The organism is Streptococcus sp. 2_1_36FAA (assembly GCF_000161955.2).
GTDB classification, from domain to species: Bacteria; Bacillota; Bacilli; order Lactobacillales; family Streptococcaceae; genus Streptococcus; species Streptococcus gordonii.
The window spans coordinates 456,166-512,882 of the sequence record NZ_KI391974.1 but is presented as its reverse complement, the minus strand read 5'-3'; the positions used below and the strand labels follow the sequence as shown (position 1 = coordinate 512,882).

Genomic DNA, 56,717 nt, shown 5'->3' with positions numbered 1-56,717 from the left:
TTACGACGAACACGTTCAGTCAACTGCCCTGCTTCTTCATAGCCAACGTAGCCTGGAGGTGCTCCCACAAGTTTGGCAACGCTATGTTTTTCCATGTATTCACTCATATCAAAACGAATCATGCTATCGGCAGAGCCAAAAAGTTCGATGGCCAATTGTTTGGAAAGTTCAGTTTTTCCGACACCTGTAGGTCCAACAAAAAGAAAACTTCCGATTGGACGGTTTGGACTGCCTAATCCCACACGATTGCGACGGATGGCTTTTGCGATCTTATCAACAGCATCATCCTGTCCAATGACATGAGACTTCAAATCACTGGCTAAATGAATAAGTTGAGACTGTTCTTTTTCCTTCAAATTGCCAACTGGAATATTTGTTTTTTGCTCGACAATAGCCTCGATCTCCTTCTCACTGATGATAGGAGTATCTTGTTCATCTATTTTAGCATTTTGCATTTCCTTATATTTGGCAATTTGGTCGCGGAAGTAGGCTGCTTTTTCGTAATCTTCATCGCGAGTGGCCTGTGTTTTCAGATTTTCAGCCTCTATCAAGCGTCTGTCAATTTCTTTTGGATCAACAAAATTGAGGGTTAGGTTCATCTTAGATCCTGATTCATCCAAAAGATCAATAGCTTTATCGGGAAGGAAACGGTCCTGAATATAACGATTGGATAGGATGGCAGCAGCTTCAATAGCTTCATCTGTGTAGCGAACATGGTGGTAATCTTCGTATTTCTTTTGAATTCCCTTTAGAATTGTGATCGTTTCTTCTACAGTTGGTTCATCTACTTTGACTGGTTGCATCCGTCTTTCTAAAGCTGCATCTTTTTCAATGATACGATATTCATTGAGAGTAGTAGCTCCGACCAGTTGAAGTTCACCTCGAGCAAGAGCAGGTTTGAGAATATTTCCAGCATCCATGTTCCCATCCCCCGCAGAACCAGCTCCAACAATTTCATGGATTTCATCAATAAAGAGAATGATATCATTGCGATTGCGAATCTCATCCATGAGTTTTTGCATTCGTTCTTCAAACTGTCCACGAATACCAGTTCCTTGAACAAGGCTGACAACATCAAGTCGAATGACCTCTTTTCCTTGCAATTTTTGAGGCACATCACCGTCGACTATTTTTTGAGCCAAGCCCTCTACAACAGCAGTCTTCCCGACACCAGGTTCGCCAATAAGGACTGGATTATTCTTAGTTCGGCGATTGAGAATTTCTATAACACGACGAATTTCATCATCTCGTCCAATCACTGGATCAATATCACCACGTTGAGCAATTTCTGTAACGTTAATACCAAACTCTTCCAAAAGACCTTTTGGTTTATTGGAGGATGACTGAGGACGTTGGTTGTTAGAACCAGGACCATAGTTGCCCCCTCCGTAACTACCACCTGACTGAGTTGGAGGTGTAGAATCCTTCGGCCCTTGGAAATTCCCCAGATGATTAAAGAAATCATCAAAAGGATCCATATTATGATTATTCATGTTCGTCAGTCCACTCAAAAGAGAGTTATTTGGATCAGTTTTCATAATCTGATAGCAATTTTGGCAGAGGTCGACTTGTTGTTTTTTACCATTTACATTAGTGTATAAATGAATGGTAGATTCATTGATTTTACAGTTTTTACAAAGCATATTTTTACCTCTTTCTTGGCAAATTATAAAGAAAAATTATTTGGTCAAAAATAGTCAAACTTTATAATCTCATTATATCAGTATTCTCTAGCATTGCAAGAATAAAGCGTTAAAATGACTGTCTGTTTTGTTAAATAATTGGTTTTGTCCAACAAATTTCGTTAAAAAATCACAAAAAGTTAAACTTTTATTAGGTGTTCACTTTCTATTTATGGTAAAATAGAAACGATAAAGCAAATAGGAGAACTAAAAATGGAATCACATTTAGTAAGAATTATTAATCGATTAGAAAGTATGGCAAGCGATGGTGGTAGTCTAAAACGCAACTTTGAACGTGATGGTGTTGTTGTTGCTGAAGTCGCTTACAGTTATGATGAGGAAAATGGCTCTGTATTCACGCTTCGTGATGTAGCCGCGCGTGAAACTTTTACATTTGATAGTATTGACTTAATTGCAATGGAAATCTATGAATTGTTATACTAAGAAGCACACACTGAGGTGCTTTTTCTTTTAGTCAAAAGATTAGACTATAATCTGGTATAAGGAAAATGTATAGGGGAATCAAGGCGTTTTTTGATATAATAGAAGGCACAGTTATATGAAGAGGGGGGAGAGAAATGGCTGAGTTAATTGATGGGAAGGCATTGGCTGAAAAGTTACAAGGAAAGTTAGCTCAAAAGACTGCTAAGTTGAAAGAGAAAACGGGACAGACACCTGGTTTGGTAGTGGTTCTAGTAGGGAATAATCCTGCGAGTCAAATTTATGTACGTAATAAAGAACGCTCAGCCTTGGCTGCTGGCTTTCGGAGTAAGGTAGAACGTCTGCCAGAAGAGACCAGCCAAGAAGAGCTCTTGAGCTTGATTGAAACTTATAATCAAAATCCTGACTGGCATGGGATTTTAGTTCAGTTGCCCTTGCCAGATCATATTGACGATGAAGCAGTTCTGCTGGCCATTGATCCAGATAAGGACGTAGATGGCTTTCATCCGCTTAATATGGGCAAGCTATGGAGTGGCCATCCGGTTATGATTCCGGCTACTCCAGCAGGAATTATGGAAATGTTTCATGAATATGGTGTTGAACTGGAAGGTAAGCGAGCGGTTGTTATCGGGCGAAGCAATATTGTCGGTAAGCCTATGGCTCAGCTCCTTTTGGCTAAGAATGCAACAGTGACCCTGACACATTCTCGGACCCACAATCTAGCCAAGCTTGCTAAGCGAGCGGATATCTTGGTAGTGGCTATCGGTCGTGGACATTTTGTAACCAAGGACTTTGTCAAGGAAGGGGCTGTTGTCATTGATGTCGGTATGAATCGAGATGAAAATGGCAAGCTGATTGGCGATGTTAAGTTTGATGAAGTGGCTGAAATTGCTAGTCTGATTACACCAGTACCTGGAGGTGTTGGACCCATGACTATTACTATGCTGATGGAGCAGACCTACCAAGCCTTTAAACGGAGTTTTGAATCATGAAATTTGTTTTTGACTTGGATGGGACCCTGTCTTTTGATTATACGACGATTGATGAGGAGATTAAGCGAGTTTTGCTGATGGCTCCTCAGTTTGGGCATGAAGTTCTGTTTGCTTCGGCGCGTTCCTATCGAGATTGTCTAGGATTATTAGGTCCGGAATTGAGTCAGCAGATAGTGATTGGGCTGAACGGTGGGGTAGCTTATCAAGATGGACAGCTGATTTTTGAGCGTCAGCTGCATCAGTCAAGTTATCAAGCCATTTTAGATACTTGTTTGACCTATAATTTGCCTTTTTTCGTTGATAATACTTTTGACTACAGTGGCCAGATTTTAGAAAAAATCCCTTTTATTTCCAGTGTAGATCCTCTCAAGCGGGCAAGACGGCTGGAACTGACTGAGCTCAAGCATCCTATTAAGGTTGTTATTTACATGGGGAATCATGAGCAGCTCTTAGAGGATTTACAGGCTCGTTTTACAAACTTGCCCAATCTAAGTCTAGATTATCATGAACATGAGAAATGTTTTTATATAAATCCAGCTGAAACCAATAAAGCCTCAACTGTAAAGGAATTATGCGGTTCGGATTATGTGGCGTTTGGTAATGATCAAAATGATATCCAGCTCTTTAAGAATTCTCTCTATGCTGTGCAGGTTGGGGATTTCCCAGGCTTGAGCGATTATGCTGATGAGCAGGTTGCTTTTCAGGAAAATTTACCCAAGGCAGTCGCAGCAAGAATCTTACAAAAATTTGCAGATTTCCGAAGAAAATAACTTTCTTGCGATACGAGGCACCTGTTTAGGTGCCTTTTGGTGTATAATGAAGATAGGTTTGGTCATCTTGAGACCAGTACAGGATGAAGTTGGTCTAGGAGAATATCATGTCAAAAAATGCTGAAAATATTTTAAAAAAAGTTATTAGGAAACGTCCCTTGGATAGTCATAAGGGGGACTATGGCCGTCTCTTACTGATTGGGGGGATCTATCCTTATGGGGGGGCCATTATCATGGCAGCTTTAGCGGCTGTCAATAGTGGAGCAGGTCTGGTGACCGTTGCTACAGATAGAGAAAATATTGCCCCTCTGCACAGTCATTTACCGGAGGCCATGGCCTTTGACTTAGAGGAGCAAGACCGATTGACAGAGCAGCTGGCTAAATCAGATCTAGTCTTGATTGGTCCTGGTTTGGCGGAGAATCAACTAGGACTAGATGCCTTAAAAAAGGTTGTTCGTACTGTGACCGAGCAGCAGATACTCATCATGGATGGTGGTGCCATTTCACTCTTTAGCAAAACAGCTTTGCCATTTCCAAAAGCCCAAACAGTTTTTACTCCCCACCAGAAGGAGTGGGAAGGCTTATCGGGTTTGAGCTTGTCAGATCAGACGGCAGCAGCCAATCAGGCGGCGGTTAATCAGCTGCCTCTGGGCAGTATTGTCGTGCAGAAAAAGCATGGAACGACCATCTATCAAAGTGGACAAGAGCAGGTCTTTGAGTTGACAGTAGGCGGACCTTATCAGGCAACTGGCGGAATGGGGGATACGCTGGCTGGTATGATTGCCGCTTTTGCAGGTCAGTTTAAGTCAAGCAGCCTCTTTGAGCGAGTGGTGGCTGCAACCCTTCTTCATTCATTTATCGCTGACGAACTGAGTCAGGAAGCTTATGTCGTCCTGCCAACGGCAATCAGCAGGGACATTCCAAAGTGGATGAAGGAGATGAGTCAGTAGACTTTTTCTTGAGTTTTAAGTCAGCTGGGTTTCTTTTGCGGAAGCCCAGTTTTTTTCTTGCTTTTCAGGGAATTTTTAGACTTTGTAATCGGTTTTTTATGCAGTTTTTTGTTATAATAAAAGTTACGGAAAAACTAGAAAAGAAAGGAAAAGGACATGCCAGAGTATTTGTCGGTTTCGACTTTGACTAAGTATCTGAAGATGAAGTTTGAGCGGGATCCTTATTTGGAGCGGGTCTATCTGACTGGCCAAGTGTCCAATTTCCGCCGGCGTCCCAATCACCAGTATTTTTCATTGAAGGATGAGAAGGCCGTCATTCAGGTCACGATTTGGTCTGGTGTCTACCAGAAGCTGGGCTTTGAGCTGGAAGAAGGCATGAAAATCAATGTCATTGGCCGGGTGCAGCTCTATGAGCCGAGCGGTTCCTATTCTATCATCCTTGAAAAGGCAGAACCGGATGGTATCGGAGTTTTGGCTATCCAGTTTGAACAACTTAAGAAAAAACTGGGAGAAGAAGGTCTTTTTCAAGAAAAATTCAAACAAACCTTGCCCCAATTTCCTAAGAAAATCGGTGTTGTAACCAGTCCCAGCGGAGCGGTCATTCGGGATATTATCACGACGGTCAGCCGTCGCTTTCCGGGAGTGGAGATTGTCCTTTATCCGACAAAAGTGCAGGGAGATGGTGCTGCAGCGCAGATTGCTGACCATATCAGATTGGCCAATGAGAGGTCGGATTTGGATGTACTGATTATTGGTCGAGGTGGCGGTTCTATCGAAGATCTCTGGGCTTTCAACGAAGAGGAAACGGTTCGAGCTATTTTTGAGTCTAGGATTCCTGTTATTTCTAGTGTTGGCCATGAGACAGATACGACTTTGGCGGACTTTGTAGCAGATCGCAGGGCTGCGACTCCGACGGCTGCGGCTGAACTAGCCACTCCGGTCACCAAGCTAGACCTGCTGGGACACCTGCAGCAACAGAAAAACCGCATGTCACGGGCAATTTCCAATCGCCTGAGCTATTATCGAGAGCGTCTGAATAAACTGACCCAGTCGGTTATCTTCCGACAGCCAGAGCGGCTTTACGATGGTCATCTGCAGAAATTAGACCAGCTCAACTTGCGACTCAAGCAAAAAATTCGCGAATATTATAGTGAAGAGCAACAGCGGGTCAAAATATTGCAGCATCGTTTGGAAGCATTGAATCCGCTCAGTCGCGTTCAGCGTCTTCAGGAGCAGACTGTCCAGCTGGAGCGTTTGCTGCGCAGCAACATGGCGGTCATTTATGATAACAAGGTAGCTCAAGTTAGGAGATTGTCTGAGGCCTTGCTTATGCTGGATACCAGTCGAATCGTGGCGCGTGGCTATGCTATTGTCCAAAAGAATCAAAAGGTTATTGAATCAACAATAGGCATTGAAGAAAAAGATGAGCTGACCTTGCTTATGCGGGATGGGCAGCTGGAAGTAGAGGTGAAACATGTCCAAAGAAAAGAAATTTGAAGAAAATTTAGCAGACTTGGAAGTTATTGTCCAAAAGTTGGAAAATGGCGATGTAGCTCTGGAAGAGGCGATTGCGGAATTTCAAAAGGGAATGAAGCTTTCAAAAGAACTCCAGGCTAGTCTAGACAAGGCAGAAAAGACCTTGGTTAAGGTCATGCAAGAAGATGGTACAGAAACGGAAATGGAATGAACCAGGAAGAAAAAATAAGACAGATAGACCAGACGATCATTGACTATTATAGTAAGAAAGCAGTGTCAGATTCTTTGGTAGAATCCATTCTCTACTCTGTTCAAGCAGGTGGCAAGCGGATTCGGCCTTTGCTATTATTAGAGCTAGTTGAGGCATTTGGTTTGCCTCTTCAGTCTGCACATTTTCAAGTAGCTTCCGCTTTGGAAATGATTCATACAGGTAGTCTCATTCATGATGATTTACCGGCAATGGATGATGATGATTATCGGCGTGGACGTTTGACCAATCATAAAAAATTTGGCGAAGCCATGGCTATATTAGCAGGAGATTCTCTCTTTTTAGATCCTTACGGCTTGATAGCTGTAGCAGAGTTACCAAGCCAGGTTAAGGTGAATTTGATTATGGAACTATCGCAAGCAGCTGGTACCTTCGGTATGGTTGGGGGGCAAGCCCTCGATATGGAAGGAGAAGGCTGTCAGCTTGATTTGAAAGAACTTCAGGCTATTCACGCTCACAAAACGGGCAAGCTCTTAGCCTTTCCTTTTGTAGCAGCAGGGTTGCTGGTGCAGGTTGAAGAAGGAGTCCAAGCCAAACTTCGCAAGATTGGTGAGTTGATAGGTTTAGCCTTTCAGGTTCGAGATGATATTTTAGATGTGACAGCAAGCTTTGAAGAATTGGGTAAAACACCTCAAAAAGACTTGGTTGCAGCTAAGTCTACTTATCCGGCTCTTTTAGGGTTAGAAAAGGCAAAAGAGACTTTGGATCAAGTCTTAGATCAGGCTCAAAATTTACTGAAGGAGATCGCTCAGAATCGCCCCTTCTCAGGAGAAAGTCTCACGAAAATCATAGAAAGTTTGAGATTATATGACTAAGGAAAGAGTAGACGTTCTAGCTTTTAAACAAGGACTTTTTGAAACTAGAGAGCAGGCAAAACGGGGGGTTATGGCTGGCTTAGTTGTGTCAGTTATCAACGGTCAGCGCTTCGATAAGCCGGGTGAAAAGATTGATGATACAACTGAACTAAAACTTAAAGGTGAAAAATTGAAGTTTGTCAGCCGTGGTGGGCTAAAATTAGAAAAGGCCTTGCAAGCTTTTGGGATTTCAGTGAAAGAAAAAGTAACGCTGGATATTGGTGCCTCGACAGGTGGCTTTACGGATGTTATGCTGCAAAACGGTGCAAGTCTCGTCTACGCTGTTGATGTCGGTACTAACCAATTAGCATGGAAACTTAGGCAGGATCAGCGCGTCATCAGCATGGAACAGTTTAATTTTCGCTATGCATCTGTAGCTGACTTTGAACAAATACCGCAGTTTGCTAGCATTGATGTCAGCTTTATTTCTCTGAGTTTGATTTTACCTGCCTTAAAAAAAATTTTGGCTGAAGAAGGGCAGGTTGTTGCCTTGATAAAACCACAGTTTGAAGCCGGTCGTGAACAGATTGGCAAGAACGGTATCATCAAAGATAAAAAAGTCCATGTAGCGGTCTTAGAAAAGGTCACTTCTTTTATGGTAGAACTTGGTTTTTCTGTCAAAGGCTTGGATTACTCTCCCATCCAAGGGGGACACGGCAATGTTGAATTTTTGGCTTATTTAGAAAAAGAATCTCAACCCCAAAATCTAGTAGCAGACTTAGTCGGTCCAGTGGTTGAGGCAGCGCATAAGGAATTTAAGGATGAATAAAAAGGAAAGATTAGAAAAAATTAGACGATTTGTCAATGATTTTGAGATTGGTACCCAGGAGGAGATTGTTACTTATTTAAGACAGTCAGGGATAAAAGCAACTCAGGCGACAGTTTCTAGAGATATCAAGGAATTGGGGATTGTAAAAACGCCACTGAAGAACAACACCTATATTTATGAGATTCCCAAGTCGGTGAGCAGTAGTTTAAAGTTAGCTGAGAATACAATTCTAGAAGCTAGCACCTTAGGAAATATGATTAATCTGAACTTGGTTCCTGGAAGTACGGCTGTCATTAAAAGACAAATCACTGAAGCATTCTCAGAAAAAATATTTAGCATTATCACAGATGATGATAGTATTTTGATGATTCTTAAAGATAAAGAAGACATTTCAAGAATTTTAGACGTTATCGAGAATTGGTAGGAAAGCCATGTTATTAGAAATTTCTATAAAAAACTTTGCTATTATTGAAGAAATCTCTCTTCATTTTGACCAAGGGATGACAGTCCTGACCGGAGAAACTGGGGCAGGAAAGTCTATCATTATCGATGCTATGAATATGATGCTGGGTAGCCGTGCTACTACAGATGTTATTCGTCATGGAGCTACTAAGGCAGAAATTGAAGGATTGTTTTCATTGGAGAATAGCTCAGCTATAGAAGCAATTTTTGAAGAGCAGGGCTTGGAATTGACTGATGAGCTTATTATCCGCCGAGAAATTCTGCAAAATGGCCGTAGCGTCAGCCGGGTTAATGGACAGTTAGTTAATCTATCAGTTTTGAAGGCTATTGGTCAACATTTAGTAGATATTCATGGTCAACACGATCAGGAAGAATTAATGCGCCCTCAGCTTCATATAGCCATGCTGGACGAGTTTGGAGATGAGGATTTCGTTGCCTTGAAAGCTTTCTATCAAGAAACCTTTGATCACTATCGTCAGCTTCGCAAACAGGTTCTGACCTTGCATAAAAATCAAGAGGAGCATAAGGCTCGCATTGAAATGCTAGAATTTCAGATGGCTGAAATTGATAGTGCTTCCTTGAAAACTGGTGAAGACAAAGCTCTCCACCAAGAACGTGATCGCTTACTCAATCACAAGCTGATTGCTGATACCTTGACCAATGCATACGCTATGTTGGATAATGAGGATTTTTCTAGTTTGGCTAATGTGCGTTCAGCTATGAACGATATGGAGTCTATTGAAGAATATGACCCAACATACAAGGAATTATCTTCTAGTCTTTCTGAGACCTATTACGTTCTGGAAGATGTGACTAAACGGTTGGAAGACATTTTAGATGGACTGGATTTTGATGGCAACCGCCTGATGCAGGTTGAAAGTCGTTTAGATTTAATTAACAGTATCACTCGAAAATATGGTGGCCAAGTAGATGATGTTCTAGAATATTTTTCGCAAATTTCGAAAGAGTACCAGCTACTGACAGGTAGTCATTCATCTTCTGAAGATTTAGAGGCAGAACTTAAAGAGTTAGAAAAGCGGTTGGTGAATTTGGCTGGACAGCTTAGCCAAGCAAGGCATACTTTAGCTAAACAACTTGAGTCGGAAATTAAGCAGGAACTGCAAGATCTCTATATGGAAAAAGCGAATTTTCAAGTTCAATTTAACAAGAGCAAGTTTAACCGTGAAGGAAATGAGCAAGTTGAGTTTTATATTTCAACTAATCCTGGAGAAAACTTTAAGCCTTTAGTTAAGGTTGCATCAGGTGGGGAATTATCTCGTCTAATGCTTGCAATTAAATCAGCTTTCTCTCGGAAAGAAGGAAAGACTAGTATAGTCTTTGACGAAGTTGATACAGGAGTTTCGGGTCGTGTAGCCCAAGCTATTGCACAAAAAATCCATAAGATTGGCAGTAATGGTCAGGTTTTAGCAATCTCTCATCTGCCACAAGTCATTGCCATTGCAGACAACCAATTCTTTATTGAAAAAATTTCTGATGAAAATTCTACTGTTTCAACTGTTCGTCTCTTGGACTTCGATGAGCGAGTGGAAGAAATTGCTAAGATGTTAGCTGGTGAAAATGTAACAGAAGCCGCTTTGAGCCAGGCGCGTGAATTATTAAAGAAATAGGCTTGCAGAAGTACTTTTGATCAAGAGGGGGAGAAAGATGACTGATTACTTTGTTATTGGGGATGTTCATGGCAAGTATGACATGCTAAATGACTTATTGCAAAAGTGGGATGGTCATTCTCAGCTGGTCTTTTTAGGTGATTTGATTGATCGTGGGGAAAATAGCCGAGCTGTTTTAGAGAAAGTTAGAGACTTGGTAAATCAGCAAGGATCGATTTGCTTATCAGGAAATCATGAGTTTATGTTTCTGACTTGGTTGGATAATCCAGCTAAGTCTTATGACCATTACCGCCGAAATGGTGGGGATACAACTATTAATTCTATTTTGGGACGGCCTTTGGATGCTCCTGTTGACGCAGTATTGGATGCGCAAGCTGTTTTAGAAAAGGCACCAGATTTAGTTGAATTTATCCGTAAAATGCCTTTTGTGATGGAGACAGATAAATATATTTTTGTTCATGCTGGGATTGAATTAGACTTGGATGATTGGCACGATACTTCCGACTATCAAAAAGTCTGGATTCGAGCTCCTTTCCATGAAGGAGACAATCGTACAGGGAAGACGATAGTGTTTGGCCATACACCAACTTTTTATCTTTTCCATGAAAAACCGGGGATCAGTCAGCTTTGGCAGACATCAGATGGGAAAATTGGTATGGATGGCGGTGCTGTCTATGGTGGAGTCTTGCACGGACTGCTCCTTGACGATTCGGGGATTAAAGAGCATTACTTTATAAGAAATGACCAATGTTCTTTAGAAGGTTAGCCATTCCAAAATTGAAATTATTTTGATATAATAAAAACAATAAATGCAATAAGTAGGGAAAAAATGGCAAAAATAAAAATTGTAACCGATTCTTCCGTCACGATTGAACCAGAAGTTGTAAAAGATTTAGATATCACAATTGTTCCGCTCTCTGTCATGGTTGACGGTGTAGTTTATTCAGATTCAGATTTAAAAGAGGGTGAGTTTTTACGCCTGATGAAGGAAAGTAAGAATTTACCGAAAACTAGTCAGCCTCCGGTGGGAGTCTTTGCTGAGGTGTTTGAAACACTGGCAGAAACAGCTGATCATATCGTAGCTATTCATATGTCACATGCTTTGTCTGGTACTATTGAAGCAGCAAGGCAGGGCGCTACTCTAGCTAATGCAGATGTGACCATCATTGATAGCTCTTTTACCGATCAGGCTCTTAAATTTCAGGTGGTAGAGGCTGCTAAACTAGCTAAAGATGGTGCTGAATTGGATGAGATTTTACAAAGAATAGAAGAAGTAAAAGAAAAATCCGAACTTTATATTGGTGTTTCGACTCTTGAAAACTTGGTTAAGGGTGGGCGAATCGGTCGGGTGACTGGCTTAATCAGCTCATTGCTTAATATCCGAGTAGTGATGCAAATGAAAAATCACCAGCTCCAAACAATTGTAAAAGGCCGAGGGGATAAAACCTTTAAAAAATGGTTGAATGAGCTGGAGGATAAGTTGACGAATGTAGATATAGAAGAAATTGGTATTTCCTATGCAGGAACTCCTGCTTATGCTACAGAAATGAAAGAAAGATTGCAAAAGTTTGTTGAAAAATCAATTTCTGTACTCGAAACTGGGTCGATTATTCAAACACATACTGGCGAAAATGCTTGGGCAATTTTAATTCGATACCGCTAAGTATTAAATAAGAAAAATCAAAGGAAATCAGCCTAGAAAAATTGTAAAAACGTTGTTTTAGGCTTGACCTAAAAACGTTTTTAAGTTATGATAGTACATGTTAGGGTATTCATTACCCCATAAAATTTTTGGAGGATTTGTTAAATGGCTAACAAACAAGATTTGATTGCAAAAGTAGCAGCAGCTACAGAATTGACTAAAAAAGACTCAGCAGCAGCTGTTGATGCAGTATTTGCAGCTGTAACTGAATACCTTTCAAAAGGTGAAAAAGTTCAATTGATCGGTTTTGGTAACTTTGAAGTTCGTGAACGTGCAGCTCGTAAAGGTCGCAACCCACAAACTGGTAAAGAAATCAAAATCGCAGCTTCTAAAGTTCCAGCTTTCAAAGCAGGTAAAGCACTTAAAGACGCTGTTAAATAATCTTGATTTTCAAAGCCTATTGTATCAACGTTTCGGCGTTGTGCAATAGGCTTTTCTTGTGTCAAAGGGGCAAGAAGGGGACAAAGTAATTGTTTTCCTTACATATATGGTGTAGTTCATATCAGAGGTAACTGGAATTCGGATCTTAGCTTTAGACTAATACTTTGATGTTCTTACTGGTTTAATCACGAGTTTGAAGGGCGGTTATTTTAAATTTTCTTAATTACAATCATTCTTAATAGTCAAGATAGCTAATACATGATATAATGTAGGTAGCTAGTAAGAATAGGGAAGAAGAATATGAAAGAACATAAGCACCATATGGACCAGAATAAAGAGTACTATCAAGATGTACTAAACCATTTGAGAGAAAAAGGAGTCCGTATTACAGAGACTCGAAAGGCTGTGATTGATTTTATTATCCAAAGCCATGATCATCCCAGTGCTGACATGATTTATCAGGCTCTACTGCCTGCATTTCCAAATATGAGCCTGGCAACAGTTTACAATAATCTCAAGGTTCTCATTGATGAGGGATTTGTTTCCGAGCTTAAGGTTCGGAATGACACTACGACTTATTACGATTTTATGGGGCATCAGCACCTTAATGTTATATGCGAAAAATGTGGTCGGATTGCTGATATGGATTTGGATTTACCAGATGTTCAGCAAGAAGCTGCAGACCAGACGGGATATCAGATCACTAAGAGTCAAATGGTGGTCTATGGTATCTGTCCAGATTGTGTGGCCCGACAGCAGGAAGCTAGTTAATAATAGAGGGGAAGTTGGGACTGCTTTCCCTTTTTGCTAGCTCCAATATTCTGGTTAAAAATATCACAAATATCTTACTGAGACTAGCTTTTTAAGGAAAAATTTTGTAAAATATAATGGTAGCTGTATGACAGTTTTCAAAAATTAAAGGAGAATTTCTAATGGTAAAATTAGTTTTTGCTCGCCACGGTGAGTCTGAATGGAACAAAGCTAACCTTTTCACTGGTTGGGCTGATGTTGATTTGTCTGATAAAGGGACACAACAAGCGATTGACGCTGGTAAATTGATCAAAGAAGCTGGTATCGAATTTGACCAAGCTTACACTTCAGTATTGAAACGTGCGATCAAAACAACAAACTTGGCTCTTGAAGCTGCTGACCAATTGTGGGTTCCAGTTGAAAAATCATGGCGCTTGAATGAACGTCACTACGGTGGTTTGACTGGTAAAAACAAGGCTGAAGCTGCTGAACAATTTGGTGATGAGCAAGTTCACATCTGGCGTCGTTCATACGATGTGTTGCCACCTGCAATGCCTCGTGATGACGAATACTCAGCACACACTGACCGTCGTTACGCTTCACTTGACGACTCAGTTATCCCAGATGCTGAAAACTTGAAAGTGACTTTGGAACGTGCCCTTCCATTCTGGGAAGACAAAATCGCTCCAGCACTTAAAGACGGTAAAAACGTATTCGTAGGAGCTCACGGTAACTCTATCCGTGCCCTTGTAAAACACATCAAACAATTGTCAGATGACGAAATCATGGGTGTGGAAATTCCTAACTTCCCACCATTGGTATTTGAATTCGACGAAAAATTGAACGTGGTAAAAGAATACTACCTTGGAAAATAATGATTATAAAACAGGAGGCTTAGGCTTTCTGTTTTTGATTTATTTGATATAATAGACAGTATATTTAAAGCATGTGCAATTCTACAGAATTGTGACAGAAAGGATTTATGTGAGAAAATCATTTTATAGTTGGCTCATGACTGAGCGCAATCCAAAAAGCAATGAACCAAAGGCGATTTTAGCAGATTTAGCTTTTCAAGATACAGCTTTTCCCAAGCACACAGACGATTTTGACGAGGTCAGTCGTTTCTTGGAAGAGCATGCTAATTTTCCTTTTAATCTAGGCGACTTTGATGCTATTTGGGAGGAATATCAAGCGCATTAGAGAAAGGTTCCAAATAGTCTTTTTGGGCTTGCTTTGATATAATAGAGGTAATCCATAAAAAATACAAATGAGAGAGGTTCTTTGTTTGCAGGAACATTCAGTAGAAATTAAATTGAGCCATCCAGATGACTCATTCCACCTTTTTGGATCTAATGAACGACATCTGCGTCTGATGGAGCAGGAATTGAAAGTCACCATCCATGCCCGGACCGAGATTGTGCAGATTTTAGGTACGGAGGCTTCCTGTGAGGAGGCTCGCCAGGTGATTCAAGCTCTCTTGGTCTTGGTCAATCGTGGCATGACAATTGGAACGCCTGATGTGGTAACAGCAATTACTATGGCCAAAAATGATGAGATTGATAAGTTTGTTGCCCTTTATGAAGAAGAAATCATCAAGGATAGTTACGGTAAGCCGATTCGGGTCAAGACACTTGGCCAGAAGATATATGTGGATAGCGTTAAAAATCATGATATTGTCTTTGGGATCGGGCCAGCCGGAACAGGGAAGACCTTTCTGGCGGTGACTTTGGCTGTGACAGCTCTCAAACGTGGACAGGTCAAACGAATCATATTGACACGTCCAGCAGTGGAGGCAGGTGAAAGTCTGGGCTTTCTGCCTGGTGACCTTAAGGAAAAGGTAGATCCTTATCTGCGGCCGGTCTATGATGCCTTGTATCAAATTTTGGGTAAGGACCAGACGACACGCCTCATGGAGCGAGAAATCATTGAGATTGCTCCCCTGGCCTATATGCGGGGCCGGACGCTAGATGATGCCTTTGTGATTCTAGATGAAGCGCAAAACACGACCATCATGCAGATGAAAATGTTTCTAACTCGGCTGGGCTTCCAGTCCAAGATGATTGTGAATGGAGATATTAGCCAGGTTGACCTACCTCACAATGTTAAATCAGGACTCATTGATGCCCAGGAAAAATTAAAAAATATTTCTCAGATTGACTTTGTGCATTTCTCGGCTAAAGACGTGGTTCGACATCCTGTGGTGGCGCAGATTATTCGAGCTTATGAACCGGCAAATCCTACCCAATCTGACACCTCTGAAGTAGTAGAGAAGGAAACTGAATAAAGAAAAAGAGCAGATTGATTTCTGCTTTTTATTCTGCGATTTTTAGTCTGATTTGATTCGTAATATTAGGACCAAAAACTACCAAATATAATTGTGCGTTAGACGTATTGAAAAAATCTGGCGCAATAAGGTGTGCAACAAAATTGAAAATTGGACAGTAAAAAATCTGGTATAAAAGGCGAAATTTTTGTCTTTATAAGATGATAATATCGTTAATATATGTATCGTAGAGAGAAGGAATAGAAAAACAAAAAATAGTAATTATTTTCTTGATACTACTTTCATTTACAATATTTTTGTGATAGAATATGGTGAATATGTCTATTAAAAATGATTGGATACGGATCATTTTTAATATGGAGATAAATTATGAAAAGGAGAAGTCGGATGAAGATGCGATTTGCCACCAATTTTGGTAGAAAAACGAAGGCGTTTATCGGCCTAATGGTTTTATTTTTTTCTATTTTTCTTCTTCCAATCCAGTCTTATGCTGCGTTAGAAGAGATTAAAAATGGAACGGATATCTCTACCCTAGATATTCGTAAGTTTAATTTGAATATCAACAATGTCAGTGTTTTATCCAAATCACAATCTGTTGATCAATTTCATTTATCAAATCCCCATTATGAATATCTAAGTGGTGGTGCCTATCCAGGTGAGATGGAGAACTTTACTCTCAAAGTAGATAAAAGTAAAAAACAGGATCAAGTTTTTGAAAATCCTCTTTCTCTAAAATTCACAAATATTGGAACCGTTAATGGTAAGCAAGTAGATGCTTATCTAAATTTCAATAAAGTAACCCTGCACTATCTAAACACTGCTCAAGCAGAATCTGAGATGAATAGCGCTCAAAAATCTACTGTTGAATTTTTCTCAATTTCTGAATTATGGGAAAGCAATGCATTTGAAATTGGGAATGTCCCTTATGTGGATGCGAATCATGATTACATCATGAATAAGGCATTTTGGATTGATGCTGATGTAACTGCAGAAATTCGCTATGCAGATGGAACAGAGACTGACTTAAAATTAGTCATGAAACCAACTGATATTGATGCGATTGATGCAAATAATTTGAAGGAAACATTCTACGTTAAAAACTATCAGAATGATGTAAATCTTCGATTAATGAACAATGCCAATGTTTTGGTACAGGAAGAAGCAAGTGACCGTACTTCATGGATTGCCACTCAAATAACAGGTGGTAGTTACAATGAAAACAATGTTTCAGGTTTAGCGCTTCGTTCAAATAGTAACAGTATGAATTTCGGTTATTCATCAACCGAAACCTGCTCGGCGGTATTTGGGCTTTATATTGAAAAGATTGATCCGCGACCAGTTCTTGAGGTAGATCCAGCTGAGATTCCAGCTAAGGAAGGACAAGATGTAACATATAAAGCTACTTTTAAAGTTCCGGTTCCAGGTAAGGACATTTTAGCAGCCCCTTCATCTATTGAAATGGTTCAAAAATTTGATGAGCGTTTGGATTATAAAGAACTTAAAGTTGAATCAGGTGGAGTAACTCTGCAAGAAGGTCGTGATTATACGATTGAAAAGACAGGTCAAACAGTTACTGTTAAAATGACACCTGAATACCTAAAAGGGAACTCTTCGACTGATATCATTATTACCTATAAAACTGCTACAAACAAAAAGGTAGAAGAAAAAGGTTCTGAAAAAATCGACAACACTGTAACATTGCATGTTGATAATTTATCAGCTCCTTCTAATCAGGTAAGTACTGCTCTTCTTTATGAAAAGCATCATGAGTTTGTGAGTGGAACTCCAGGTAAAGAACTACCACAAGAAGTGAAAGACTTGCTTCCAGCAACAGAAAAGAATTTATCTAATGGAAGCCAAGTAACCCCGACTCAACCAAGTAAAACGGAAGTTAAGACGTCAGAAGGCACCTGGAGCTTCAAGTCATATGACAAGCCATCTGAAACTATCAATGGAGCGGATGTTAAGTTTGTAGGCACCTGGGAATTCACCCCGGCGCCAACCTACAAGGCAACTCACGAGTTTGTGAGTGGAACTCCAGGCAAAGAGCTTCCACAAGAAGTGAAAGACCTGCTTCCAGTAGACCAAACAGATCTGAAAGATGGTATTCAAGCGACTCCAACGCAACCAAGTAAAACAGAGGTTAAGACAACAGAAGGCACCTGGAGCTTCAAGTCATATGACAAGCCATCTGAAACTATCAATAGAGCGGATGTTAAGTTTGTAGGAACATGGGAATTCACCCCGGCGCCAACCTACAAAGCTACTCACGAGTTTGTTAGTGGAACCCCAGGTAAAGAACTTCCACAAGAAGTGAAGGCCCTGCTTCCAGTAGATCAAACAGATCTGAAAGACGGAAGTCAAGTGACTCCAACGCAACCAAGTAAAACAGAGGTTAAGACAGCAGAAGGTACTTGGAGCTTCAAGTCATACGACAGGACTTCAGAGACCATTAATGGTTCAGATCTTAAGTTTGTAGGGACATGGGAATTTACAGCAAGCCCTGCTCCAACCTACAAGGCAACTCACGAGTTCGTCAGCGGAACTCCAGGCAAAGAGCTTCCACAAGAAGTAAAAGCCTTGCTTCCAGTAGATCAAACAGACTTGAAAGACGGTAGTCAAGCAACGCCAACGCAACCAAGTAAAACAGAGGTTAAGACAACTGAAGGCACTTGGAGCTTCAAGTCCTACGACAAGCCGTCTGAAACCATCAATGGAGCGGACGCACACTTCGTAGGCACCTGGGAATTCACCCCATCCCCAACTTATAAAGCTACTCATGAGTTTGTCAGTGGAACTCCAGGTAAAGAACTTCCACAAGAAGTAAAAGATCTGCTTCCAGGAGACCAAACAGACTTGAAAGATGGTAGTCAAGCAACGCCAACGCAACCAAGTAAAACAGAGGTTAAGACATCAGAAGGTACTTGGAGCTTCAAGTCATATGACAAGACTTCGGAGACTATTGATGGTTCAGATGTTAAGTTTGTAGGGACATGGGAATTTACAGCGAACCCAGCTCCAACTGTGACTCATAAAGCAGTTCACGAGTTTGTCAGCGGAACTCCAGGAAAAGAACTTCCACAAGAAGTAAAAGCCTTGCTTCCAGGAGACCAAACAGATCTGAAAGATGGCAGTCAAGTGACTCCAATGCAACCAAGTAAAACAGAGGTTAAGACATCAGAAGGCACATGGAGCTTCAAGTCCTATGACAAGACTTCAGAGACTGTCAACGGTTCAGATGTTAAGTTTGTAGGGACATGGGAATTTACAGCGAGCCCAGCTCCAACTGTGACTCATAAAGCAGTTCACGAGTTTGTTAGTGGAACCCCAGGTAAAGAACTTCCACAAGAAGTAAAAGATCTGCTTCCAGCAGACCAAACAGATCTGAAAGATGGCAGTCAAGTGACTCCAAATCAACCAAGTAAAACAGAGGTTAAGACATCAGAAGGTACTTGGAGCTTCAAGTCCTATGACAAGACTTCAGAAACTATCAATGGAGCGGATGTTAAGTTTGTAGGCACCTGGGAATTCATCCCATCCCCAACTTATAAAGCCACTCACGAGTTTGTCAGCGGAACTCCAGGTAAAGAACTTCCACAAGAAGTAAAAGATCTGCTTCCAGCAGACCAAACAGATCTGAAAGATGGCAGTCAAGCGACTCCAACGCAACTAAGTAAAACAGAGGTTAAGACATCAGAAGGTACTTGGAGTTTCAAATCATACGATAAGACTTCAGAGACTGTCAACGGTTCAGATGTTAAGTTTGTAGGAACATGGGAATTCACCCCAGCTTTAACACCACATAAAGGTTCCGGAAATAATACTAAATCAGAAGAAGCTACGACTAAAAATAAGAATGTTTTACCAGGCACTGGTGAATCTTCTGTTAAAAACAAGAATGTTTTACCAAGTATTGGTGAATCATCTACTAAAAATAAGAATCTTTTGCCAAATACAGGTGAAACTTCTACCGTTCTTCTTTCAATGATTGGTTTTGCTTTCGCAGGTCTAGTTGGTTACGTAGTTTGTAAGAAAGGTAAAGCTTAGAATTTTCAGCTGAATAAGGAATCTAAATATTGATTCTTTATCATATCATGAGAGAGAACGAGTTCGTTCTCTCTTTTTATGTGACTTTTAGTCTGTCTATTTTTGTAAGGTGAATAACAAAAGAACCACTCGTTAAGCGAGTGGTTCTGATTTTGTATTTTGAAAAATTTGGCTTCTATTTAAGGTGTTTATATGAACTAAGTAGATTAACTAAACGAGTTCATCAATCGAAGTGTAGTCCTTATTTAGGCCTTCTGCAACAGGCTGACTAGTAATGTGACCTTGGTAGGTTGTGACACCTTGACGTAATCCCTCATCATCTGCAATAGCTTTTCTGAATCCTTTTTCTGCCAAGGCTTCGACGTAAGGAAGGGTAACATTGGTTAAAGCGATAGTAGATGTGCGGGCTACAGCGCCAGGGATATTTGCAACTGCATAGTGGAGGACACCGTGTTTTTCATAGACAGGCTCAGTGTGAGTCGTTACGCGGTCAGCTGTTTCAATGACACCGCCTTGGTCAACAGCTACGTCTACAATGACAGAGCCTGGACGCATTTGCTTAACCATATCGTCTGTCACTAATTTTGGAGCCTTCGCACCAGGAATGAGTACTGCGCCAATCACGACATCTGCTTCTCGAACACTAGCTTCGATATTGAAAGGATTAGACATGAGGGTCTGGATTTGATGGCCAAAGACATCTTCTAAGATAGACAAACGCTTAGCGCTGATATCAAGAATAGTTACCTGAGCACCTAGTCCAAGAGCGATACGAGCGGCATGAGTTCCTACGACACCACCACCGATGATGGTTACTTTCCCTTTAGGAACACCTGGTACACCACCTAATAAGACACCAGATCCTCCTTCTTGTTTAGTCAAGAAGTGGGCTCCGATTTGGACAGCCATCCGTCCAGCGACCTCACTCATTGGTACCAAGAGTGGCAATTGTCCATCTTGATCGCGTACGGTTTCATAGGCCAAACCAGTCGTCTTGGCACTCGTCATAGCATCAGCTAACTCAGGAGCGGCAGCCATGTGCAGATAGGTAAAGAGCAAGAGGTCATCACGAAGGAAGTCGTATTCAGCTTCTAAAGGCTCTTTAACTTTGACTACAAGTTCAGCCGCCCAAGCTTCTGCAGCAGTAGGAACGATTTTTGCACCTTGTTTCTCGTAGTCTGCATCCGAAAAGCCAGAACCAAGTCCTGCATTCGTCTCAATCAGAACTTCATGGCCTTTACCAACTAAACTGTGAACACCAGCAGGTGTCAACGCTACACGATTTTCATTATTTTTGATTTCTTTTGGAATACCGATTAACATTGTATTTCTCCTTATCTAAATACATGTGAACAAAGACTTTGATTTAAGAATATACCTTAAATCATCTTATTCTCATTATTCTAATTTAATGTAATCATTTTATATAAAAGAGGCACAAATTGCAAGGAGAAAATGACGTCTTGCTTTGATTGATTACTTATGATATGCTTAAAAACAAAAAGGAGGACGATAATGGAAAATATTTATGTTAAACTATCTAGACACACTAGACTGGAGACAGATAGACTAGTTTTGCGTCCTGTAACTTTAGATGATGCACCAGCAATGTTTGAATATGCATCAGATGAGGAGAATACTCGCTATACTTTTGAGACAAACAAAAGCTTAGAAGAGACTCGTAATAATATTGCTCTATTTTACCTGGCTAACCCTTTGGGACGTTGGGGAATAGAAGTAAAATCTAGTGGTCAGTTTATTGGAACCATCGATCTCCATAAAATAAACCTAGATTTAAAGACAGCAGCTATTGGCTATGTTATTAATAAAAGGTACTGGAACCAAGGCTACACGACAGAGGCTAATTGTGCAGTCATAAAATTAGCTTTTGAAGAAATTGGGATGAATAAACTTTTAGCTTTACACGATAAGGCTAATCCAGCTTCTGGCCGTGTGATGCAAAAATCTGGAATGATTTTTTCTCATGAGGAACCTTATGCAAGTTTGGACAAACATGAAAAAGGCCGTCTAGTGACGCGAGTCTACTATGGCCTGACCAAAGAGCAATATTTTGCGGATAAATGAGTCGGCAAGTATTGACAAGCACCTATCTGCATGGTATAGTAGATAGGTACGCTGATTTAGCTCAGTTGGCAGAGCGCATCCATGGTAAGGATGAGGTCGCCGGTTCGATCCCGGCAATTAGCATCTTGTAGAACAAGGTTGGGTCTTCCCAGCCTTTTCTTTTTGTCAACGAAAGCAGCTAGTAAAAGGAAAAGTTTTTGGTAGGGGAAAAATAAAAATAGCTTCTTTTGTTTTTGCAATGAGAGTTTGACGAATCTGCTCTGCTATTTTGAAAAAAGAAAATTCCTAGCTATTATCTAGCCTCGATTATGATATAATAAAGGTGATACAAGTAAAGTAGGTGTGATATGTATATAGAAATAGTTGATGAAACGGGTCAGGTTTCAGAAGAAATCATCAAACAGACCCAAGATATTTTGGAATTTGCTGCCCAAAAAACGGGCAAGGAAAAGAAAGAAATGGCTGTAACTTTTGTAACTAATGAGCGTAGTTATGAGCTTAACTTGGAATATCGAGATACGGACCGACCAACAGATGTTATCAGCCTAGAATACAAGCCTGAGCTAGACATCGCTATTGATGAGGAAGATTTACTGAATCATCCTGAACTGGCTGAGATGTTAGATGATTTTGATGCCTATATCGGCGAGTTATTCATTTCGGTGGATAAGGCGCGTGAGCAGGCAGAAGAATATGGCCACAGCTTTGAACGGGAAATGGGCTTTTTGGCAGTGCATGGTTTTCTGCATATCAACGGCTATGATCACTATACACCGGAAGAAGAAGCAGAAATGTTTGGTTTACAGGAAGAGATTTTGACGGCCTATGGACTCACAAGGGAATAATAAACGCAAATGGAAAAACCGAGATGTCGTCTCGAGTCTGGAATTTGCCTTAACAGGGATTTTTACTGCTATTAAAGAAGAACGAAATATGCAGAAGCATGCTTTTTCTGCTGTTCTTGTAGTGATTGCGGGTTTGATTTTTCGAGTTTCTGCCATAGAATGGCTGTTTTTGCTATTGAGTATTTTTTTGGTTGTCTCATTTGAGATTGTTAATTCAGCCATTGAAAATGTAGTAGACTTGGCCAGTGACTATCACTTTTCTATGTTGGCTAAGAATGCTAAAGATATGGCGGCTGGGGCTGTTTTAGTGATTTCTGGTTTTGCAGTAATCACAGGTTTGATCATTTTTGTTCCTAAAATTTGGGACTGGATTTTTTAAAGATTTGAAAATCGGGGGAGACTGCCGATTTTCTGCTGTTTTAATGAAAATAATAGAGGTGAAATAATGACATTTAAATCAGGTTTTGTAGCTATTTTGGGACGCCCTAATGTTGGAAAATCAACCTTTTTGAATCATGTAATGGGGCAAAAAATTGCCATCATGAGTGATAAGGCTCAAACCACTCGAAATAAAATTATGGGAATTTACACGACGGATAAGGAGCAAATTGTCTTTATCGATACGCCAGGAATTCATAAACCTAAGACGGCTCTAGGGGACTTCATGGTAGAAGCAGCTTATAGCACCTTGCGTGAGGTGGATACCGTCCTCTTCATGGTGCCGGCTGATGAGCCACGTGGCAAGGGCGATGACATGATTATCGAACGTCTGAAAGCAGCTAAGGTGCCAGTTATTTTGGTGGTAAATAAAATTGATAAAGTCCATCCAGATCAACTCTTAGCGCAAATTGATGATTTTCGTCAGCAGATGGACTTCAAAGAAATCGTGCCGATTTCAGCTTTGCAGGGCAACAATGTCTCTCATCTAGTCGACATTCTAAGTGAGAATCTTGAGGAAGGCTTCCAGTATTTTCCAGCAGACCAGATTACCGATCATCCGGAGCGTTTTCTGGTGTCAGAGATGATTCGAGAGAAGGTTTTGATGCTGACGCGGGAGGAAATTCCGCACTCAGTCGCAGTAGTTATTGACAGCATGAAGCGAGATGATGAGACGGACAAGGTTCATATCCGAGCAACTATCATGGTGGAGCGTGACAGCCAAAAAGGCATTATCATCGGTAAAGGCGGTTCCATGCTGAAGAAAATCGGATCCATGGCTCGGCGCGATATTGAGCTCATGCTGGGGGACAAGGTCTTCCTAGAAACCTGGGTCAAGGTCAAGAAAAACTGGAGGGATAAGAAGCTGGACTTGGCGGACTTTGGCTATAATAAGAAGGAGTATTGAGGTTTTCTAAGCCAGTAAGTGAGGTGATGGAGATGCCGTCATTATTCATTGACGAAAGAGGGCAGCAAAATCCAAAAAGTATTATCTTTTTGCATGCTTCAGGCTCGAGCAGTCGGATGTGGTGGCACCATGTTGCTGCGCTTGAGCAAGATTTTCATTGCATTCTTGTGGATTTACCTGGTCACGGAGCCAGTCATAATATTGAGTGGACAAACTTTGATGATGTCGTGGAAATGATTGTGGCTGTCATTAAAAGCAAAGCACATGGCAAGCCGCACTTGGTTGGGCTTTCATTAGGCGGTTCACTCATACTTAAGTTGTTGGAAAAACATTCTAGCCTTATAGATAGAGTCATTGTGGATGGGGCAAGCCCTCAGCCAATTAAGGGCTATCGCAAGATCATTGCCATCGTATATCTGATGTCTTTCTTGAAAAATACTAAATTTGTAGCCAATTTCCTGACAAAGATGATGCAAGAGGACGGAGCACCTGTCCAAGACGTTCAGCGCTTTGTTGCAGATTTCCAAAGAGCTGAACGGCGCTCGTTTCGCCTTGCTATGTCACAGGCGAATCTGTTGAGGCTTGACTTACAGTTTGATAATCCTGCCTTCTTTGTCTCAGGTGGGAAAGAAGCCGAAACCATTCTTGACTGGCACCACAGGTTGGCAGATAAAAATGCTAGGTCTGAATGCGCCTATTATCCTGACAAGGGTCATGCTTGGCTTTTTAGCGATGTGGATACGCATATTCAGCTACTAGGCTATTTCTTTCAAGGTGCTACATTTCCAGAGAAATTGAAGAGATTCTGATATATCATAGACTTCTTATATTGCCTCCATGGTGGGGCATGATAAGGTTATTCAGAATTTTGCTGGCTATCTGTGAAACGCTGGATTGTCAGCCTGCTGATATTTTAGAGTATATTTCTGACTAATAAATAGAAGATAGAAAGGAGCTTTATGCCTGAATTACCTGAAGTAGAAACGGTTCGGCGAGGATTGGAGCGTTTGGTTGTTGACAAGACAATTGAGCAGGTGCAGGTCCGTTATGCCAAGATGATTGGCACGGGAGTGGACAGCTTTATCCACGACTTGCCAGGCCAGGCCATTGAAAAGATTGGCCGTCGGGGCAAGTATTTGCTTTTTTACCTGACGGGTGGAGTGCTGATTTCCCATCTACGAATGGAAGGCAAGTATCTTTTTTATCCTGATGCGGTGCCTGAGCGCAAGCATGCCCATGTCTTTTTCGAGATGACAGATGGTGGGACGCTTGTTTATGAGGATGTCCGTAAGTTTGGGACCATGGAGCTGTTGAGAAAGGATCAGCTGGAGGCTTATTTTGCTGCCAGAAAGCTTGGTCCTGAGCCGACAGAGGCTGACTTTCTTTTGCCGCCTTTTGCAGCAGCTTTGAGTCGTTCTAAGAAGCCCATCAAACCTTATTTGCTGGAGCAGACCTTGGTCGTTGGTCTGGGCAATATCTATGTAGACGAGGCCCTTTGGCGGGCGCGGATTCATCCGTCCAGGCCAGCAGCTAGTCTGAAGCCTGCTGAAGTCAAGCGGCTGCGTGAGCAGATTATAGAAGTTTTGCAGCTTGGAATTGAAAAGAGGGGATCGACCATTCGGACCTACCGCAATGCTTTGGGTGAAGATGGCACCATGCAGGATTTTTTGCAGGTCTATGGGAAGACTGGACAACCCTGTGCTAGATGTGGCAGCCCGATTGAAAAAATTAAGCTGAGCGGACGCGGTACTCATCTCTGTCCTCACTGTCAGAAAGCGAGGTAGCTACCATGGCAAGAATTATTGGTATCACTGGCGGCATTGCCTCTGGTAAGTCAACAGTGACAGAGTTTTTGAGGCGGCAGGGCTACCAAGTCATTGATGCGGATCAGGTAGTGCATGAGCTGCAAGAGCCTGGCGGACGACTTTATCAAGCTCTTTTATCCGCTTTTGGTCCAGCTATCTTACAGGAAGATGGTCGCTTGGACCGGCCCAAGCTGGGAGCTATGATTTTTGGGAATCCTCAACTCTTGGCCCAGTCCAGTCAGCTTCAGAACGAAATTATCCGAGAAGAACTAGCTCGCAGAAGAGACTTGTTAGCAGAAACGGAAGATTTCTTTTTCATGGATCTTCCCCTCTTGTTTGAGCTGGGTTATGAGTCCTGGTTTGACCAAATCTGGCTGGTGGATGTGACGGAGGAAACTCAGCTCAGTCGCTTTATGGCTCGAAATGTTCTCAGTCAGGAAGAGGCTGAAAAACGCATAGCTGCTCAGCTATCTCTTCAAGAAAAACGAAATAGAGCAGACGTACTTATTGATAATAATGGCCCGCTAGAGCTTACTCAAGAGCAACTTCGCGATACTTTGCAAAAACTAGAAAGAAGATGATTTTATTACAAATCAAGTAAATTGGAAACACAATCTTTGGATTGCCTGGTTGGGAAATTTTTTTGTTGGAGCTAGTCTATCTTTGGTCGTTCCTTTTATGTCCCTTTTTGTGGAGGAATTAGGAGTTCGTGGGCATATGGTTGATCTGTATGCAGGGATCGCTGTATCAAGCTCGGCTATGACAGCAGCTTTTCTCTCGCCGGTTTGGGGAAGTTTAGCAGACAAATATGGTCGTAAACCCATGATGATTCGGGCTGCACTGGCTATGACCTTTACTATGGGGGGAATGGCATTTGTACCAAGTGTTTTTTGGCTGATTGTCTTACGGCTTTTAAACGGTGTCTTTTCTGGCTATGTCCCAAATAGTACAGCCTTAATTGCTAGTCAGGCTCCCAAAAGGTATTCTGGCTATGCTTTAGGAACTTTATCGACTGGTGTGGTCGCAGGAACCTTGATGGGGCCACTGTTAGGAGGTTTTGTAGCACAAAGCATCGGAATTAGAAATGCTTTTTTGCTTGTTGGCTTATTTCTTTTCATTGTCACTCTTTTGACAATTTTTTACGTGAAAGAAGACTTTGAGCCAGTGGCTAAAGATAGACAGCTGGCAACCAAGGAACTTTTAGCTGAGCTACCTCATAAATCAATTTTATTTGCTTTGTTTGTGACCAGCATGGTTATTCAAATGGCGGCTCAGTCTATTTCTCCCATTTTAACCCTTTATATTCGGTCAATGGGCCAGGTTGATAATTTGATGTTTGTTTCGGGGCTTATCGTATCAGCCATGGGGATTTCAAGTATTCTGTCATCTAGTCATCTTGGGAAATTAGGGGATAAGATTGGTAACCACCGTCTCCTGCTTTTGGCACTTTTGTACAGTTTTGTTATTTATCTATTCTGTGCTTGGTCGAAGACACCTTGGGAATTGGGTTTTTTGCGTTTCTTATTTGGCATGGGAACAGGTGCACTTTTACCTGGAGTCAGCTCTCTGCTTAATAAGTTGACACCTAAAGAAGGGATTTCTAGGATTTTTAGCTATAATCAAACCTTTTTTTATATTGGTGGAGTCGTAGGACCAATAATGGGGTCAGCTATTGCGGTCAGTCTCAGTTACCACTGGGTCTTCTATGTGACGGCAGGTTTAGTCTTACTAAACTTTTTCGTTTTGTTAATTTGTTTTAGAAAATATTTAGGAGTGAGAGAAATCAGTGCGGGTTAAAGTAAATCTCAAATGTTCTTCCTGTGGCAGTCAAAATTATCTGACAAGCAAGAATAGTAAAAACCATCCAGAAAAGATTGAAGTATTAAAATATTGCCCTAAAGAAAGAAAAGTGACTTTACATCTTGAATCTAAATGAATTTTATGATAAAATAGATAAGATTTTAAGGAGTTTGTATTTATGTATAATCTATTATTAATGATTCTATTAATTTTGTCAGTCATTATTGTCATTGCAATTTTTATGCAGCCAACAAAAAACCAATCTAGCAACGTTTTTGACGCCAGCGCTGGTGATTTATTTGAACGACCAAAAGCGCGAGGTTTTGAGGCTGTTATGCAGAATTTGACCGGTGTTCTCGTCTTTTTCTGGTTAGCGGTTGCCTTAGCGTTGACAATCTTATCTAGTAGATAAAATGGGCTCTGACTTTGTCTTAGCCTTTTTTTAAAGTTAAAAATAGGCTATAAAAAAGTTTAATGGAGCAAAGAAGAGAAAAAGTATGAAATCAGAAATAATTCAATATTTAGAAACGAGACAGCAGGCTAGCGTGGATGAGCTAGCAGCTGCTCTTGGGAAAGAGTCTTCCAAGGACTTTAGTAGCTTGGTTAAGACCATCTCCCAGATGGAAAGAAAGCATCAGATTCGCTTTGATGACAAGGGGCGGATTGAGCTGTATGAGAAGAAAAAACAGGAGCATCTGACGCTCAAGGGTGTTTTTCATGCCCACAAGAATGGCTTTGGCTTTGTCACCTTGAATGAGGAAGAGGATGATCTCTTTGTCGGCCGTAATGATGTCAATCATGCCATTGATGGCGATACGGTGGAAGTAGTCATTACCAAGGTGGCAGACCGGATCAAGGGAACATCAGCTGAGGCTAAGATTATCGATATTCTGGAGCACAGCTTGACCTCAGCGGTTGGCCAGCTGGTTCTGGATGAGGAAAAGCCCAAGTATGCGGGCTATATCCGCTCGAAAAATCAGAAAATCAGCCAGCCTATTTATGTCAAAAAACCAGCCATGGTTTTGGATGGCACAGAAGTGCTCAAGGTTGCTATTGAAAAATATCCAACCAAGAAACACGATTTCTTCGTGGCTAGTCTGGTTGATGTGGTCGGTCATGTCAACGACCCAGGTATTGATGTACTGGAAGTGCTGGAGTCGATGGACATTGTCTCCGAATTTCCAGAAAAGGTCTTGGAAGAAGCCGATCGAGTTCCAGATGCACCGACAGAGAGTGATTTGGAAGGACGTTTGGACCTGCGAGATGAGATTACCTTCACCATCGATGGGGCGGATGCCAAGGATTTGGACGATGCGGTTCATATCAAGCGCCTGAAAAATGGCAACTTTGAGCTGGGCGTCCATATCGCAGATGTGTCCTACTATGTCAAAGAAGGCTCTGAGCTGGACAAGGAAGCCCTCAATCGTGCAACCTCAGTCTATGTGACCGACCGAGTGGTGCCTATGCTGCCGGAGCGCCTGTCTAACGGTATCTGCTCTCTCAATCCCAATGTGGACCGGCTGACCCAGTCAGCTATCATGGAGATAGATGCCAAGGGGCGCGTGGTCAAACATACCATCACTCAAACTGTCATCAAGACGACCTTCCGCGTGACCTATAGTGATGTCAACGACATCATCGCAGGAGATGAGGAAAAAGCTGGGCAGTTCAAGGCTATTGTGCCTAGTATTGACAGCATGGTCCAGCTGCATGAGATTCTGGAAAACATGCGTTTTAAACGCGGAGCGCTTAATTTTGACACCAATGAAGCCAAAATCATGGTCAATAAAGAAGGCCGGCCGGTGGATATTGTCCTGCGTCAGCGGGGAATTGCTGAGCGCATGATTGAGTCCTTTATGCTGGTGGCAAATGAGACGGTGGCTGAGCATTTTGCTAAGCTAAATCTGCCCTTTATCTATCGGATCCATGAGGAGCCAAAGGCGGAGAAGGTGCAGAAGTTTATCGACTACGCCTCTAGCTTTGGGATTCGGATATACGGGACAGCTAGCTCTATGAGTCAGCAGGCTCTTCAGGAGATTATGAAGGCGGTCAAAGACCAGCCTTATGAGGATGTCCTATCCATGATGCTTTTGCGCTCCATGCAGCAGGCTCGCTACTCTGAGCACAATCACGGCCACTATGGTCTGGCAGCGGAGTTTTATACGCATTTCACCAGTCCGATTCGCCGCTATCCGGACCTTCTGGTTCACCGGATGGTACGGGATTATGGCAAGTCTAAAGAAATAGCAGCGCATTTTGAGCAAGTGATTCCAGAGATTGCCAATCAGTCTTCCAGCCGAGAGCGTCGGGCTATCGAGGCAGAGCGTGAAGTCGAAGCTATGAAGAAGGCTGAGTATATGGAAGAATTTGTTGGAGAAGAATTTGACGGCGTGGTTTCAAGCGTGGTCAAGTTTGGACTCTTCGTCGAACTGCCCAATACGGTCGAAGGCTTGATTCATGTTACTAACCTGCCAGAGTTTTACAGCTACAATGAGCGGACGATGACCCTGCAAGGAGAAAAATCTGGCGTGGTCTTCAAGGTTGGTCAGCAGATTCGTATCAAGTTGGTCCGGGCGGATAAGGCTACAGGCGAGATTGACTTTGAATACCTGCCTAGTGAATTTGATCTGGTAGAAAAGACAAGTAAGAGTGGCAGAGGAAAGTCAGGCAGAAAGAGACGCCGTGAGGATGACAAGCGCAGCCATTCTTCCAAAGAAAAAGGCAATAGGGATAAGAAAGATAAGAAGTCCAAGAAAGGCAAGAGCCAGAAGGCATTTTACAAGGAAATAGTAAAGAAAGGAGCCAAGCATGGCAAAGGGAGAAGGAAAGGTCGTCGCGCAAAATAAGAAGGCCAGACACGACTACACCATCGTGGATACCATCGAGGCTGGCATGGTACTGACCGGGACGGAAATCAAGAGTGTCCGTGCTGCCCGCATCAATCTCAAAGACGGCTTTGCCCAGATCAAGAACGGTGAGGCCTGGCTCAGCAATGTCCATATTGCGCCTTATGAAGAGGGCAATATCTGGAATCAGGAGCCTGAGCGTCGCAGAAAGCTGCTGCTGCATAAGAAGCAGATCCAAAAGCTGGAGCAGGAGACCAAGGGAACTGGAATGACGCTGGTGCCGCTCAAGGTCTATCTCAAGGACGGCTATGCAAAGCTCCTCCTAGGGCTAGCCAAAGGGAAGCACGACTACGACAAGCGCGAGTCCATCAAACGTCGCGAGCAAAACCGAGATATAGCAAGACAGATGAAGAACTTTAATACAAGATGAAAGACTGGGCGACCGGTCTTTTTTATCTCTTCTCTTTCCGTCCATTGCCATAGATAGACTAAAAGTACACAAAAGAACCATTAAATCAAAATAATATAGAATAAACAAACACTTTTGTAATAAATATTGTAAACGCTTGCAAAAACACCTTTATATAGTATACTGAGGATGGAATGTTTTGGTATTATGGTTTATACTACTTAGACTGGGACTTGATTCCAGCCCTGCAGATAGTCAAAAGGAGATAGACTATGGAGAAAATACTGCTCAGACTAATGTTCCTTGCAATGTTAGTTGCTCTTTTGCCTGTTCAAGTTGCACAGGCTTGTTCTGCTTTTATTGTCGGTAAAGACCTAACAGCAGATGGCTCTACTCTATTTGGTCGGACAGAGGACTATCCCTACGCCCCTGATGGTGGTCGGCACAATCAAAACTATGTAGTTGTGCCAGCTAAGACCTATAAAGATGGCGATAAGATAGAAGATGAGTCAAATGGCTTTACCTATCCGCATTTGGCGAATGAAATGAAATACACAGCTGTCTACGACTCTGATCGTGACAACTGAAGTAACGGAAACTTCGCTGCGCATGGTTTTAATGAACTTGGTGTAGCTATGACAGCGACCGTTTCAGCAACACCAAACGATAAAGTGTTAAAAGAAGATCCACTTGTAAAAGATGGTCTTCCAGAAGCATCATTAGTTGACCTTGCTTTGCCTCGTGCGAAAACAGCACGTGAAGTTATTGAGACAGTCGCGAAAGTTCTGGATGAAAAAGGGTCAGCAGAAGGAAATATCATTGTTGCAGCAGATAAAAATGAGCTATGGTACATGGAAATCCTGTCTGGTCACCAATATGTAGCCATCAAATTCCCAACGAATAAGTATGCTGTCTTTGCGAACACTTACTATCTTGGTCACGTTGACTTGAACGATAAGGAAAATGTCATTGCTTCTAAAGATGTGGAAGAAGTAGCTAAAAAAGCAGACAACTATAAGACCGACAAAGATGGCAACTTTATGATTGCTAAATCATACGGACCTGATAAATATATGGAACGTAATCGTTCTCGGACTTATGCAGGTATCAAGTGGATGGACCCACAAGCAAAAGTAAATTATGACGATGAAGCTTTTGATCTCTTGCGCGAACCAACTGATCCAAATAAGAAATACACGGTTCATGATGTGATCGCGGAACAAAGAAATCGTTTTGAACACTTGCCAGAATATAAGGCGGATGATTTGGTTGAAGTTGGTAAGAAAATAGATACCAATGTTTATAAGTATGCTTTAGGTAACGAAAATGTAATCGACGCCCACGTTTATCAAATCAAACCAAACCTACCAAATGCCTTTGGCGGTGTTATGTGGCTGGGTCTGGCACAAAGTCGCAACACACCATATGTACCATTCTATGGTAATGTAGAAGATACTTACGAAGCTTTCAAGAACCGTTCTACTAAATATGACGGAAAATCTTGGTATTGGACTGTTTGGCATATTGACCAAATGGTTATGAAATATCCAGAAATCTTTGGTAACAGCATCCAAGAAAAATGGAAAGCTAAAGAAGCTGAATGGGATAAAGAACAAACCGAACGCGACGCCAAATATGCAAACTACACAGATGAACAAGCCAAAGCCGCTGGACCAGAAGTGACTAAGGAAGCCTTGGAACGCTCAGAAAAGATCTTTAAGGAAATAAAAGCAGTCGAAGCTGAGATGGAAGAAAAGATCAAGAAGGAAAAAGGTCAAGATGCCGACCTTGTTTATACCGGATATAACAAGGCAAATCTCTTGGCAGATGCCAAAAAAGGTAAGGAAAAAGACAAAGCTAAGGAAAGTGATACCAAGAAAGAAAACTCTGAAACTAAGAAGAGCGATTCTAACCAGTACGGTTTGTGGATAGTCATAGCCTTAGTCGTTGTTGTAGGTGGCTTTATTGCCTTCAAACAATTTAGCAATAAGAAAGAAGATTAAGTTTTTCTTATCTATTCTGACTAAAGAGCCGAGTTCCGATACTCGGTTCTTTTTCTATTTCTGGCTTTAACTGCTCAAAGGTTTGGTATTTTCTTAATTTTGCTGTGCAGGTAAGCTTGTCAAGAGGACGATTTTTCGGTATGATTAAAAAGAAATCAGATTGCTTGGAAGGAATTATATGATGCAAGATTTAGTTATGTATAGACGTATGCCTATTTGGACTGCAGAAACTATGCCAGAAGCTGTGCAACGCAAGCATAATACCAAGGTAGGCACTTGGGGGAAAATCACAGTTCTTACTGGAGAATTAAAATTTATTGAAATGACTGAGGATGGGGAAGAGTTGGCTGAGCACATTTTTAAAGCTGGGGAAGACAATCCCTATGCTCAGCCCCAGGCTTGGCATCGTGTCGAAGCCTTGACAGATGACCTTGAATGGTACTTAGAGTTCTACTGTTTACCTAAGGATTACTATGCAAAGAAATATGGTCTGACGCCTGTCCATTCTGAGGTACTGGAAGCTACAGATACTGTAAAACCTGGAAAAGTTTTGGACTTAGGCTGTGGCCAAGGAAGAAATGCTCTCTTTTTGGAGCAGTTGGGATTTGATGTAACTGCGGTAGATGTTAATCCCTTATCATTGGACAATCTTGCATCTATTATCGAAGCAGAAGATCTGAATATGTTAGCCGGAACTTATGATATTAACTCTGCAAACCTGACTCAAAAGTACGATTTTATTGTATCCACTGTAGTCTTTATGTTCTTGAATCGTGAACGTGTTCCTGAGATTATCCGCAACATGCAAGAGCAAACAAACCCAGGTGGCTATAATCTTATCGTCTGTGCCATGGATACAGAAAGTCATCCATGTCATATGCCTTTCTCTTTTACCTTCAAGGAAGGAGAGCTACGTGATTACTACAAGGATTGGGAATTCATCAAATATAATGAAGATCTAGGCAGACTTCATAAGGTTGATGAAAATGGCAATCGAATCCAGCTTCAATTTGCGACGATGCTGGCTAAAAAGAAATAAACAATAATGGAAGTATTAGTTTTGCTAGTATTTCCAATTTTTTTAAGTTTTGCAAAAAAATTTTTATACAGCATGATGGAAATGTTTGTAAATTTATACAAGAACCTCAAGTGAAAAATTAAATTTACAAAGTAATCAGAATTTATCTTAGGTGAATTTATTCATTTTTCTGTAGAAATCTATTTTGAAAACGCTTGCAAGAGTAGAAAGAGAATAGTATACTAAACATGTGGTATTCGGTTTACCAATTAATATATAAAGGAGAAACTGATGAAAAAGAATCTTTTCCGATGGCTTGTTACAGCCATGATGCTTCTTATACTCTTTCCTTTCCAAGTCGTCCAAGCTTGTACAGGTTTTATCATTGGGAAGAATTTGACGACCGATGGTTCGACTCTCTATGGCCGAACAGAGGACTTGGAGCCTAATCATAATAAAAACTTTGTTGTGAGGGAGAGAAAGAATAATAAAGCTGGTGATAAATTTGTAGATGAAACCAATGGCTTTAGCTTTGATTTACCAGCTGTTAGTTACAAGTATACGGCAGTTCCAGATGTGACTCCAGAACAAGGTGTCTTTGATGAGGCTGGCTTCAACGAAGAAGGAGTTTCTATCTCAGCGACCGTCTCAGCAAGTGCCAACGATGATATTCAGAAAAAAGATCCTTACGTTAAGGATGGTATTGCCGAATCAGCTATAACTTCTGTAGTTCTTCCTCATGTCAAAACAGCTAGGGAAGGAGTAGAGCTCCTAGCAAAAATTGTTAGAGAAAAGGGTGCGGCAGAAGGAAATATCATAACGATTGCAGACAAGACTGGTGTTTGGTATATGGAGATTCTTTCTGGGCACCAATACGCAGCAATCAAGTTTCCGGATGACAAATACGCTGTCTTTCCTAACACCTTCTTCCTTGGCAATATAAATGTAAATGATACAGAAAATACTATTGCTTCAGCAGATCTTGAGAAAACAGCTCGTGATGCTGGAACTTACAAAGAAGTTAATGGGGCATTTCATATAGCTCAATCGTATAATCCGCCTTTGGCTGAAGCGAATCGTTCTAGGGTTTGGTCTGGTATCAAGGCTTTGAATCCAAATGCAGATGTGAAATATGATGATGAATATTTTGAACTCATGCACTCAACTAATGACAAACTTAGTCTTCGTGATGCTATGAATTTGCAACGAAACCGCCTAGAAGGAACAGACTTTAAACCGCTGGATCAGATGGAGCTTGATGGTAAAGGAATTCCAGATAAGAAAAAGGCTGATCCTGTTTATAAGTATCCGATCTCCAATCCTAATGTCATGGAAGCACATATCTTCCAGCTAAAAGATAATTTACCTGCTAAAACAGGAGGAGGCATTTTCTGGCTTTCTATGGGAAGTCCGCGAAATGCACCATACCTACCTTACTATGCAAATATCAACAATACTTATCAGGCTTATCAAGAAATGAGCACAGCCTATAATGAAAATTCTTGGTATTGGACAGTTAGCCGTATCAATGATCTAGTAGCTAAATATCCTGATTTATTTGAAGATGGCTCTATCCGTAGTGAGATTGAACGTCTAGAAACCCAATGGATGGAAGAGCAGGCTGCTTATGATAAAGAACAAATTAGCCTTGCTAATCAACCAGAAGAAGCCAGTCTAAAAGCAACAAAACTTACTATGGAACGGGCGGAATCAGTCTTTAAGCACCTCAAGGAAATTCAGAAAAAAGCTGAAGACAAGGTAGTAAGTGAATATGGTATTAAAGCCCTAAAAGAAATTGAGGAATCAGAAGATTCTAATACCGAAGAAACCATTCGTCTGGAAGATTTTGATTACGATATTGCTTTGGCTGGAGGAATCTTTGTTCTGACTGTTGTTGGAATAGTGATCTATCTCGTAAAACGCAAAAATAAAAAAGGAGCAGACAGTCATGAATAAAACAAGAAGAATTGCTCTCTATATTTATTTGGTATTAGCAGGTATTGGCTTGCAGTTTGAATTGGGAGACATGGCAGATAAGGACATCACCTTAGAGGCTGGACGTGACCTCATCCTTAATCTAGCTGTTTTAGCGGCCTTCTTCCTACCTATCTATTTCTTAATTAAAAAGCTTGCCAAAAAGTTATCTGTAGAGACCATTGTTCTCGGAACTGCCCTTTTTGGAGGTGCATTTATTGCAGGCTGGCTTAGCTTTGCAGGTAATAGCCTGATTGACATTATTAATTCAAATTTCATTAAAGATCCTGCAGTTTTTAATGACTGGACCAATGCATTGACGGCTCCTTTTGCTGAGGAATTTTTCAAGGCCTTGACTGCCTTTGCAGCCCTTTATATTTTGGGTAAAAAAGATCTCCAATCTGTCTTAATTGCTGGACTGAGCTCTGGTTTTGGTTTCCAAGTCATAGAAGATATTGGTTATGTATCCAGACAGACTTTTGGTGGAGAAAATAGCGGTGCTTTAGAAGCGATTGGTAGAATTGCTGGTGGCTTTGCTTCTCATACGCTCTATACGGCAGTCGTGACTGTTGGGGTCTACCTTCTCTTTTCTAAAGTTTATAAGAAATATCGCCGCTTCGGTCTCTGGTGCGTCGTTTCAACAGTTGTTAACCATTTTATTTGGAACTCTCCATTTTACGAAACAGAACATCGGATCAATCTAGTTGTTGGAGCTTTATTTGCTTTTCTTGCAGCCACCTTTGTAGAGGTTTACCGGCTGGTCATAAAAGAGCATAACTTAAGTTGAATAAACTAAAAACAAGCCTTTAAGTGGCTTGTTTTTAGTTTGAAAAGTGAGGTCTGTTGGCGACATATCAGTTAGGTTCAGCATATAATTCTCTCTTCCCAGACTACCGGTATTCCGTGTAAGTAGAAGCTTATGTCACAAAGAGATTGATAAAGCATTTCTGCTCCTTCTTATCTCCAATATTCATAGTTATAAGTAGTCAAAATCATATCAGTGATTTCTTCGGGCTCTTCCTGAGCTCCGCCAGCTATCCAGAGAGAAACAACCCCTTCAACGCTGGATAAGAAAATTTCCAGTGCATATTTCTGGGGAATCTGAAAGTTTCCCTCTAAAAAAAGCTTGGTAGAAACTTCTTGCTTGTCGCTCAGAATGATACTGGTCAGAAACTCCCGGATGGCCTCACGAAAGTTTATATAGTGGCTCCTAGTCAGGGCATTGATAAGCCGTTCATTGGCACGAAGTATATGAAAATTTGCTGTCATTAACTTTTTGGGAGATTCTCTTTCCTCCTCAAAAAAACTATAAAGCTGGGAAATAATGTCACTTTTTAGACTATCAATCATCTGGTACTTGTCCTCATAGTGGAGATAAAAGGTACCTCGGTTAATACCAGCCCGCTTGCAGAGCTTGCTGATGGAGATATTCTCAAATTTTTCTTCTGAAAGTAACTGAATCAAGGCTTCTTTGATGTCTTCCTTGGTGCTGGTTTTTCGTTTCTGGGCCATTTTTCTTCCTTTTTCTTAAATCAACAGTTTGTTGATTTTTGATTATTGCTTTTTATCTAAGCTCATTATATAATATCTGTGATTTAGAATCAACACCTTGTTGATTTAAAAGAAACGAGCTTTGAAAAGGAGAAAAACGATATGGCTTACATTGAAATGAAACATAGCTTTAAACGTTATCAGGTAGGTGATACAAAAATTGTAGCCAATAACGATATTTCTTTTGAGATTGAAAAGGGGGAACTGGTTATTATACTGGGGGCTTCTGGTGCTGGTAAGTCTACAGTGCTCAATATTCTCGGCGGTATGGATACCAATGATGAGGGAGATATCTTGATAGACGGTCAGAATATTGCTGACTACAATTCCCACCAGCTGACAGATTATCGTCGCAATGATGTGGGTTTCGTCTTTCAATTTTACAATTTGGTGCCCAACCTGACGGCCAAGGAAAATGTCGAATTGGCTTCTGAAATCGTCAAGGATGCTCAAGATCCAGTGGCCGTTCTCACTTCGGTTGGTATGGAAAATCGCCTCAATAATTTTCCGGCGCAGTTATCAGGCGGGGAGCAGCAGCGAGTGTCCATTGCTCGGGCTGTGGCCAAAAATCCCAAGATTTTGCTCTGCGATGAGCCGACAGGGGCTCTGGACTACAACACCGGCAAGCAAGTGCTGCAAATCTTACAGGACATGTCCCGCAATCAAGGAGCGACGGTGATTATCGTGACCCACAATGCTGCCTTGGCTCCCATTGCTGACCGGGTCATCCGCATGCACGATGCGAGAGTCAAGAGTGTTACAGTCAATGAAGCGCCTCAGGATATAAGTACATTGGAGTATTGATATGAAGAGAAAGATTTATTGGAAAGATATTCTGCGCTCCTTCACTAGCTCTAAAGGACGTTTCCTATCTATTTTAATCCTCATGATGCTGGGTTCTCTAGCTCTCGTGGGGCTCAAGGTCGCTCCTCCCAATATGCGCAGAACAGCAACAGATTACTTGAAAGAACAGCGAACCATGGACTTGGCTGTTATGGCGGACTATGGTTTGGATAAGGCGGATCAGAAAGAGCTGGAAGCTATCAGGGGAGCTAATGTCGAGTTTGGCTATCTGACAGATGTCACCGTCGACGAGGAGGCTCTCCGAGTATTCTCAAATACCAAGGATATCTCAAACTTTCAAGTGACTTCTGGCCGTCTTCCCAAGAAAGAGCAAGAAATTGCCCTGGCTAGCTTTTGGTCAAAAAAATATAAACTTGGTCAGGAGATTGATCTGACCGAAAAAGCAGGCGGTCGGTCAGTTCTGAAAAACAAGACCTATAAGGTCGTGGGATTTGTCAACTCGGCTGATCTCTGGTCTGATAGAAATCTGGGCAATGCGACTAGTGGCAGCGGGGCTTTATCAGCCTATGCTGTAGTCAGCCCCAAGGCATTTAAAACAGATGTTTACACCATTGCCCGTCTGCGCTATCATGATTTAGAAAAGCTGGATCCTTTCTCTGCAAGCTATCAGGAGCGTTTGGAGAAGCACCAGACTGCTTTGGACAAGAGTCTGGAAGATAACGGAGCGGCTCGCTTTAAGCGATTAGAGGTAGATGCCAAAAGCACCATCCAGAAGGGCCAAGATAAGATTGCTCAGGCTGAGAGTGAGCTGACCCAAGGTAAAAAACAATTAGAGCAAGCTCAGAGTCAGCTAGACCAGAAAAAAAGCCAGCTAGTAGCAGCCCAAGCCGCTTCTATTCTCCCTCCTGCACAGCTCAGCCAGAGTCAGCAGCAGATTCAGGAAGCTGAGTCCCAGCTCAATCAGAAAAAAGCAGACCTAGCTCAGGCAGAGAAAGACTTATCAGCTAGCAAGGACAAGCTAGCTGACGCTAAGGCAGACTTGAATCGTTTGAAAGAGCCAACCTATCATAGCTATGACCGCAAGTCTCTGCCAGGTGGTAATGGCTATCATATGTATACAAACTCCATGAATAGTATTGCGTCGATTGGCAATATCTTCCCAGTGGTGCTCTATCTGGTGGCAGCTATGGTGACCTTTACCACCATGACTCGCTTTGTCGACGAGGAGCGAACGAATGCAGGTGTTTTTAAGGCTCTCGGCTATCATAGCCGCGATATCATTCGCAAGTTTGCTCTTTACGGTTTGGTAGCAGGCAGTCTAGGTACCCTCATAGGGATTCTGCTGGGACATTATTTCTTGTCGGGAGTGATTTCTTCTATTATTACCAGAGGGATGGTGCTCTCTGCCCCTCATGCATATTTTTATATTTCCTATAGTTTACTGGCCCTTGGGCTTTCCCTTCTTTCCAGCGTTCTCCCTGCCTATTTGGTGGCAAGACGAGAGCTGACAGAAGAAGCAGCTCGCTTGCTTTTGCCCAAGCCACCAGTCAAGGGATCCAAGATCTTTTTGGAAAGACTGTCCTTTATCTGGCGGCGCCTTAGCTTTACTCAGAAAGTCACAGCTCGCAATATCTTTCGCTATAAGCAACGGATGTTCATGACCATCTTTGGTGTGGCGGGTTCTGTTGCCCTGCTATTTGCCGGCTTAGGACTCCAATCTTCTATTGGTGGTATTCCAAAACGTCAATTTGAGGAGATTCTGCGATACGACTTGATTGTTGCTGTCAATCCTGGGGAGAATCAAGCAGAGCAAGACAAGCTGAAAAAGATGCTGGCAGATGGCTCGATTGCTGATTATCAGGAGATCTATAGTGAAACCTTGACAGAGAAATACAAAGGAAAAAAAGAGACAGAGTCAATCACTTTAATGGTTACTGACAAGGAAAATTTTGAACCTTTCATCTCTTTAGAAAGTCCTGACACCCGACAGAAGCTGTCCCTGAAGGACGGTGCAGTGGTTTCGGATAAACTGGCCCGTATAGCTGGAGTTAGCCCCGGTGGCCGTATAGAGCTGGGTGGAAAGTCTGTCAAGCTCGCAGCAGTCAATGAGAATCATTTTGGCCATTTTGTCTTTATGAAAGCGACTGACTACCAGAAGATTTACGGAAAAAAGCCCGAGAAAAACGCTTATCTAGTGCGACTCAGGAACCCTTCTAGTAAGAATATTGTGGACAAGGCCAATGAATTTATGAGCCTCAAGTCTGTCAAGAGTGTCTCACAAAACGCTAGCATGGTGAAGCAGTTCAACGTTCTAGCTGATTCTCTTAATAATACGATGCTTATTTTGGTGGTGATCTCTGTTCTTCTAGCAGTTGTCATTCTCTACAATCTGACCAATATCAATGTAGCTGAGCGGATTCGCGAGCTGTCCACTATCAAGGTTCTGGGCTTCCATAATAAGGAAGTGACCCTCTATATCTATCGAGAGACCATTATTCTGTCAGTGATTGGGATGACAGTTGGGCTTCTAGGTGGTTTCTTCCTGCATCGTTTTTTGATTGAGAAGGTTGCGCCTAGCATTATCAGCTTAAACCCTCAAGTAAGTTCCTCAGTCTATCTGTTTCCTCTAACAGCAGTGACTCTTATCCTGACCTTGCTTGGCTTCTTTGTCAACTGCCGCCTCAGACGGGTGGATATGCTGGAAGCGCTCAAGTCTGTTGATTGATAAAAAAACTTTAAGACTTTCACTCACTTGTGAACTGCACCCCAAAAGTTAGACAGAAAAATCTAACTTTTGAGGTGTTTTTAAATAAAATTAACTTATGAGGAAAACGTTCAAATCTATGAACTTCGAAAATAAGGGCAGAGCTTCAAACTGCTTTAGAAAGTCTGAGATTTTTATGGATACGAGAAGAATTTTAGAGTCTTAGAGAACCTTTGAAAAAGCTACTGTAAACTATCAAATTACTACTATAATAAACGAAATTAAGGTCAAACTAAAAGGACTCAGTCCTGTTCAATACAGAACTAAATCCTTTGGATAAATTAATTGTCTAACTTTTTGGGGTAGTACAAACTTAATGTTCTTTGCGCTGTTTACATTCAAATTTCTCTTGTTTTAGTGTTTGCTTTTATAGATAAGACTGATGTTTTGAGTGTTTTTCGTTCCTCATTCTGCAACTGCAAGAGTTCTTGCGACATAGAAGACAATTTCTGGTCCATTTGCTTTCTAACTGCTCATTGTAAGCGATTCGGATTCTTAATTTTTTAATGTCGCTTTCTTAATAACTCTGATGTGAAAACTAATTGGGGAAATAAAACCTTAAAAAATCTAATGTTTCTTCATCCCTTGGTTCTCGACCTAAGGTCACATGGCAAACTTGGTAATTTTTCTGATATTCTAGTTTGAAAAGATCACGCAAAAATCCATCTTCAAAATAAGCTGCCAAATCGATTGAAATAGTTTTCATAATAGAACCTCTTTTTTAAAAATCCCTAAGAACGGACAACCAAGGAGGAAGGTTTCTGATATGACAGCCTACGTCTGGACTACTAACCGGAACTGTATTGTTATCTTAGTTGGGACTATTATAGCATGGTTTAGCTCTGTCTACATATTTTTTAGATGTGTATTAAAAAAATTTATCGTAGCTAACCAAGAGTCTACACTTTCTTTCATCAATAAACGCCAATCTTTTCGATAACGATGGTTCGGTTGATAAGCAACCGTCAACATATGCCCTGTTTCATGGTATTTTCTAAACAAGATTGATTGTCCATTATAATGCGAGACAATATCATCTATTGCTGATGATGCCTCCCATATTTCATCAACATCGCTTCCTAGTAATAATAAAGGAGATGAAATTTTACTTATATCAATCCTAGCTCTATTATATTTAGGAATATGTTTTCCAAAAAGCCTGTTTAACAGAAAATTTCCTAGTTGAAATCTTTGATATGGAAGTTCTTTTTGTAAATATGTCCAAGAAGATGAATGAGAGTTAAGTTTTCCCTTTATTCCCTCAAATATTACGTTTGAAGGTGAATTGAGTACTAAACATTGAACATCATCCAAAATACTTTGTGCAGCCAGAACGAGTTCTGCTCCTTTAGAGCGACCATATATTCCTATTTTTGTATTATCAACTTGAGGATGATGACATAGAAAATCTTTCGCCTCCTCCAAACATTCTATCGGAATTCTTTCTAAATTTTGGGGTAATCCCTCTAAACCAAAATAAGCTATCGCAAGACAAATATAGCCTCTAGAAGATAAAAGTTGGGCAATATTCTGAGCTTTTTCAATTCTTCCCTCACTACCACTAACAATAATTACGGCCGGCGCCTTTCTTAACTTTTCATCATAAAATAATCGACCTTGAAAATGCTTATCATAAATATCTTGATACCTTATTCCCAGATTCATATAACGCCTTACAAAACTTTTCTCCGCGACCACATCTTTCCCCAGCTTGATTTTAATTTCAATACCAAAACAATCTCGCAATGGAATTCTATCAAGAGAACTGGGTAATCTCCTTTTCCTATTCTTCAACGGTTTCGCATTAAAGAACAAGCCCATCTCTGAAACTCCTTTATAAGATCCCGAAATAGATGCTGTTTGAGAGGTGTCAATCATACCGCCCTGATCAGATAAAAAAATTGCAGTTGATTTCCACATGACATCATGATCTAAAAGTAAGGGAGCATTTATACAGTAATAATCAGACAGGTACATTTCTACACAATACCTTGTCCTTGGTTCTAAACCATTGATAGTAATATAAAAAGATTCATCTGCTAAGTCAGTTTGTGAAATCAGTTCAATGTTTACACTCATATCTTCTCCTTTTGTTAATATACTTAACAACAAAATTTAAAATTTACCGTGACTTTCACCACGGTAATCCTCCCCATATATTTTCAATATCATCCATCAATTTCACAACTGTTTGAAGCTCCTCCTCGCTATAGTTGTTTAAAACTGAAAAGACTGATTCTTCAATATATGCTTGTTGCTCCTTATGGATTTTAAAAACTTCGATGCCTTTTTCAGATAATCTCAAATATTTATTTTTCCCATTATTCGGAGCAAAATCAAAAACAACTAAATTTTTTTGAATTAATCTCCTAACACTTTGAGTTATTGCACTTCTCGAAACTTTTAACAATTCAGATAATTTCACTAGATTTAAAGGCTGATTTTTCCCAATCACAACAATCAAATGTACCTCATTCAACGTAATGGATTTGTCAATACTAATTTTATGTTGATTTTTTTTTAACTGTTCAAACGTTAAAATAAATCTATTGAAACGATTATTAAATGTAATAAATTCTTTTTTATCCATAAACTTCCTTCATTTTGTTAATTATATTAACAAAATGAAGGTTTTTTGTCAAATAAAAAATCTTCCAGATTTGAATATCATACCAAAAGTTTGACAGAAGAAAACTAACTTTTTGGGGGCAGTACAAAAACTTTCACTCACTTGATGGGTGGAAGTTTTTTTGAACTTTGATATAATATTCCTTGTAAAGAAAGAGAAAGACACACGATGACACGAAAAATTGCCTTATTATCCGATGTACATGGAAATAGCACAGCCTTGGAAGCAGTACTGGCAGATGCGGAAAGCCAGCAAGTGACAGACTATTGGTTTTTGGGGGATTTGCTCCTGCCAGGAACCGGTCGCAGAAATATCTTAGATAGGATGGATCAGCTGCCCATCAGCCTCCATGTCAGAGGGAATTGGGAAGACAGTCTCTGGCACGCCCTGCACCAAAAGCTGGATTTGAGTCGCCCCAGCCATCTCTATCTGACCCGGCTCTGCCATTTTGTCCTAGAAGAGATCCATACAGAAGAGATCAACCGTATGCAGGAACTTCCTCTGCAAATCTTGACAGAAGTAGAGGGATTGAAGATTGCGGTCAGTCACCATCTGCCAGATAAGAATTGGGGACGGGAGTTGATTCATATTGGCGAGCAGAGTGATTTCGACCGCCTTTTTGAAGGAAACGACTGCGCTATCGCTGTTTATGGTCATATTCACCAACAGTTTCTCCGCTACGGGACTAAGGGCCAGCTGATTATCAATCCCGGCTCTATTGGTCAGCCATTCTTTCTAGATTCGGCTTTGCGTCAGGACTTACGAGCCCAGTATGCCATTTTAGAGATTGATGATACGGGTCTGGCTGATGTCGACCTTCGGCGCGTGGCCTACGATGTAGAGCAGGAGCTGAGATTGGCTCGGGAGCTCCACTTGCCTTATTATGAGATTTATGAGGAGAGTCTGGTCAATGGTATCCACCATACTCACAATCACGACCTGCTGAGAGAAATCAGTGAGCGGGAAGGCTATGCAGATGAGATTGCAGCTTTCTTAAAGTCCAGTCGTAACTCTTGAAGTTACACCTGTTTTGAGCTATAATAAAAATAAAGAAAAATGATAAGGGAGAAGAAGAGATGCAGATTTCTAGTCGTTTCACCATTGCCACTCACATGTTGATTGTTTTGGCTTTGGAGGGAAAAAAACGAAAACTGACAAGTGATATTCTTGCTGGCAGTGTCGGTGTCAATCCAGTTATTATTCGCAAGACCTTGTCCCAGCTCAAGAATGCCGGGATGATTACCGTTGCTCGTGGGACTGGAGGAGCAGAGATTGCCAAAGATTTGAAAGATATTAGCCTTTTAGATGTTTATTGTGCTGTTGAGTGTCTAGGAAAGAGTGGCCAGCTCTTTAGCTTTCATGACAAGCCCAATCCAGACTGTCCTATCGGCAAGAACATTCACAATGTCTTAGACGACCGCTTGGCAGCTATTCAGGCAGCCATGGAAGCTGAATTGGCTCAGACCAGTCTTGACGAAGTTGTCGCAGCAACCGAAAAAGAAATTAAAGAACAATCTGCTTCCTAGTGAGCAGATTTTTTTTGGGGGGTGACTAATATCCTGAGATGTAATTATTGACATTACATTAAAACCTGCTATACTAATAGATGTAATATAAATAATTACAATATAAAAATAAGACTTCGAAGCAAATGGAGGTTATGGAAATCCATATCAAGGAACCTATCTCTGTTTTGGAGAAATAAAAAAAATAGAGCAGGCGGACTGCTGAAATTTTAAATTTAAGAGAGGAGAAAGAACATGACTTTTGAATATGAAAGCAAGATTTATCTAGGAGAGGTGGCGCTTTATGTGGCTGACCTAGCAAGACAAAAGGATTTTTATCAGCGTGTTTTAGGGCTGGAACTTTTGGAAGAGCAGGACGGACAGGTGGCCTTGGGTAGGGACGGACAAGCGCTGGTGAAACTCTTAGCAACCAGTGACCGGCAGCCCGTTAAGTCGGCTTACGGTCTTTATCATCTGGCACTTTTGCTTCCAAGCCGTCAAGCCTTGGCAGATATCCTGAAGCATTTATCAGAAAATAAAGTCCCTATGGTCGGAGGAGCGGACCACGGTTATAGTGAAGCCATTTATCTGGAGGATCCAGAAGGCAATGGCATTGAGCTTTATCGGGACAAGCCTCAGGCTGATTGGGATATTCGGGAAGACGGTCGCATTATCGGAGTGACGGAAGCGCTAGCGGCTCAAGAAATCTATGAACTAGGCCAGGAAGTCCAACCGTTTAGTATTGCTGCAGGCACTCGTATGGGTCATGTCCACCTATCTGTGAAAAATAGCAGAGCTGCCAGTCATTTTTACCAAAAGCTTCTAGGCTTGGAGGACAAGTTTTCTGTACCTTCTGCAAGCTGGCTGGCATCAGGAAACTACCATCATCATTTAGCCGTCAATGAATGGGGAGGTTCTCACTTGAATCATCGCCAACCGAAGCAACTCGGACTAGCCTATTTTGAAGCCCAAGTTCAAGGAAAAGAAGACCTAGTAGCTATTTATGAAAATGCTCTGGACTTGGAGGCGCCAGCCCGATGGATTAGCTCCCAAGTGTTAGAAGTCACAGACCCAGATGGAATTGCTGTGAGAATGATTGCACCCACTAAAGTAAATATAGAAAATAAAGACTAAGAAAATTCTTAGTCTTTTTGCTCAAATAATAATTAGAATCAGCCTTGAGCCTGATGGATTTTCCAAAAGAAATGATAAAATGAGACTATCTACAGAAAGAGGAAATAGAACATGAAAACGGTCCTTTATAAAACAAGAAGAAATCGATTGTTAGCCGGTGTTTTAGCTGGTTTGGCAGATAAGTTTAAATTTGATCTTAGTTTGATTCGTTTTTTATACATCCTTTTTACCATTTCGTCTTTTGGATTTGGAGTTGTTATTTATATTTCTTTAGCAGTACTTCTTCCAACCAAGGAAGACATAGAGGCCGAAATGTACGGGACTGGACCAAGAAAGCGTAAGGATGCAGAACCAATTGATGACGATAAAGGACTTTTTTGGTAATGGCTTACTGGTCAAAAAGGAGAACTATGGAAATATGGGATGCTTATAATGACAAGCGAGAAAAAATTGGCCAGTACTTGGTAAGAGGAGAGCGGATACCGTCTGGCCTATATCATCTCTGTGTGAATGTCTTAGTACGACATGAGGATGGGGACATTCTTTTTATGAAAAGAAGCAGCCAAAAGGAACTCTACCCCAACTACTTTGAATTTGGAGCTGGAGGAAGTGTACTAGCTGGCGAGGATAGCCTTAGCGCAGTACTTCGCGAGTTGAAAGAAGAAACAGGTTTAGTCCCCAGCCAGATAAAACTCATTGAGCAGACAATATCCTCTGAAGATCGGTGTCTATTTGATTACTATGAAGCAATTATAGTAGGTGATAAGGGGAATATAACTTATCAAGATGGTGAGACTGATGGACATGTCTGGGTAGGAATAGATGAATTGCCCGTTTTCATGAAAGAGGAGCTTCTCTTTCGACATCAAAAAATATTATTAAAAAAACTAATAGAAAAACAAGGTGACAGATAAAGTGTAGAAACCTCCCCTGTCATCTTTTCTTTTCCCAAAAAGGACGCTGAAACTCTCTATAAAAGTAATTTTTTGCTATAATAGAAAAAGAAAGATTCCAAAGGGGGAAACTTATGTCTGTTAAGGTCAAGGACCTCTTGCAAAAAGTAAGATTACAATTGATTTACGGTAGCGAAGAACTACTGGAAAAAGAAATTACGACATCCGATATTTCACGGCCTGGGCTTGAAATGACGGGATATTTTGACTACTATACACCAGAGCGCATTCAGCTGATTGGGATGAAAGAATGGTCTTATTTGATGAAGATGACGAGTCATAACCGCCATCAAGTCCTTCTGAAAATGTTTCAACCGACGACACCAGTTGTGATCATTGCTAGAAATTTGGAAATTCCAGATGAAATGATGCAGGCTGCTGAAGAAAAGCAGATTGTTATTTTACGTAGCCATACATCAACCAGCCGTTTATCAGGAGAAATATCCAGCTATCTAGATTCTCGTTTGGCTGAAAGGACAAGCATTCACGGTGTCTTAATGGATATCTATGGCATGGGAGTTCTCATTCAGGGTGACAGTGGTATCGGTAAAAGTGAGACGGGACTTGAGTTAGTCAAAAGAGGTCACCGTTTGGTTGCAGACGACCGTGTTGATATCTTTGCTAAGGATGAGATGACTCTCTGGGGTGAACCGGCTGAAATTTTGCGTCATTTGCTTGAAATTCGAGGTGTTGGAATTATTGATGTGATGAGTCTCTATGGTGCTAGTGCAGTTAAAGATTCATCGCAGGTTCAAATTGCAGTATATTTGGAAAATTACGACGTCAATAAGACCTTTGACCGCCTAGGTAATGGTTCAGATGAATTAGAAATTGCTGGTGTTCGAATTCCAAGGGTCCGCATTCCAGTTAAAACTGGTCGTAACATCTCCGTTGTTATTGAAGCTGCGGCCATGAATTATAGAGCAAAAGAAATGGGCTTTGATGCTACAAAACTTTTTGAAGAGCGTTTGACCAATCTGATCAGCCAGAATGAGGTGAAGAATGATTAATCCAATTGCCTTTCAAATCGGACCATTTGCTATTCGCTGGTATGCAATCTGCATACTTTCAGGCTTAATATTAGCTGTTTACTTGGCTAGAAAAGAAGCCCCTCGTAAAAAGATTAAACCTGATGACATTATTGATTTCATCTTGATTGCTTTTCCGCTTGCTATCGTGGGTGCACGACTATACTATGTGGCCTTTGAATGGTCTTATTATTCAAAACAGCCATTTATTGAGATTTTCATTACTTGGCATGGTGGTTTAGCTATCTATGGAGGGCTGATTACTGGTGCTCTAGTTCTTTATTTCTTTACTAGGAGAAAATTTATTAATACTTTAGATTTCCTAGATATCGCGGCTCCAGGTGTTATGATTGCTCAGAGTATTGGACGCTGGGGAAATTTTATCAACCAGGAAGCTTACGGTGCTGTGGTCAAGAGTTTAGACTACTTGCCAGGGTTTATTAGAAATCAAATGTATATTGATGGAGCTTATCGGCAACCTACTTTCCTTTATGAATCTTCTTGGAACTTGCTAGGCTTCATTCTTATTCTCTTTTTACGCAGAAAACCCAATTTTCTCAAGCAAGGAGACATTACAGCTTTCTACCTTATCTGGTATGGTTGTGGTCGGATGATTATTGAAGGAATGCGGACAGACAGTCTCTACTTTATGGGACTCCGGGTTTCTCAGTGGTTGTCTGCTCTCTTAATTATTCTTGGTGTCGCCTTGGTTGTTTATCAACATAGAAAAAAAGATACACCGTATTATTACACATCTTTAGAAATGGAGAAGAAAAATGCTTGAAATTTCATATAGTTTAGTCGCAGTCGCTTTGATTGCTTTGATTGTTTACTCCATCTTCTTGGTTAGAAAAATTAGCAATGTTGTGGATGAGACAGAGAAGACGATTAAAGTTCTTACAGCGGATGTTAATGTCACACTATATCAAACCAATGAATTACTAGCTAAAGTCAATGTTTTGACTGATGATATTAACGGTAAAATGGAGACCATAGAACCCCTCTTTACAGCTGTTGCAGATCTGTCACTATCTGTTTCAGATTTAAATGATTCAGCTCGTAATCTGAGTAAAAAAGCAGCAACGGCTGGTAAAAATTCAGTCAAGGCGGGTGCAGGTTTAACAGCTTGGCGTCTATTATCAAAATTTTTCAATAGATAATTACAAGAAAGAAGGTCCGTTATGGGTAAATTTTCATCGATTGTATTAGGAGCAGCATCTGGGGCTGCAGCAGCTATCTTCTTAAGCAGTGAAAAAGGCAAAGAAGTAAGAGCTAGAGTCAGCAATTTTATCAAAGAAGTGCAAGAGAATCCAGAAGAAGTAAAAGAGCAAGTTTGCCATTGTACAACTGACTTGAAAAATCAAACAGTAGATACTGTTACACAAGTAAGAGACAAGGTCAATAATGGTGAGATTACAAAAGAGTCTATTTTGACATCTGTAAAGGAAACTACAAAAGAGATGTTAGACTACTCACAAGATAAATTCCAAGCTCTCAAAGAAAAGATTCAAGAAGAGCATCTGACTAAAAATGATTTGGTATCTTCTATCAAAGAAAAAGCACATGCTTTGACAGATGAAAAAGATCATTCTGAAGAAATTGTTATAGACCTAAAAGAAGACTAAAAGAGCTGGTTAATCCAGCTTTTTTATTTTGTAGAACAACTTGACTCCAGGTCTCTAAAAGAATATGATAAAACTGGGGAGGTGGTCTGATGAAATGCATCAAACTTTTAAGCCTTATTTTGGCTATATTGTTTTTTACTGCCTGTGGTAACCAAGGAAAAGTAGCAAAACCATTAGATTCTTCTAGCTCTGTTTCTAGTAAGAAGTCGTCAAGTAATTCATCTACTTTTTACAGTTCAAAAGAAACTTCTTCAGACAATGGTTCGTCTTCGAGTAGTGCTTCAGGATCGCAGGAGATGCCACAAGTTCAGGAAACAGAAGAAGGCGCACTTCAGTTGAGACATAGGCTGGAAGTACCCATGCAGGTGCAAAGAGCATGGAATACTTGTGCTCCAACGACTGTCAGCATGATGTTAGCCAGTCGAGGGATAGATATATCGCAAGAACAATTAGCTGAGGAAATGGGTACAGATGCTCATTTTGGGACCCATAATGCCAATGCTATTCAGGTACTTAATCAGCATTTATTTGGTTATCCAGAACCAACTGATGGACAGGCGGGCTATCGCTTGGAAACTGTGAGATCTAGCTCATCTAATTCAATTGATATGCGCCTCTTTAAAGAGCGACTCAAGAAGAATATTGATGCTGGCTATCCTCTATATTATACGTTTGATAATTCAAAGATGTATCCTGGACGTAGTGGGGAGCACAATGTTATCGGAATTGGATATGAATTAAACTCAGATGCTTCTGATATTATTGGAGTTTATTATATTGATCCATCTTATACTGTTCAAGATCTGGTTTATGGAGGGTTAAAGAAAGTGACCCCTCAAGAGCTTTTGACAGCTATGTTGACTTGCCAAGAGCCGAATTATGCATGGTAAGAAAAAAGACCTGCTTCAAGTCAGAAGTAGGTCTCTTGTTTGATTAAAATTTCTTTTTTGAAATAAAACGATAGGTTTGCACTGTTGCAAAGCTTAAAGTCATAGCTAATGCCAGAGCAAAGAAAGTATTCAGTTTGAAAGACAGAAACAGAAAACTAAAAATTGCTATTAAAATACAAAACGCAGCAATATTAAAGAAGAAAAGCAACTCTTTTATTTTAGGTTCAATATCTGATTCTGGAATATATTCTTGGTATAAAGGTAATTGTTCTTCAGGAACTTCCTGATAGATATAATCCTCTTGATAATTTTTATAATCTCTAAGTGTCATTTTTCTCTCTCCTACTAGTACTATATCATTGTATCATGATTTATTGGGGTAATTATTACATTTTTGTTACAGAAAGAATAAAAATAGTTTTCAATATAAAAATAAAGTATCGAAAATTTAAGAAAAAATAGAAGTAAAAGAAAGAATTTGAAAAGAAAACTGGTTCATTTCTAAAAGTGTGTTATAATTAACTTTATGGAAAAGATAATTATTACAGCGACAGCTGAAAGTATTGAGCAAGTGAAGGAACTGCTGGAAGCAGGAGTTGATCGGATTTATGTTGGCGAGAAAAACTATGGCCTTCGTCTTCCCCACACTTTTTCTTATGACGAATTACGAGAGATTGCTAATTTAGTTCATGAGGCGGGAAAAGAAATAGTCATAGCAGTCAATGCTCTCATGCACCAGGAAATGATGGACAAGATCAAGCCATTTCTTGATTTTCTAGCAGAAATCCAGACGGATTATATTACTGTTGGGGATGCGGGTGTGTTTTACGTTGTTAACCGCGATCAGTATCCCTTTAAGACAATTTATGATGCTTCGACCATGGTTACCAGCAGTCGACAGATTAATTTTTGGGGACAAAAAGCTGGCGCATCAGAAGCAGTTTTAGCTAGAGAAGTTCCCTCAGCTGAACTTTTTGCCATGCAGGATATTTTAGAGATTCCTGCAGAGGTCTTGGTCTATGGGGCTAGTGTCATTCATCACTCCAAGCGCCCTCTGCTTCAAAATTATTACAATTTCACCCATATTGATGATGAGAAGACGAGGGAGCGTGATTTGTTCTTGGCTGAGCCAGGTGACCCAAGCAGTCATTATTCCATTTTTGAAGACAATCACGGAACTCATATATTTGCAAATAACGACTTAGATTTGATGACAAAATTGACAGAGTTAGCGGATCATGGATTTACTCATTGGAAATTAGAAGGAATCTATACTCCAGGTCATAATTTTGTAGAAATCGCTAAGTTGTTCATTCAAGCTCGAGATTTAATTTTGGCTGGTAAATTCACCCATGATCAGGCCTTTCTTTTGGATGAAGCTGTTCACCGTTTTCATCCTAAAAATCGTTTCTTGGATACCGGTTTTTATGAATATGATCCAGATATGGTCAAATAATTATAGCTATCTAAGAAAGCAAGAAATTTTCTTGCTTTTTTTCTATTGAAAAGATGTAAAATCACAATTTTTTGAATTCAGGAAATATTAGAATTGTGAAAACATTTGCCACATCTTGATTTTCCAAGTTTTTTGCTATAAAATAGAAAGGATTAAAAATTAGGGATTATCGATCTTATCTTGCAAATAGGAGAAATGATGACAAAAACATTGAAACGACCAGAGGTCTTGGCACCTGCTGGTACTTTAGAGAAGTTAAAAGTAGCTGTTCGTTATGGAGCAGATGCAGTATTTATTGGTGGTCAGGCTTACGGACTTCGTAGCCGAGCTGGGAACTTTACTTATGAACAAATGGAAGAAGGAGTTCAGTTTGCAGCAAAATATGGCGCAAAGGTTTATGTTGCGGCTAATATGGTGATGCACGAAGGTAATGAAATTGGTGCTGGAGAATTCTTCCGTAAACTCCGTGATATTGGGATTGCTGCAGTAATTGTATCAGACCCTGCTTTGATTGCTATTGCGGCATCAGAAGCGCCTGGATTAGAAATCCATTTGTCTACCCAAGCTAGTGCGACTAACTATGAGACTTTGGAATTTTGGAAAGAACTAGGCTTGACGCGTGTTGTTTTAGCACGCGAAGTATCTATGGAAGAATTGGCTGAGATCCGTAAAAGAACGGATGTTGAGATTGAAGCCTTCGTCCACGGAGCAATGTGTATTTCCTACTCAGGACGCTGTACACTTTCTAACCACATGAGTATGCGTGATGCTAACCGTGGTGGTTGCTCGCAGTCTTGTCGTTGGAAATACGACCTTTACGATATGCCTTTTGGCCAAGAAAGAAAGAGCTTGAAGGGTGAAATCCCAGAAGAATTTTCTATGTCTGCGGTAGATATGTCCATGATTGATCACATACCTGATATGATTGAAAATGGTGTGGACAGTCTGAAAATCGAAGGTCGAATGAAGTCTATACACTATGTATCCACAGTATCGAACTGTTACAAGGCAGCTGTCGATGCCTATTTGGAAAGTCCTGAGAAATTTGAAGCGATTAAACAGGACTTGATTGATGAAATGTGGAAAGTTGCTCAACGCGAATTAGCAACAGGATTCTACTACAGTACTCCGACAGAAAACGAACAGCTGTTCGGAGCTCGTCGAAAAATTCCTGAATACAAGTTTGTGGCTGAAGTTGTAGACTATGATGCTGAAAAACAGATCGCGACTATTCGTCAGAGAAATGTTATTCATGAAGGAGATCAGGTTGAATTCTACGGTCCTGGCTTCCGTCATTTTGAGACAGTCATTACAGATTTGCATGATGCGCAGGGCAATAAAATTGATCGAGCGCCAAATCCTATGGAACTCTTAACAATTTCTATGCCGACACCTGTTTGCCCAGGTGATATGGTGCGTAGCAGAAAAGAAGGCCTTATCAATCTGTATAAGGAAGATGGCACCAGCGTTACTGTCCGCGCCTAGATATAAAATAAATCCCAGTTTGTAAAAACTGGGATTTATTTTTTCTTTGGATTAGCTTTCTGTGCTACTCGAACTGTCTGAGGAACCAGACGCACACGTTGAATATCTGGAATCCGAATAATAGTTGACATGCTCTTATTGAAATTCTTAACAATCAACTGCTGGCGTTCTTGGTCATACTTAACAATATCGCCAGTAAAGCTTTTATTTTGAAAAATAACATGAATTCCGGATTTTTTCTTTAAGGCTAGCTCAATCGCGGATAAGATAGCAGTATTATTCTCGCTGTTCTGTTCGGTTTTTTTATCGTTTATAAACTCATTAGCTTTCTCAGTCAGCATTCTTAGAAATTTTTTCATGGCTAAAATCTCCATAACTTGATACAATATCATTATATAACATTTTCTCGTAAAATTCTAAATTTTTACGAATGAATTAAATGAAAGATGGATAACTGTTAAACAGCAGAGGCTGTTTTAGCTCATCTACTTTTGAATTCACCAAGGAGGTACTATGTCAGAATTTACATTTGAGATTGAAGAAAAACTTCTAGTCTTATCAGAAAACGATAAAGGTTGGACCAAAGAGCTTAACCGAGTTAGCTTCAATGGAGCGCCAGCTAAATATGATATTCGAACTTGGAGTCCGGATCACAGTAAAATGGGCAAGGGAATCACTCTTTCTAATGAGGAATTTCAGGTTCTTCTTGATGCATTTAAAAACTGATAGAAAAGTCTATCAGTTTTTTCTATTTCTCTGAAAAGTAGGGATGAAATTTCAGACTCTTAAAAATAGGGATGCTGATAATGGTGATGGCAACAATTTTTATCAATCCAGGCAGGATGAAAGGAGTTAGGCCAACCTCGACCGACTTAGAGAAATCAAGCCCTCCAAAGAACTGTAGTCCTAAGATACCACCGACAAAGACGAGAGCGGCACCCAATACATTAGCAATAAAAATCATATAGAAAGGACTGTCCTTATGGGTTAGACTGGATGTCACAAGGGCAAAGGGTAAAAAGAACCAGAGATAGCCAGCGCTTGGGCCAAATAGAGACTGAAAACCTCCGCTTCCTCCAGCAAAGACCGGTAGGCCAATAGCTCCTAGTAGTAGATAAATAAAGACAGACAAAACCGCTTCGCGAGGTTTGAAAATCGTCGCAATCAAACCGATAACAAAAGTCTGCAGCGTGATGGGAATGGGGCCAATGGAAATAGTAAATTGGGACAGGACAGCTAAAATAGCAGCCCCAATGGCTGGGAGCACAAGTAAGAAAACTTTATTTCGATTCATAACAGTAAACCTCTTTTGTAATTTATGGTAACTATTTTAAAGTCTATAGTGCCAAAAGTCAAGTATTTTTTATCGGCTCTGACTATTTCGTATTATTTTTTCCCTTTACTCCTGAAATATAAGAAAATAAATGCTATTAAACCAAAGACGTTAAAGAAGACAATACCGAATGTTGCAAGAATTTTATTTGTTTTACTCATCAAATCCTCCTCATATATACGTGTTTTTCATATCATAGCAAATTAATATCTAAAAGAAAAGTAGGAATTGGAAGAACGGATATAGTTATAAACTATATAATAATCAATAAAATAAGATTAGCTCAAAACCCTTTAAAAACTTGAGATAAGGTGGTCGTGTTGATATAATGAACCATAACCAAATTTCCATTTGATTTTTATAACATTTTTTATAGTAGAAAAGGAGAGTTGAGATGACAGTTAATCATGGACCATTTCGAGTTGATCACGTTGGCTCTTTCCTTCGTCCTAAGGAATTGGTAGAAGCAAGGGAAGCCTTTGCTGAGGGGACTATTGGCCAAGAAGAGTTGACTGCAGTGGAAGACCAAGCTATTCGAGCTTTAGTTTCTAAAGAAATTAAAGCTGGATTGAAGAATGTAACAGACGGAGAATTTCGTCGGGCTTATTGGCATTTGGACTTCTTCTGGGGGTTTCAAGGAATTGAGCATATCCAAGCCACTGAAGGCTATCATTTTCATGGGGAGACCACCAAGGCGGATTCGGCCCTCATTGCTGGTAAGATTACCGGCTTTCACCATCCTTTTGTAGAACATTATAAGTTTCTAAGAGATTTAGTGGCTGATCAAGATGGAGTTGAAGCAAAGTATACCATTCCGGCCCCTGCCCAATTTTATTTTGAATTAATACGAGATGCTGAGCATGTGGAGAAGCTCAATCAAGTTTATCCTGACTTCAACCAATTAAGGGAAGATATAAAACAAGCTTATTTACAAGTTGTTCAAGATTTATATGACGCTGGCCTCAGAACGCTACAAGTGGATGATTGTACTTGGGGTGTCTTGGTAGATGATAATTTTTTGACAGCCTGGGGTGCTCTTCAAGGAAAGAGCAAAGACCAAGTTCGTGCTGAATTAGCAGAGCTCTTCTTAAACTTCAACAATGATCTTTATCAAAATGTTCCTTCTGGTTTGACTGTTAATACCCATGTCTGCCGTGGTAATTACCATTCTACCTGGGCTTCTTCGGGTGGCTACGGTCCGATTGCAGATGAATTATTTGAAAAAGAAAAGGTGAATGCTTATTTCCTTGAATTTGATACTGAGCGAGCCGGTGGTTTCGAACCCTTGACTAAAGTAACACCAGGAAAAAAAGTAGTCTTGGGACTTTTGACTTCAAAAAGTGGTGATTTAGAAAACAAAGAAGAAGTTATTGCTCGGATTAAGGAAGCTAGTCAGTATGTACCGCTAGAAAATCTTTACCTTTCAACCCAATGTGGCTTCGCTTCTACGGAAGAAGGAAACATCCTGACAGAAGAGAGTCAATGGGAAAAAATTGCTTTGATTTCAGATATTGTAAAAGAAGTCTGGGGAGAATAGAATCGGAGGAAAAACATATGGCAGATTTGCTTGAAATATACCAAGAATTAAAAAATAAAAAATGGGTTAATCTTTCTCATCAAATCAAGGAAGATAGTCCGCATTTTCCGGCTTTGCCAGCTTTGGAGAAGAAAGATATTTTTACTCTAAAAGATGGTTTCCATGTACAGCAGTTTTCTGTAGTTGGTCAGTATGGTACTCATATTGATGCTCCTATTCATTTTGTAGAAGGTGGCCGTTGGTTGGAAGAAATAGACTTAAAAGATCTCCTTCTTCCTTTGTTTGTCATTGATAAATCAAAAGAAGTAGAGGAGAATCCTGACTTCATTTTGACCAAACAAGATATTTTGGACTTTGAAGCTGAGCATGGGAAGATTCCAGAAGGAAGTTTCGTGGCTTTTAGGTCTGACTGGTCCAAGCGTTGGCCTAGTCAAGAC

General features: G+C 40.7%; 61 protein-coding genes, 1 tRNA gene and 2 pseudogenes (2 of these 64 only partly in view). 55 read left to right on the top strand and 9 right to left on the bottom strand.

From position 1 onward, the window contains the following. A protein-coding gene (locus HMPREF0847_RS04925) for an ATP-dependent Clp protease ATP-binding subunit (RefSeq protein ID WP_008809092.1) crosses the window boundary here: on the bottom strand, positions 1-1,643 show its 5' portion. It extends 619 nt beyond the left edge of the window; 1,643 of the gene's 2,262 nt are visible here — the first part of the coding sequence; its start codon is at positions 1,641-1,643; its stop codon lies off the left edge, out of view. A gap of 252 nt (positions 1,644-1,895) precedes the next feature. On the opposite strand from HMPREF0847_RS04925, the gene HMPREF0847_RS04920 reads away from it, so the two are divergent. The 19 genes from HMPREF0847_RS04920 to HMPREF0847_RS04835 all read left to right on the top strand — a co-directional run bounded on the left by HMPREF0847_RS04920 (position 1,896) and on the right by HMPREF0847_RS04835 (position 19,456). Further along, complete coding sequence (locus HMPREF0847_RS04920; RefSeq protein WP_008809091.1) at positions 1,896-2,126, top strand: DUF1797 family protein; 231 nt, start codon at positions 1,896-1,898, stop codon at positions 2,124-2,126. Between the two features lie 134 nt (positions 2,127-2,260). After that, positions 2,261-3,115 (top strand): bifunctional methylenetetrahydrofolate dehydrogenase/methenyltetrahydrofolate cyclohydrolase, encoded by an 855-nt coding sequence (locus HMPREF0847_RS04915; protein WP_008809090.1) that lies wholly within the window; start codon positions 2,261-2,263, stop codon positions 3,113-3,115. Then, positions 3,112-3,885 (top strand): HAD hydrolase family protein, encoded by a 774-nt coding sequence (locus HMPREF0847_RS04910; RefSeq protein ID WP_008809089.1) that lies wholly within the window; start codon positions 3,112-3,114, stop codon positions 3,883-3,885. Before HMPREF0847_RS04915 ends, HMPREF0847_RS04910 begins: the two co-directional genes overlap by 4 nt. Before the next feature lie 107 nt (positions 3,886-3,992). Next, positions 3,993-4,835 (top strand): NAD(P)H-hydrate dehydratase, encoded by an 843-nt coding sequence (locus HMPREF0847_RS04905; RefSeq protein WP_008809088.1) that lies wholly within the window; start codon positions 3,993-3,995, stop codon positions 4,833-4,835. Beyond that, complete coding sequence (locus HMPREF0847_RS11530) at positions 4,811-5,026, top strand: initiator RepB protein (protein ID WP_084624296.1); 216 nt, start codon at positions 4,811-4,813, stop codon at positions 5,024-5,026. The genes HMPREF0847_RS04905 and HMPREF0847_RS11530 overlap by 25 nt, the downstream gene beginning before the upstream one ends. After that, positions 4,992-6,332 carry an exodeoxyribonuclease VII large subunit gene (xseA, locus tag HMPREF0847_RS04900; protein ID WP_008809087.1) on the top strand — a complete coding sequence of 447 codons (1,341 nt, stop codon included), beginning with the start codon at positions 4,992-4,994 and terminating at the stop codon, positions 6,330-6,332. The genes HMPREF0847_RS11530 and xseA overlap by 35 nt, the downstream gene beginning before the upstream one ends. Next, positions 6,310-6,522, top strand: a complete 213-nt coding sequence (locus HMPREF0847_RS04895; protein WP_008809086.1) for an exodeoxyribonuclease VII small subunit — start codon at positions 6,310-6,312, stop codon at positions 6,520-6,522. The genes xseA and HMPREF0847_RS04895 overlap by 23 nt, the downstream gene beginning before the upstream one ends. After that, on the top strand, positions 6,519-7,394 hold the full coding sequence (locus HMPREF0847_RS04890) for a polyprenyl synthetase family protein (protein ID WP_008809085.1): 876 nt from the start codon (positions 6,519-6,521) through the stop codon (positions 7,392-7,394). Before HMPREF0847_RS04895 ends, HMPREF0847_RS04890 begins: the two co-directional genes overlap by 4 nt. Beyond that, on the top strand, positions 7,387-8,202 hold the full coding sequence (locus HMPREF0847_RS04885; protein ID WP_008809084.1) for a TlyA family RNA methyltransferase: 816 nt from the start codon (positions 7,387-7,389) through the stop codon (positions 8,200-8,202). The genes HMPREF0847_RS04890 and HMPREF0847_RS04885 overlap by 8 nt, the downstream gene beginning before the upstream one ends. Beyond that, positions 8,195-8,626, top strand: a complete 432-nt coding sequence (locus HMPREF0847_RS04880; protein ID WP_008809083.1) for an arginine repressor — start codon at positions 8,195-8,197, stop codon at positions 8,624-8,626. Before HMPREF0847_RS04885 ends, HMPREF0847_RS04880 begins: the two co-directional genes overlap by 8 nt. Positions 8,627-8,633: 7 nt before the next feature. Then, positions 8,634-10,292, top strand: coding sequence for a DNA repair protein RecN (gene recN, locus HMPREF0847_RS04875; protein ID WP_008809082.1), 1,659 nt, complete (start codon positions 8,634-8,636; stop codon positions 10,290-10,292). Positions 10,293-10,329: 37 nt separating this feature from the next. Next, positions 10,330-11,058: a metallophosphoesterase gene (locus tag HMPREF0847_RS04870; RefSeq protein ID WP_008809081.1), complete on the top strand. Its 729-nt coding sequence runs from the start codon at positions 10,330-10,332 to the stop codon at positions 11,056-11,058. 63 nt (positions 11,059-11,121) lie between these two features. After that, positions 11,122-11,955 carry a DegV family protein gene (locus HMPREF0847_RS04865; protein ID WP_008809080.1) on the top strand — a complete coding sequence of 278 codons (834 nt, stop codon included), beginning with the start codon at positions 11,122-11,124 and terminating at the stop codon, positions 11,953-11,955. Between the two features lie 144 nt (positions 11,956-12,099). Continuing rightward, on the top strand, positions 12,100-12,375 hold the full coding sequence (locus HMPREF0847_RS04860; protein WP_008809079.1) for an HU family DNA-binding protein: 276 nt from the start codon (positions 12,100-12,102) through the stop codon (positions 12,373-12,375). 300 nt (positions 12,376-12,675) lie between these two features. After that, on the top strand, positions 12,676-13,146 hold the full coding sequence (perR, locus tag HMPREF0847_RS04855; protein ID WP_008809078.1) for a peroxide-responsive transcriptional repressor PerR: 471 nt from the start codon (positions 12,676-12,678) through the stop codon (positions 13,144-13,146). A gap of 161 nt (positions 13,147-13,307) precedes the next feature. After that, the gene (locus HMPREF0847_RS04850) at positions 13,308-14,000 is read left to right on the top strand and encodes a phosphoglycerate mutase (RefSeq protein ID WP_008809077.1); all 693 of its coding nucleotides are present in this window, start codon (positions 13,308-13,310) and stop codon (positions 13,998-14,000) included. A 109-nt stretch (positions 14,001-14,109) separates the two neighbouring features. After that, the gene (locus HMPREF0847_RS04845) at positions 14,110-14,325 is read left to right on the top strand and encodes a YozE family protein (RefSeq protein WP_008809076.1); all 216 of its coding nucleotides are present in this window, start codon (positions 14,110-14,112) and stop codon (positions 14,323-14,325) included. 85 nt (positions 14,326-14,410) lie between these two features. Next, entirely contained in the window at positions 14,411-15,409 is a 999-nt protein-coding gene (locus HMPREF0847_RS04840) for a PhoH family protein (protein WP_008809075.1), read from the top strand. A 387-nt stretch (positions 15,410-15,796) separates the two neighbouring features. Continuing rightward, positions 15,797-19,456, top strand: a complete 3,660-nt coding sequence (locus HMPREF0847_RS04835; protein WP_020992682.1) for an LPXTG-anchored SHIRT domain periscope protein — start codon at positions 15,797-15,799, stop codon at positions 19,454-19,456. Between the two features lie 210 nt (positions 19,457-19,666). Here the strand turns inward: HMPREF0847_RS04835 and ald are convergent, their stop codons facing one another. Next, a complete protein-coding gene (ald, locus tag HMPREF0847_RS04830; RefSeq protein ID WP_008809073.1) occupies positions 19,667-20,779 on the bottom strand; it encodes an alanine dehydrogenase in 1,113 nt (370 codons plus the stop codon). 192 nt (positions 20,780-20,971) lie between these two features. On the opposite strand from ald, the gene HMPREF0847_RS04825 reads away from it, so the two are divergent. The 18 genes and pseudogenes from HMPREF0847_RS04825 to HMPREF0847_RS04750 all read left to right on the top strand — a co-directional run bounded on the left by HMPREF0847_RS04825 (position 20,972) and on the right by HMPREF0847_RS04750 (position 36,373). Continuing rightward, entirely contained in the window at positions 20,972-21,541 is a 570-nt protein-coding gene (locus HMPREF0847_RS04825) for a GNAT family N-acetyltransferase (protein WP_008809072.1), read from the top strand. Positions 21,542-21,591: 50 nt separating this feature from the next. Then, positions 21,592-21,664: transfer RNA gene (locus HMPREF0847_RS04820), tRNA-Thr, on the top strand. A gap of 224 nt (positions 21,665-21,888) precedes the next feature. Then, positions 21,889-22,386: an rRNA maturation RNase YbeY gene (ybeY, locus tag HMPREF0847_RS04815; protein ID WP_008809071.1), complete on the top strand. Its 498-nt coding sequence runs from the start codon at positions 21,889-21,891 to the stop codon at positions 22,384-22,386. Beyond that, positions 22,367-22,765 carry a diacylglycerol kinase gene (dagK, locus tag HMPREF0847_RS04810; protein WP_008809070.1) on the top strand — a complete coding sequence of 133 codons (399 nt, stop codon included), beginning with the start codon at positions 22,367-22,369 and terminating at the stop codon, positions 22,763-22,765. Before ybeY ends, dagK begins: the two co-directional genes overlap by 20 nt. Positions 22,766-22,831: 66 nt before the next feature. Continuing rightward, positions 22,832-23,731, top strand: a complete 900-nt coding sequence (gene era, locus HMPREF0847_RS04805; protein ID WP_008809069.1) for a GTPase Era — start codon at positions 22,832-22,834, stop codon at positions 23,729-23,731. A gap of 26 nt (positions 23,732-23,757) precedes the next feature. Next, on the top strand, positions 23,758-24,540 hold the full coding sequence (locus HMPREF0847_RS04800; protein WP_008809068.1) for an alpha/beta fold hydrolase: 783 nt from the start codon (positions 23,758-23,760) through the stop codon (positions 24,538-24,540). 38 nt (positions 24,541-24,578) lie between these two features. Next, complete coding sequence (locus HMPREF0847_RS11055) at positions 24,579-24,665, top strand: helix-turn-helix domain-containing protein (RefSeq protein ID WP_081105907.1); 87 nt, start codon at positions 24,579-24,581, stop codon at positions 24,663-24,665. 25 nt (positions 24,666-24,690) lie between these two features. After that, positions 24,691-25,515 (top strand): DNA-formamidopyrimidine glycosylase, encoded by an 825-nt coding sequence (gene mutM / locus HMPREF0847_RS04795; RefSeq protein ID WP_008809067.1) that lies wholly within the window; start codon positions 24,691-24,693, stop codon positions 25,513-25,515. A gap of 5 nt (positions 25,516-25,520) precedes the next feature. Continuing rightward, positions 25,521-26,117, top strand: a complete 597-nt coding sequence (gene coaE, locus HMPREF0847_RS04790; RefSeq protein ID WP_008809066.1) for a dephospho-CoA kinase — start codon at positions 25,521-25,523, stop codon at positions 26,115-26,117. 40 nt (positions 26,118-26,157) lie between these two features. After that, the gene (locus HMPREF0847_RS04785) at positions 26,158-27,333 is read left to right on the top strand and encodes a multidrug efflux MFS transporter (RefSeq protein ID WP_392391710.1); all 1,176 of its coding nucleotides are present in this window, start codon (positions 26,158-26,160) and stop codon (positions 27,331-27,333) included. Continuing rightward, positions 27,323-27,472: a 50S ribosomal protein L33 gene (gene rpmG / locus HMPREF0847_RS11050; RefSeq protein ID WP_008809064.1), complete on the top strand. Its 150-nt coding sequence runs from the start codon at positions 27,323-27,325 to the stop codon at positions 27,470-27,472. Before HMPREF0847_RS04785 ends, rpmG begins: the two co-directional genes overlap by 11 nt. Positions 27,473-27,514: 42 nt before the next feature. Continuing rightward, entirely contained in the window at positions 27,515-27,748 is a 234-nt protein-coding gene (secG, locus tag HMPREF0847_RS04780) for a preprotein translocase subunit SecG (RefSeq protein ID WP_008809063.1), read from the top strand. An 85-nt stretch (positions 27,749-27,833) separates the two neighbouring features. After that, the gene (rnr, locus tag HMPREF0847_RS04775; RefSeq protein ID WP_008809062.1) at positions 27,834-30,182 is read left to right on the top strand and encodes a ribonuclease R; all 2,349 of its coding nucleotides are present in this window, start codon (positions 27,834-27,836) and stop codon (positions 30,180-30,182) included. Then, the gene (smpB, locus tag HMPREF0847_RS04770; RefSeq protein WP_002894882.1) at positions 30,145-30,612 is read left to right on the top strand and encodes an SsrA-binding protein SmpB; all 468 of its coding nucleotides are present in this window, start codon (positions 30,145-30,147) and stop codon (positions 30,610-30,612) included. The genes rnr and smpB overlap by 38 nt, the downstream gene beginning before the upstream one ends. Before the next feature lie 251 nt (positions 30,613-30,863). Further along, a pseudogene (locus tag HMPREF0847_RS04765) lies at positions 30,864-32,594 on the top strand (C69 family dipeptidase). A gap of 178 nt (positions 32,595-32,772) precedes the next feature. After that, positions 32,773-33,633 (top strand): SAM-dependent methyltransferase TehB, encoded by an 861-nt coding sequence (tehB, locus tag HMPREF0847_RS04760; RefSeq protein ID WP_008809060.1) that lies wholly within the window; start codon positions 32,773-32,775, stop codon positions 33,631-33,633. Positions 33,634-33,903: 270 nt separating this feature from the next. Further along, positions 33,904-35,568, top strand: coding sequence for a C69 family dipeptidase (locus HMPREF0847_RS04755; protein WP_020992679.1), 1,665 nt, complete (start codon positions 33,904-33,906; stop codon positions 35,566-35,568). Next, positions 35,561-36,373, top strand: coding sequence for a PrsW family glutamic-type intramembrane protease (locus HMPREF0847_RS04750; RefSeq protein WP_008809058.1), 813 nt, complete (start codon positions 35,561-35,563; stop codon positions 36,371-36,373). The genes HMPREF0847_RS04755 and HMPREF0847_RS04750 overlap by 8 nt, the downstream gene beginning before the upstream one ends. Before the next feature lie 170 nt (positions 36,374-36,543). Here HMPREF0847_RS04750 and HMPREF0847_RS04745 read toward each other — a convergent pair whose 3' ends face one another. After that, the gene (locus HMPREF0847_RS04745) at positions 36,544-37,098 is read right to left on the bottom strand and encodes a TetR/AcrR family transcriptional regulator (protein ID WP_008809057.1); all 555 of its coding nucleotides are present in this window, start codon (positions 37,096-37,098) and stop codon (positions 36,544-36,546) included. 141 nt (positions 37,099-37,239) lie between these two features. Here HMPREF0847_RS04745 and HMPREF0847_RS04740 point away from each other — a divergent pair, with 141 nt between their 5' ends. From HMPREF0847_RS04740 to HMPREF0847_RS11440, 3 genes and pseudogenes are all read left to right on the top strand, one after another. Then, the gene (locus HMPREF0847_RS04740) at positions 37,240-37,941 is read left to right on the top strand and encodes an ABC transporter ATP-binding protein (protein WP_008809056.1); all 702 of its coding nucleotides are present in this window, start codon (positions 37,240-37,242) and stop codon (positions 37,939-37,941) included. A gap of 1 nt (position 37,942) precedes the next feature. Further along, positions 37,943-40,666, top strand: a complete 2,724-nt coding sequence (locus HMPREF0847_RS04735; RefSeq protein WP_008809055.1) for an FtsX-like permease family protein — start codon at positions 37,943-37,945, stop codon at positions 40,664-40,666. 171 nt (positions 40,667-40,837) lie between these two features. Continuing rightward, positions 40,838-40,985 (top strand): annotated as a pseudogene (locus HMPREF0847_RS11440) (IS3 family transposase); the annotation flags it as partial. Positions 40,986-41,243: 258 nt separating this feature from the next. Here the strand turns inward: HMPREF0847_RS11440 and HMPREF0847_RS11435 are convergent. From HMPREF0847_RS11435 to HMPREF0847_RS04720, 3 genes are all read right to left on the bottom strand, one after another. Continuing rightward, on the bottom strand, positions 41,244-41,411 hold the full coding sequence (locus HMPREF0847_RS11435) for a DUF2992 family protein (protein WP_008809054.1): 168 nt from the start codon (positions 41,409-41,411) through the stop codon (positions 41,244-41,246). Between the two features lie 140 nt (positions 41,412-41,551). Beyond that, positions 41,552-42,784 carry an acyl-CoA thioesterase/BAAT N-terminal domain-containing protein gene (locus tag HMPREF0847_RS04725; protein ID WP_020992678.1) on the bottom strand — a complete coding sequence of 411 codons (1,233 nt, stop codon included), beginning with the start codon at positions 42,782-42,784 and terminating at the stop codon, positions 41,552-41,554. A gap of 55 nt (positions 42,785-42,839) precedes the next feature. Next, positions 42,840-43,295 (bottom strand): MarR family winged helix-turn-helix transcriptional regulator, encoded by a 456-nt coding sequence (locus tag HMPREF0847_RS04720; RefSeq protein WP_008809052.1) that lies wholly within the window; start codon positions 43,293-43,295, stop codon positions 42,840-42,842. 207 nt (positions 43,296-43,502) lie between these two features. Here HMPREF0847_RS04720 and HMPREF0847_RS04715 point away from each other — a divergent pair, with 207 nt between their 5' ends. The 10 genes from HMPREF0847_RS04715 (at position 43,503) to HMPREF0847_RS04670 (ending at position 50,469) form a co-directional block, all read left to right on the top strand. Further along, positions 43,503-44,351, top strand: a complete 849-nt coding sequence (locus tag HMPREF0847_RS04715) for a metallophosphoesterase family protein (RefSeq protein WP_008809051.1) — start codon at positions 43,503-43,505, stop codon at positions 44,349-44,351. Between the two features lie 59 nt (positions 44,352-44,410). Further along, positions 44,411-44,860, top strand: coding sequence for an Rrf2 family transcriptional regulator (locus HMPREF0847_RS04710; protein WP_008809050.1), 450 nt, complete (start codon positions 44,411-44,413; stop codon positions 44,858-44,860). 234 nt (positions 44,861-45,094) lie between these two features. After that, positions 45,095-45,973: a VOC family protein gene (locus HMPREF0847_RS04705; protein ID WP_008809049.1), complete on the top strand. Its 879-nt coding sequence runs from the start codon at positions 45,095-45,097 to the stop codon at positions 45,971-45,973. Positions 45,974-46,084: 111 nt separating this feature from the next. Then, positions 46,085-46,357 carry a PspC domain-containing protein gene (locus HMPREF0847_RS04700; protein ID WP_008809048.1) on the top strand — a complete coding sequence of 91 codons (273 nt, stop codon included), beginning with the start codon at positions 46,085-46,087 and terminating at the stop codon, positions 46,355-46,357. A 26-nt stretch (positions 46,358-46,383) separates the two neighbouring features. Further along, a complete protein-coding gene (locus tag HMPREF0847_RS04695) occupies positions 46,384-46,887 on the top strand; it encodes an NUDIX hydrolase (protein ID WP_008809047.1) in 504 nt (167 codons plus the stop codon). A 113-nt stretch (positions 46,888-47,000) separates the two neighbouring features. Continuing rightward, positions 47,001-47,936 (top strand): HPr(Ser) kinase/phosphatase, encoded by a 936-nt coding sequence (hprK, locus tag HMPREF0847_RS04690; RefSeq protein WP_008809046.1) that lies wholly within the window; start codon positions 47,001-47,003, stop codon positions 47,934-47,936. Continuing rightward, complete coding sequence (gene lgt / locus HMPREF0847_RS04685; protein ID WP_008809045.1) at positions 47,929-48,738, top strand: prolipoprotein diacylglyceryl transferase; 810 nt, start codon at positions 47,929-47,931, stop codon at positions 48,736-48,738. Before hprK ends, lgt begins: the two co-directional genes overlap by 8 nt. Beyond that, entirely contained in the window at positions 48,731-49,114 is a 384-nt protein-coding gene (locus HMPREF0847_RS04680) for a DUF948 domain-containing protein (RefSeq protein WP_008809044.1), read from the top strand. Before lgt ends, HMPREF0847_RS04680 begins: the two co-directional genes overlap by 8 nt. Positions 49,115-49,135: 21 nt before the next feature. Beyond that, complete coding sequence (locus HMPREF0847_RS04675; RefSeq protein ID WP_008809043.1) at positions 49,136-49,579, top strand: YtxH domain-containing protein; 444 nt, start codon at positions 49,136-49,138, stop codon at positions 49,577-49,579. Between the two features lie 89 nt (positions 49,580-49,668). After that, positions 49,669-50,469, top strand: coding sequence for a C39 family peptidase (locus HMPREF0847_RS04670; protein WP_008809042.1), 801 nt, complete (start codon positions 49,669-49,671; stop codon positions 50,467-50,469). A gap of 43 nt (positions 50,470-50,512) precedes the next feature. On the opposite strand, the gene HMPREF0847_RS04665 is transcribed toward HMPREF0847_RS04670, so the two are convergent. Beyond that, complete coding sequence (locus HMPREF0847_RS04665) at positions 50,513-50,800, bottom strand: DUF3270 family protein (protein WP_008809041.1); 288 nt, start codon at positions 50,798-50,800, stop codon at positions 50,513-50,515. A gap of 195 nt (positions 50,801-50,995) precedes the next feature. On the opposite strand from HMPREF0847_RS04665, the gene HMPREF0847_RS04660 reads away from it, so the two are divergent. Beyond that, positions 50,996-51,925 carry a peptidase U32 family protein gene (locus HMPREF0847_RS04660; protein WP_008809040.1) on the top strand — a complete coding sequence of 310 codons (930 nt, stop codon included), beginning with the start codon at positions 50,996-50,998 and terminating at the stop codon, positions 51,923-51,925. Between the two features lie 198 nt (positions 51,926-52,123). Next, the gene (locus HMPREF0847_RS04655) at positions 52,124-53,410 is read left to right on the top strand and encodes a peptidase U32 family protein (RefSeq protein ID WP_020992677.1); all 1,287 of its coding nucleotides are present in this window, start codon (positions 52,124-52,126) and stop codon (positions 53,408-53,410) included. Positions 53,411-53,445: 35 nt separating this feature from the next. Here HMPREF0847_RS04655 and HMPREF0847_RS04650 read toward each other — a convergent pair whose 3' ends face one another. Beyond that, entirely contained in the window at positions 53,446-53,784 is a 339-nt protein-coding gene (locus tag HMPREF0847_RS04650) for a hypothetical protein (protein WP_172601499.1), read from the bottom strand. A gap of 139 nt (positions 53,785-53,923) precedes the next feature. On the opposite strand from HMPREF0847_RS04650, the gene HMPREF0847_RS04645 reads away from it, so the two are divergent. Beyond that, positions 53,924-54,136: a YdbC family protein gene (locus HMPREF0847_RS04645; RefSeq protein WP_008809037.1), complete on the top strand. Its 213-nt coding sequence runs from the start codon at positions 53,924-53,926 to the stop codon at positions 54,134-54,136. A 22-nt stretch (positions 54,137-54,158) separates the two neighbouring features. Here HMPREF0847_RS04645 and HMPREF0847_RS04640 read toward each other — a convergent pair whose 3' ends face one another. After that, positions 54,159-54,704, bottom strand: coding sequence for a biotin transporter BioY (locus tag HMPREF0847_RS04640; RefSeq protein WP_008809036.1), 546 nt, complete (start codon positions 54,702-54,704; stop codon positions 54,159-54,161). Between the two features lie 433 nt (positions 54,705-55,137). On the opposite strand from HMPREF0847_RS04640, the gene HMPREF0847_RS04635 reads away from it, so the two are divergent. Next, complete coding sequence (locus HMPREF0847_RS04635) at positions 55,138-56,280, top strand: 5-methyltetrahydropteroyltriglutamate--homocysteine S-methyltransferase (protein WP_008809035.1); 1,143 nt, start codon at positions 55,138-55,140, stop codon at positions 56,278-56,280. Positions 56,281-56,297: 17 nt separating this feature from the next. After that, positions 56,298-56,717, top strand: partial view of a cyclase family protein gene (locus tag HMPREF0847_RS04630; protein ID WP_008809034.1) — the 5' portion only. Its footprint extends 312 nt past the window's final position; the window shows 420 of its 732 coding nt (coding positions 1-420); the start codon lies at positions 56,298-56,300; its stop codon lies beyond the right edge, outside the window.

Coding starts and splice junctions, on each gene's coding strand:
- HMPREF0847_RS04670 (WP_008809042.1), top strand. CDS start 49,669: ATGAAATGCATCAAACTTTTAAGCCTTATTTTGGCTATATTGTTTTTT.
- HMPREF0847_RS04870 (WP_008809081.1), top strand. CDS start 10,330: ATGACTGATTACTTTGTTATTGGGGATGTTCATGGCAAGTATGACATG.
- HMPREF0847_RS04665 (WP_008809041.1), bottom strand. CDS start 50,800: ATGACACTTAGAGATTATAAAAATTATCAAGAGGATTATATCTATCAG.
- HMPREF0847_RS04680 (WP_008809044.1), top strand. CDS start 48,731: ATGCTTGAAATTTCATATAGTTTAGTCGCAGTCGCTTTGATTGCTTTG.
- HMPREF0847_RS04635 (WP_008809035.1), top strand. CDS start 55,138: ATGACAGTTAATCATGGACCATTTCGAGTTGATCACGTTGGCTCTTTC.
- HMPREF0847_RS04905 (WP_008809088.1), top strand. CDS start 3,993: ATGTCAAAAAATGCTGAAAATATTTTAAAAAAAGTTATTAGGAAACGT.
- HMPREF0847_RS04910 (WP_008809089.1), top strand. CDS start 3,112: ATGAAATTTGTTTTTGACTTGGATGGGACCCTGTCTTTTGATTATACG.
- ald (WP_008809073.1), bottom strand. CDS start 20,779: ATGTTAATCGGTATTCCAAAAGAAATCAAAAATAATGAAAATCGTGTA.
- HMPREF0847_RS11435 (WP_008809054.1), bottom strand. CDS start 41,411: ATGAAAACTATTTCAATCGATTTGGCAGCTTATTTTGAAGATGGATTT.
- HMPREF0847_RS04710 (WP_008809050.1), top strand. CDS start 44,411: ATGCAGATTTCTAGTCGTTTCACCATTGCCACTCACATGTTGATTGTT.
- recN (WP_008809082.1), top strand. CDS start 8,634: ATGTTATTAGAAATTTCTATAAAAAACTTTGCTATTATTGAAGAAATC.
- HMPREF0847_RS04735 (WP_008809055.1), top strand. CDS start 37,943: ATGAAGAGAAAGATTTATTGGAAAGATATTCTGCGCTCCTTCACTAGC.
- HMPREF0847_RS04650 (WP_172601499.1), bottom strand. CDS start 53,784: ATGGAGATTTTAGCCATGAAAAAATTTCTAAGAATGCTGACTGAGAAA.
- HMPREF0847_RS04695 (WP_008809047.1), top strand. CDS start 46,384: ATGGAAATATGGGATGCTTATAATGACAAGCGAGAAAAAATTGGCCAG.
- HMPREF0847_RS04755 (WP_020992679.1), top strand. CDS start 33,904: ATGAAAAAGAATCTTTTCCGATGGCTTGTTACAGCCATGATGCTTCTT.
- HMPREF0847_RS04865 (WP_008809080.1), top strand. CDS start 11,122: ATGGCAAAAATAAAAATTGTAACCGATTCTTCCGTCACGATTGAACCA.
- HMPREF0847_RS04885 (WP_008809084.1), top strand. CDS start 7,387: ATGACTAAGGAAAGAGTAGACGTTCTAGCTTTTAAACAAGGACTTTTT.
- HMPREF0847_RS04655 (WP_020992677.1), top strand. CDS start 52,124: ATGACAAAAACATTGAAACGACCAGAGGTCTTGGCACCTGCTGGTACT.
- HMPREF0847_RS04915 (WP_008809090.1), top strand. CDS start 2,261: ATGGCTGAGTTAATTGATGGGAAGGCATTGGCTGAAAAGTTACAAGGA.
- HMPREF0847_RS04835 (WP_020992682.1), top strand. CDS start 15,797: ATGAAGATGCGATTTGCCACCAATTTTGGTAGAAAAACGAAGGCGTTT.
- coaE (WP_008809066.1), top strand. CDS start 25,521: ATGGCAAGAATTATTGGTATCACTGGCGGCATTGCCTCTGGTAAGTCA.
- HMPREF0847_RS04895 (WP_008809086.1), top strand. CDS start 6,310: ATGTCCAAAGAAAAGAAATTTGAAGAAAATTTAGCAGACTTGGAAGTT.
- hprK (WP_008809046.1), top strand. CDS start 47,001: ATGTCTGTTAAGGTCAAGGACCTCTTGCAAAAAGTAAGATTACAATTG.
- HMPREF0847_RS04725 (WP_020992678.1), bottom strand. CDS start 42,784: ATGAGTGTAAACATTGAACTGATTTCACAAACTGACTTAGCAGATGAA.
- HMPREF0847_RS04740 (WP_008809056.1), top strand. CDS start 37,240: ATGGCTTACATTGAAATGAAACATAGCTTTAAACGTTATCAGGTAGGT.
- HMPREF0847_RS04640 (WP_008809036.1), bottom strand. CDS start 54,704: ATGAATCGAAATAAAGTTTTCTTACTTGTGCTCCCAGCCATTGGGGCT.
- tehB (WP_008809060.1), top strand. CDS start 32,773: ATGATGCAAGATTTAGTTATGTATAGACGTATGCCTATTTGGACTGCA.
- mutM (WP_008809067.1), top strand. CDS start 24,691: ATGCCTGAATTACCTGAAGTAGAAACGGTTCGGCGAGGATTGGAGCGT.
- HMPREF0847_RS04745 (WP_008809057.1), bottom strand. CDS start 37,098: ATGGCCCAGAAACGAAAAACCAGCACCAAGGAAGACATCAAAGAAGCC.
- HMPREF0847_RS04800 (WP_008809068.1), top strand. CDS start 23,758: ATGGAGATGCCGTCATTATTCATTGACGAAAGAGGGCAGCAAAATCCA.
- HMPREF0847_RS04705 (WP_008809049.1), top strand. CDS start 45,095: ATGACTTTTGAATATGAAAGCAAGATTTATCTAGGAGAGGTGGCGCTT.
- HMPREF0847_RS04890 (WP_008809085.1), top strand. CDS start 6,519: ATGAACCAGGAAGAAAAAATAAGACAGATAGACCAGACGATCATTGAC.
- HMPREF0847_RS04825 (WP_008809072.1), top strand. CDS start 20,972: ATGGAAAATATTTATGTTAAACTATCTAGACACACTAGACTGGAGACA.
- HMPREF0847_RS04750 (WP_008809058.1), top strand. CDS start 35,561: ATGAATAAAACAAGAAGAATTGCTCTCTATATTTATTTGGTATTAGCA.
- lgt (WP_008809045.1), top strand. CDS start 47,929: ATGATTAATCCAATTGCCTTTCAAATCGGACCATTTGCTATTCGCTGG.
- HMPREF0847_RS04850 (WP_008809077.1), top strand. CDS start 13,308: ATGGTAAAATTAGTTTTTGCTCGCCACGGTGAGTCTGAATGGAACAAA.
- HMPREF0847_RS04880 (WP_008809083.1), top strand. CDS start 8,195: ATGAATAAAAAGGAAAGATTAGAAAAAATTAGACGATTTGTCAATGAT.
- ybeY (WP_008809071.1), top strand. CDS start 21,889: ATGTATATAGAAATAGTTGATGAAACGGGTCAGGTTTCAGAAGAAATC.
- HMPREF0847_RS04700 (WP_008809048.1), top strand. CDS start 46,085: ATGAAAACGGTCCTTTATAAAACAAGAAGAAATCGATTGTTAGCCGGT.
- dagK (WP_008809070.1), top strand. CDS start 22,367: ATGGACTCACAAGGGAATAATAAACGCAAATGGAAAAACCGAGATGTC.
- HMPREF0847_RS04715 (WP_008809051.1), top strand. CDS start 43,503: ATGACACGAAAAATTGCCTTATTATCCGATGTACATGGAAATAGCACA.
- smpB (WP_002894882.1), top strand. CDS start 30,145: ATGGCAAAGGGAGAAGGAAAGGTCGTCGCGCAAAATAAGAAGGCCAGA.
- perR (WP_008809078.1), top strand. CDS start 12,676: ATGAAAGAACATAAGCACCATATGGACCAGAATAAAGAGTACTATCAA.
- HMPREF0847_RS11055 (WP_081105907.1), top strand. CDS start 24,579: ATGATAAGGTTATTCAGAATTTTGCTGGCTATCTGTGAAACGCTGGAT.
- secG (WP_008809063.1), top strand. CDS start 27,515: ATGTATAATCTATTATTAATGATTCTATTAATTTTGTCAGTCATTATT.
- era (WP_008809069.1), top strand. CDS start 22,832: ATGACATTTAAATCAGGTTTTGTAGCTATTTTGGGACGCCCTAATGTT.
- rnr (WP_008809062.1), top strand. CDS start 27,834: ATGAAATCAGAAATAATTCAATATTTAGAAACGAGACAGCAGGCTAGC.
- HMPREF0847_RS04860 (WP_008809079.1), top strand. CDS start 12,100: ATGGCTAACAAACAAGATTTGATTGCAAAAGTAGCAGCAGCTACAGAA.
- HMPREF0847_RS04660 (WP_008809040.1), top strand. CDS start 50,996: ATGGAAAAGATAATTATTACAGCGACAGCTGAAAGTATTGAGCAAGTG.
- HMPREF0847_RS04675 (WP_008809043.1), top strand. CDS start 49,136: ATGGGTAAATTTTCATCGATTGTATTAGGAGCAGCATCTGGGGCTGCA.
- HMPREF0847_RS04920 (WP_008809091.1), top strand. CDS start 1,896: ATGGAATCACATTTAGTAAGAATTATTAATCGATTAGAAAGTATGGCA.
- HMPREF0847_RS04720 (WP_008809052.1), bottom strand. CDS start 43,295: ATGGATAAAAAAGAATTTATTACATTTAATAATCGTTTCAATAGATTT.
- HMPREF0847_RS04645 (WP_008809037.1), top strand. CDS start 53,924: ATGTCAGAATTTACATTTGAGATTGAAGAAAAACTTCTAGTCTTATCA.
- xseA (WP_008809087.1), top strand. CDS start 4,992: ATGCCAGAGTATTTGTCGGTTTCGACTTTGACTAAGTATCTGAAGATG.